The 57671-nt window shown below is 24.7% G+C and carries 62 protein-coding genes, 3 pseudogenes and 1 other annotated feature (2 of these 66 running past the window's edge); of the genes and pseudogenes, 31 read left to right on the plus strand and 34 right to left on the minus strand.

Annotation, left to right across the window (positions count from 1 at the left end; all coding sequences use genetic code 4):
* The 4 genes from SPIRDC1_RS07250 to SPIRDC1_RS07265 all read left to right on the plus strand — a co-directional run.
* A protein-coding gene (locus SPIRDC1_RS07250) for an ABC transporter ATP-binding protein (RefSeq protein WP_174481207.1) crosses the window boundary here: on the plus strand, positions 1-239 show its final stretch. Its footprint begins 493 nt before the window's first position; the window shows 239 of its 732 coding nt (coding positions 494-732); its start codon lies off the left edge, out of view; its stop codon occupies positions 237-239.
* Positions 239-1006, plus strand: a complete 768-nt coding sequence (locus tag SPIRDC1_RS07255) for an ABC transporter permease (protein ID WP_174481208.1) — start codon at positions 239-241, stop codon at positions 1004-1006. The genes SPIRDC1_RS07250 and SPIRDC1_RS07255 overlap by 1 nt, the downstream gene beginning before the upstream one ends.
* A gap of 285 nt (positions 1007-1291) precedes the next feature.
* Positions 1292-1702, plus strand: a complete 411-nt coding sequence (locus SPIRDC1_RS07260; protein WP_174481209.1) for a GNAT family N-acetyltransferase — start codon at positions 1292-1294, stop codon at positions 1700-1702.
* Positions 1703-2430: 728 nt separating this feature from the next.
* Positions 2431-5058, plus strand: a complete 2628-nt coding sequence (locus SPIRDC1_RS07265) for a valine--tRNA ligase (RefSeq protein WP_174481210.1) — start codon at positions 2431-2433, stop codon at positions 5056-5058.
* 67 nt (positions 5059-5125) lie between these two features.
* Here SPIRDC1_RS07265 and SPIRDC1_RS07270 read toward each other — a convergent pair whose 3' ends face one another.
* From SPIRDC1_RS07270 to SPIRDC1_RS07285, 4 genes are all read right to left on the minus strand, one after another.
* Entirely contained in the window at positions 5126-6364 is a 1239-nt protein-coding gene (locus tag SPIRDC1_RS07270) for an IS256 family transposase (RefSeq protein ID WP_174479940.1), read from the minus strand.
* A 126-nt stretch (positions 6365-6490) separates the two neighbouring features.
* Positions 6491-7321, minus strand: coding sequence for a hypothetical protein (locus SPIRDC1_RS07275; protein WP_174480784.1), 831 nt, complete (start codon positions 7319-7321; stop codon positions 6491-6493).
* 3 nt (positions 7322-7324) lie between these two features.
* Complete coding sequence (locus tag SPIRDC1_RS07280; protein WP_174480332.1) at positions 7325-7582, minus strand: hypothetical protein; 258 nt, start codon at positions 7580-7582, stop codon at positions 7325-7327.
* A 578-nt stretch (positions 7583-8160) separates the two neighbouring features.
* Entirely contained in the window at positions 8161-9156 is a 996-nt protein-coding gene (locus SPIRDC1_RS07285; RefSeq protein WP_174479968.1) for an IS3 family transposase, read from the minus strand.
* A 99-nt stretch (positions 9157-9255) separates the two neighbouring features.
* On the opposite strand from SPIRDC1_RS07285, the pseudogene SPIRDC1_RS10355 reads away from it, so the two are divergent.
* Positions 9256-9438 (plus strand): annotated as a pseudogene (locus tag SPIRDC1_RS10355) (IS256 family transposase); the annotation flags it as partial.
* Between the two features lie 65 nt (positions 9439-9503).
* Here the strand turns inward: SPIRDC1_RS10355 and coaBC are convergent.
* The 4 genes and pseudogenes from coaBC to rplU form a co-directional block, all read right to left on the minus strand.
* The gene (gene coaBC, locus SPIRDC1_RS07290; protein ID WP_174481211.1) at positions 9504-10676 is read right to left on the minus strand and encodes a bifunctional phosphopantothenoylcysteine decarboxylase/phosphopantothenate--cysteine ligase CoaBC; all 1173 of its coding nucleotides are present in this window, start codon (positions 10674-10676) and stop codon (positions 9504-9506) included.
* A 102-nt stretch (positions 10677-10778) separates the two neighbouring features.
* Positions 10779-11066 carry a 50S ribosomal protein L27 gene (gene rpmA, locus SPIRDC1_RS07295; RefSeq protein ID WP_174481212.1) on the minus strand — a complete coding sequence of 96 codons (288 nt, stop codon included), beginning with the start codon at positions 11064-11066 and terminating at the stop codon, positions 10779-10781.
* Between the two features lie 2 nt (positions 11067-11068).
* Positions 11069-11380 (minus strand): ribosomal-processing cysteine protease Prp, encoded by a 312-nt coding sequence (locus tag SPIRDC1_RS07300; protein ID WP_174481213.1) that lies wholly within the window; start codon positions 11378-11380, stop codon positions 11069-11071.
* A 334-nt stretch (positions 11381-11714) separates the two neighbouring features.
* Positions 11715-12005: pseudogene (gene rplU, locus SPIRDC1_RS10065) on the minus strand (50S ribosomal protein L21); the annotation flags it as partial.
* An 11-nt stretch (positions 12006-12016) separates the two neighbouring features.
* Positions 12017-12089, minus strand: a sequence feature (ribosomal protein L21 leader region).
* 294 nt (positions 12090-12383) lie between these two features.
* On the opposite strand from rplU, the gene SPIRDC1_RS07310 reads away from it, so the two are divergent.
* Entirely contained in the window at positions 12384-12917 is a 534-nt protein-coding gene (locus tag SPIRDC1_RS07310; RefSeq protein WP_174481215.1) for a hypothetical protein, read from the plus strand.
* A 48-nt stretch (positions 12918-12965) separates the two neighbouring features.
* Here SPIRDC1_RS07310 and SPIRDC1_RS07315 read toward each other — a convergent pair whose 3' ends face one another.
* From SPIRDC1_RS07315 to SPIRDC1_RS07325, 3 genes are all read right to left on the minus strand, one after another.
* The gene (locus tag SPIRDC1_RS07315; RefSeq protein ID WP_174481216.1) at positions 12966-13421 is read right to left on the minus strand and encodes a DxFTY motif-containing membrane protein; all 456 of its coding nucleotides are present in this window, start codon (positions 13419-13421) and stop codon (positions 12966-12968) included.
* A gap of 162 nt (positions 13422-13583) precedes the next feature.
* Positions 13584-14108 carry a hypothetical protein gene (locus SPIRDC1_RS07320; protein WP_174481217.1) on the minus strand — a complete coding sequence of 175 codons (525 nt, stop codon included), beginning with the start codon at positions 14106-14108 and terminating at the stop codon, positions 13584-13586.
* Positions 14109-14333: 225 nt separating this feature from the next.
* Positions 14334-15902: a hypothetical protein gene (locus tag SPIRDC1_RS07325; protein ID WP_174481218.1), complete on the minus strand. Its 1569-nt coding sequence runs from the start codon at positions 15900-15902 to the stop codon at positions 14334-14336.
* 327 nt (positions 15903-16229) lie between these two features.
* Between SPIRDC1_RS07325 and SPIRDC1_RS07330 the strand changes: the two genes are divergently transcribed.
* The 5 genes from SPIRDC1_RS07330 (at position 16230) to SPIRDC1_RS10075 (ending at position 23135) form a co-directional block, all read left to right on the plus strand.
* Positions 16230-18371 (plus strand): ATP-dependent Clp protease ATP-binding subunit, encoded by a 2142-nt coding sequence (locus SPIRDC1_RS07330; protein WP_174481219.1) that lies wholly within the window; start codon positions 16230-16232, stop codon positions 18369-18371.
* 83 nt (positions 18372-18454) lie between these two features.
* The gene (gene hrcA / locus SPIRDC1_RS07335) at positions 18455-19468 is read left to right on the plus strand and encodes a heat-inducible transcriptional repressor HrcA (RefSeq protein ID WP_174481220.1); all 1014 of its coding nucleotides are present in this window, start codon (positions 18455-18457) and stop codon (positions 19466-19468) included.
* 15 nt (positions 19469-19483) lie between these two features.
* Positions 19484-20128 carry a nucleotide exchange factor GrpE gene (locus SPIRDC1_RS07340; protein ID WP_174481221.1) on the plus strand — a complete coding sequence of 215 codons (645 nt, stop codon included), beginning with the start codon at positions 19484-19486 and terminating at the stop codon, positions 20126-20128.
* 14 nt (positions 20129-20142) lie between these two features.
* Positions 20143-21990 carry a molecular chaperone DnaK gene (gene dnaK, locus SPIRDC1_RS07345; protein ID WP_174481222.1) on the plus strand — a complete coding sequence of 616 codons (1848 nt, stop codon included), beginning with the start codon at positions 20143-20145 and terminating at the stop codon, positions 21988-21990.
* A gap of 20 nt (positions 21991-22010) precedes the next feature.
* Positions 22011-23135, plus strand: coding sequence for a DnaJ C-terminal domain-containing protein (locus tag SPIRDC1_RS10075; protein WP_174481223.1), 1125 nt, complete (start codon positions 22011-22013; stop codon positions 23133-23135).
* Positions 23136-23169: 34 nt separating this feature from the next.
* On the opposite strand, the gene SPIRDC1_RS07355 is transcribed toward SPIRDC1_RS10075, so the two are convergent.
* From SPIRDC1_RS07355 to SPIRDC1_RS07385, 7 genes are all read right to left on the minus strand, one after another.
* Positions 23170-24024, minus strand: a complete 855-nt coding sequence (locus SPIRDC1_RS07355) for a DUF1295 domain-containing protein (protein WP_174481224.1) — start codon at positions 24022-24024, stop codon at positions 23170-23172.
* Between the two features lie 286 nt (positions 24025-24310).
* Positions 24311-24604, minus strand: coding sequence for a hypothetical protein (locus tag SPIRDC1_RS07360; RefSeq protein WP_174481225.1), 294 nt, complete (start codon positions 24602-24604; stop codon positions 24311-24313).
* Between the two features lie 55 nt (positions 24605-24659).
* Positions 24660-25505: a hypothetical protein gene (locus SPIRDC1_RS07365; protein WP_174481226.1), complete on the minus strand. Its 846-nt coding sequence runs from the start codon at positions 25503-25505 to the stop codon at positions 24660-24662.
* Between the two features lie 11 nt (positions 25506-25516).
* Positions 25517-26572, minus strand: coding sequence for a hypothetical protein (locus SPIRDC1_RS07370; protein WP_174481227.1), 1056 nt, complete (start codon positions 26570-26572; stop codon positions 25517-25519).
* Positions 26573-26574: 2 nt separating this feature from the next.
* Positions 26575-26766, minus strand: a complete 192-nt coding sequence (locus SPIRDC1_RS07375) for a hypothetical protein (RefSeq protein WP_174481228.1) — start codon at positions 26764-26766, stop codon at positions 26575-26577.
* Positions 26767-26999: 233 nt separating this feature from the next.
* The gene (locus SPIRDC1_RS07380) at positions 27000-27347 is read right to left on the minus strand and encodes a hypothetical protein (RefSeq protein WP_174481229.1); all 348 of its coding nucleotides are present in this window, start codon (positions 27345-27347) and stop codon (positions 27000-27002) included.
* 12 nt (positions 27348-27359) lie between these two features.
* Complete coding sequence (locus SPIRDC1_RS07385; protein WP_174481230.1) at positions 27360-27620, minus strand: hypothetical protein; 261 nt, start codon at positions 27618-27620, stop codon at positions 27360-27362.
* 215 nt (positions 27621-27835) lie between these two features.
* Between SPIRDC1_RS07385 and SPIRDC1_RS07390 the strand changes: the two genes are divergently transcribed.
* Positions 27836-29074: an IS256 family transposase gene (locus SPIRDC1_RS07390; protein WP_174479940.1), complete on the plus strand. Its 1239-nt coding sequence runs from the start codon at positions 27836-27838 to the stop codon at positions 29072-29074.
* Here SPIRDC1_RS07390 and SPIRDC1_RS07395 read toward each other — a convergent pair.
* The 4 genes from SPIRDC1_RS07395 to SPIRDC1_RS07405 are packed head-to-tail and all read right to left on the minus strand — an operon-like array spanning position 29061 to position 29892.
* Complete coding sequence (locus tag SPIRDC1_RS07395; RefSeq protein WP_174481231.1) at positions 29061-29237, minus strand: hypothetical protein; 177 nt, start codon at positions 29235-29237, stop codon at positions 29061-29063. The genes SPIRDC1_RS07390 and SPIRDC1_RS07395 overlap by 14 nt on opposite strands.
* A 1-nt stretch (position 29238) precedes the next feature.
* Positions 29239-29427, minus strand: coding sequence for a hypothetical protein (locus tag SPIRDC1_RS07400; protein ID WP_174481232.1), 189 nt, complete (start codon positions 29425-29427; stop codon positions 29239-29241).
* Positions 29427-29552, minus strand: coding sequence for a hypothetical protein (locus tag SPIRDC1_RS10360; protein ID WP_255495984.1), 126 nt, complete (start codon positions 29550-29552; stop codon positions 29427-29429). Before SPIRDC1_RS10360 ends, SPIRDC1_RS07400 begins: the two co-directional genes overlap by 1 nt.
* Position 29553: 1 nt before the next feature.
* Complete coding sequence (locus SPIRDC1_RS07405; RefSeq protein WP_174481233.1) at positions 29554-29892, minus strand: hypothetical protein; 339 nt, start codon at positions 29890-29892, stop codon at positions 29554-29556.
* A 129-nt stretch (positions 29893-30021) separates the two neighbouring features.
* On the opposite strand from SPIRDC1_RS07405, the gene SPIRDC1_RS07410 reads away from it, so the two are divergent.
* Positions 30022-31017, plus strand: coding sequence for an IS3 family transposase (locus tag SPIRDC1_RS07410; RefSeq protein WP_174479968.1), 996 nt, complete (start codon positions 30022-30024; stop codon positions 31015-31017).
* 63 nt (positions 31018-31080) lie between these two features.
* On the opposite strand, the gene SPIRDC1_RS07415 is transcribed toward SPIRDC1_RS07410, so the two are convergent.
* Together SPIRDC1_RS07415 and SPIRDC1_RS07420 are read right to left on the minus strand one after the other, a co-directional pair.
* Positions 31081-34038, minus strand: a complete 2958-nt coding sequence (locus SPIRDC1_RS07415; protein WP_174481234.1) for an SMC hinge domain-related protein — start codon at positions 34036-34038, stop codon at positions 31081-31083.
* Positions 34039-35048: 1010 nt separating this feature from the next.
* Complete coding sequence (locus SPIRDC1_RS07420) at positions 35049-35426, minus strand: hypothetical protein (RefSeq protein WP_174481235.1); 378 nt, start codon at positions 35424-35426, stop codon at positions 35049-35051.
* A 311-nt stretch (positions 35427-35737) separates the two neighbouring features.
* On the opposite strand from SPIRDC1_RS07420, the gene SPIRDC1_RS07425 reads away from it, so the two are divergent.
* Both SPIRDC1_RS07425 and SPIRDC1_RS07430 read left to right on the plus strand, forming a co-directional pair.
* On the plus strand, positions 35738-36733 hold the full coding sequence (locus tag SPIRDC1_RS07425) for an IS3 family transposase (RefSeq protein ID WP_174481236.1): 996 nt from the start codon (positions 35738-35740) through the stop codon (positions 36731-36733).
* A 16-nt stretch (positions 36734-36749) separates the two neighbouring features.
* Positions 36750-37292 (plus strand): hypothetical protein, encoded by a 543-nt coding sequence (locus SPIRDC1_RS07430; protein WP_174481237.1) that lies wholly within the window; start codon positions 36750-36752, stop codon positions 37290-37292.
* Position 37293: 1 nt separating this feature from the next.
* Here SPIRDC1_RS07430 and SPIRDC1_RS07435 read toward each other — a convergent pair whose 3' ends face one another.
* The 3 genes from SPIRDC1_RS07435 to SPIRDC1_RS07445 form a co-directional block, all read right to left on the minus strand.
* The gene (locus SPIRDC1_RS07435; protein ID WP_174481238.1) at positions 37294-37728 is read right to left on the minus strand and encodes a hypothetical protein; all 435 of its coding nucleotides are present in this window, start codon (positions 37726-37728) and stop codon (positions 37294-37296) included.
* A 343-nt stretch (positions 37729-38071) separates the two neighbouring features.
* On the minus strand, positions 38072-39841 hold the full coding sequence (locus tag SPIRDC1_RS07440; protein WP_174481239.1) for a ribonuclease J: 1770 nt from the start codon (positions 39839-39841) through the stop codon (positions 38072-38074).
* A gap of 178 nt (positions 39842-40019) precedes the next feature.
* Positions 40020-42134, minus strand: coding sequence for a polyribonucleotide nucleotidyltransferase (locus SPIRDC1_RS07445; RefSeq protein WP_174481240.1), 2115 nt, complete (start codon positions 42132-42134; stop codon positions 40020-40022).
* A gap of 105 nt (positions 42135-42239) precedes the next feature.
* On the opposite strand from SPIRDC1_RS07445, the gene SPIRDC1_RS07450 reads away from it, so the two are divergent.
* Positions 42240-42575 (plus strand): rhodanese-like domain-containing protein, encoded by a 336-nt coding sequence (locus SPIRDC1_RS07450; protein WP_174481241.1) that lies wholly within the window; start codon positions 42240-42242, stop codon positions 42573-42575.
* Between the two features lies 1 nt (position 42576).
* On the opposite strand, the gene SPIRDC1_RS07455 is transcribed toward SPIRDC1_RS07450, so the two are convergent.
* Genes SPIRDC1_RS07455 through SPIRDC1_RS07465 form a run of 3 tightly spaced genes read right to left on the minus strand, consistent with a single transcriptional unit; the run spans position 42577 to position 44248 of the window.
* Positions 42577-42975 carry a PTS sugar transporter subunit IIB gene (locus tag SPIRDC1_RS07455; RefSeq protein ID WP_174481242.1) on the minus strand — a complete coding sequence of 133 codons (399 nt, stop codon included), beginning with the start codon at positions 42973-42975 and terminating at the stop codon, positions 42577-42579.
* A gap of 38 nt (positions 42976-43013) precedes the next feature.
* A complete protein-coding gene (locus SPIRDC1_RS07460) occupies positions 43014-43829 on the minus strand; it encodes an NAD(+)/NADH kinase (protein WP_174481243.1) in 816 nt (271 codons plus the stop codon).
* 23 nt (positions 43830-43852) lie between these two features.
* Positions 43853-44248, minus strand: coding sequence for a Spx/MgsR family RNA polymerase-binding regulatory protein (locus tag SPIRDC1_RS07465; protein ID WP_174481244.1), 396 nt, complete (start codon positions 44246-44248; stop codon positions 43853-43855).
* A gap of 400 nt (positions 44249-44648) precedes the next feature.
* Here SPIRDC1_RS07465 and SPIRDC1_RS07470 point away from each other — a divergent pair, with 400 nt between their 5' ends.
* Positions 44649-45068: a hypothetical protein gene (locus SPIRDC1_RS07470; RefSeq protein ID WP_174481245.1), complete on the plus strand. Its 420-nt coding sequence runs from the start codon at positions 44649-44651 to the stop codon at positions 45066-45068.
* A 50-nt stretch (positions 45069-45118) separates the two neighbouring features.
* On the opposite strand, the gene SPIRDC1_RS07475 is transcribed toward SPIRDC1_RS07470, so the two are convergent.
* A complete protein-coding gene (locus tag SPIRDC1_RS07475; RefSeq protein ID WP_174481246.1) occupies positions 45119-46735 on the minus strand; it encodes a hypothetical protein in 1617 nt (538 codons plus the stop codon).
* Positions 46736-46925: 190 nt separating this feature from the next.
* Between SPIRDC1_RS07475 and trpS the strand changes: the two genes are divergently transcribed.
* The 4 genes from trpS to SPIRDC1_RS07495 all read left to right on the plus strand — a co-directional run bounded on the left by trpS (position 46926) and on the right by SPIRDC1_RS07495 (position 49744).
* Entirely contained in the window at positions 46926-47951 is a 1026-nt protein-coding gene (gene trpS / locus SPIRDC1_RS07480; RefSeq protein ID WP_174481247.1) for a tryptophan--tRNA ligase, read from the plus strand.
* A gap of 12 nt (positions 47952-47963) precedes the next feature.
* Positions 47964-48839 carry a Cof-type HAD-IIB family hydrolase gene (locus SPIRDC1_RS07485; protein WP_174481248.1) on the plus strand — a complete coding sequence of 292 codons (876 nt, stop codon included), beginning with the start codon at positions 47964-47966 and terminating at the stop codon, positions 48837-48839.
* A 564-nt stretch (positions 48840-49403) separates the two neighbouring features.
* The gene (locus tag SPIRDC1_RS07490) at positions 49404-49598 is read left to right on the plus strand and encodes a hypothetical protein (protein WP_174481249.1); all 195 of its coding nucleotides are present in this window, start codon (positions 49404-49406) and stop codon (positions 49596-49598) included.
* On the plus strand, positions 49598-49744 hold the full coding sequence (locus tag SPIRDC1_RS07495; protein ID WP_174480752.1) for a hypothetical protein: 147 nt from the start codon (positions 49598-49600) through the stop codon (positions 49742-49744). Before SPIRDC1_RS07490 ends, SPIRDC1_RS07495 begins: the two co-directional genes overlap by 1 nt.
* 90 nt (positions 49745-49834) lie before the next feature.
* On the opposite strand, the gene SPIRDC1_RS07500 is transcribed toward SPIRDC1_RS07495, so the two are convergent.
* Positions 49835-51073: an IS256 family transposase gene (locus SPIRDC1_RS07500; RefSeq protein ID WP_174479940.1), complete on the minus strand. Its 1239-nt coding sequence runs from the start codon at positions 51071-51073 to the stop codon at positions 49835-49837.
* A 320-nt stretch (positions 51074-51393) separates the two neighbouring features.
* Here SPIRDC1_RS07500 and SPIRDC1_RS07505 point away from each other — a divergent pair, with 320 nt between their 5' ends.
* From SPIRDC1_RS07505 to SPIRDC1_RS10545, 10 genes and pseudogenes are all read left to right on the plus strand, one after another.
* Positions 51394-51768: a PD-(D/E)XK nuclease family protein gene (locus tag SPIRDC1_RS07505; RefSeq protein WP_174481250.1), complete on the plus strand. Its 375-nt coding sequence runs from the start codon at positions 51394-51396 to the stop codon at positions 51766-51768.
* Positions 51758-51988 (plus strand): hypothetical protein, encoded by a 231-nt coding sequence (locus SPIRDC1_RS07510; protein WP_174480022.1) that lies wholly within the window; start codon positions 51758-51760, stop codon positions 51986-51988. Before SPIRDC1_RS07505 ends, SPIRDC1_RS07510 begins: the two co-directional genes overlap by 11 nt.
* Before the next feature lie 96 nt (positions 51989-52084).
* Positions 52085-52306, plus strand: coding sequence for a hypothetical protein (locus tag SPIRDC1_RS07515; protein ID WP_174481251.1), 222 nt, complete (start codon positions 52085-52087; stop codon positions 52304-52306).
* Positions 52299-52490, plus strand: coding sequence for a hypothetical protein (locus tag SPIRDC1_RS07520; protein WP_174481252.1), 192 nt, complete (start codon positions 52299-52301; stop codon positions 52488-52490). The genes SPIRDC1_RS07515 and SPIRDC1_RS07520 overlap by 8 nt, the downstream gene beginning before the upstream one ends.
* A 9-nt stretch (positions 52491-52499) precedes the next feature.
* The gene (locus SPIRDC1_RS10365; RefSeq protein WP_255495985.1) at positions 52500-52634 is read left to right on the plus strand and encodes a hypothetical protein; all 135 of its coding nucleotides are present in this window, start codon (positions 52500-52502) and stop codon (positions 52632-52634) included.
* Positions 52627-53472: a recombinase RecT gene (locus SPIRDC1_RS07525; protein ID WP_174481253.1), complete on the plus strand. Its 846-nt coding sequence runs from the start codon at positions 52627-52629 to the stop codon at positions 53470-53472. The genes SPIRDC1_RS10365 and SPIRDC1_RS07525 overlap by 8 nt, the downstream gene beginning before the upstream one ends.
* Before the next feature lie 255 nt (positions 53473-53727).
* Positions 53728-53874, plus strand: coding sequence for a hypothetical protein (locus SPIRDC1_RS07530; protein WP_174481254.1), 147 nt, complete (start codon positions 53728-53730; stop codon positions 53872-53874).
* Between the two features lie 212 nt (positions 53875-54086).
* On the plus strand, positions 54087-54344 hold the full coding sequence (locus tag SPIRDC1_RS07535) for a hypothetical protein (protein ID WP_174481255.1): 258 nt from the start codon (positions 54087-54089) through the stop codon (positions 54342-54344).
* 3 nt (positions 54345-54347) lie between these two features.
* Entirely contained in the window at positions 54348-55178 is an 831-nt protein-coding gene (locus tag SPIRDC1_RS07540; RefSeq protein WP_174480784.1) for a hypothetical protein, read from the plus strand.
* A gap of 557 nt (positions 55179-55735) precedes the next feature.
* Positions 55736-56640 (plus strand): annotated as a pseudogene (locus SPIRDC1_RS10545) (IS256 family transposase); the annotation flags it as partial.
* An 89-nt stretch (positions 56641-56729) separates the two neighbouring features.
* Here SPIRDC1_RS10545 and udk read toward each other — a convergent pair.
* Together udk and ruvX are read right to left on the minus strand one after the other, a co-directional pair.
* Positions 56730-57353, minus strand: coding sequence for a uridine kinase (gene udk, locus SPIRDC1_RS07550; RefSeq protein WP_174481256.1), 624 nt, complete (start codon positions 57351-57353; stop codon positions 56730-56732).
* Between the two features lie 16 nt (positions 57354-57369).
* Positions 57370-57671 carry the 3' portion of a Holliday junction resolvase RuvX gene (gene ruvX, locus SPIRDC1_RS07555; RefSeq protein ID WP_174481257.1) on the minus strand. It continues 124 nt past the right edge of the window, so 302 of the gene's 426 nt are visible here — the last part of the coding sequence; its start codon lies off the right edge, out of view; its stop codon occupies positions 57370-57372.

Here is a 57671-nt window from a genome sequence, read left to right on the forward strand (position 1 = left end):
ATATTATTAATTTTTTACAAGAACAAATTAGTTTGAATAACATTACTTTAATTTTAGTTAGTCATAACTTAGATGAAATCCAAGCTTTATGTAGACGTATTATTTTTTTAAAGGATGGTCAAATTATTGATGATACTACTGTTGTTGAAGTTACTAAAAAATATGGTTCATTATTAAAATATTATTTAGAAAAAACAGAAACACCATTAGAAATAACTACGAGAAAGGAAAAAAAATAATGCTAGCAATGTTTCAATTATTATTTGGTTATTTTAAGAAATCTTTCCATAGTATTTTCTTTGGCTTTATTTTCCCTATTATTATGTTAACAATTTTAGTTGCTGTATTAACACCCGGTAACCCAAATGCTGCACAAACAGTATTACCGGGGTTAGTGATGTCAGCTTCACCAGTATTAGGAATTGTTACTTTATCAATGACATATTCTGATTTTAAACAATCAATAATTATTAAAAGAATTGGTGCAACACCATTAAAACCATGACAATTTATTAGTAGTATTTTAATATTTCATGTTATTTTAATTTTTATTGGTAGTTTTTGAACATTAGGAATTGGTGCAACTTTATATCATAATCAGATTAATTGAGAACTAATTAATTGAGTTTATATATTACTAGCAATTCTGCTTTCATCAATTATGTGTTCAGCAGTAGGAATAATGGTTGGTATTCTTGCTTCTGATTTTAAAATTGCTAATGCTTTTGCTTTATTATTATATTTGCCAACATCATTTTTATCGGGTCAATATATTCCATATGTAGCCATTAAAGGACAACCAGTTTTAGTTATTATTGCTAAAATTATTCCTTTTTCTTCTCCTGTTTCTATTATGAATAGAGGATGAAATAATTATGGTACTCCAAATGATTTAATCAATACAGCACTTTTTGATAATTACTGAATACCGATTTTAGTTAGTTTACTTTGAATTGGAGCATTAATATTTGGAGCAATTATGGCTTATAAATATCGACGTAAATAAATTAATCTATAATAATAAAAATAGTTACCATTTTGGTAACTATTTTTATTTCAATCAACAACTAGCAAACTTAAATCTACTGTAAGAGTTATGTAATATATTTTAATTTATATACAATTTGTTTATTTTTTTAAAACAAAGATATTTTATGATATTATTAAATTAATTTAATAACTGTTAATTACTAGTATAGATAGTTTTATCTATATTAGTTTTTTTGTTTTTATTAAATTAATTTAATTAAAAAAATATTATATATTGGGTTTATTAGAAAGAAGTTAAAATATGGCAAACGGCAGAGAAATTATTATTACGAATAATTTAAATAATCCAAGTATAAAAAGTTTATTATTAATTGATGAATTTAATAATAAAATCGGTGACGCAATACTTATTATTGATTTAGAAAAAAAAGAAGCTATTTTAGAAAGTATATTTATTGAAGAAAAATATCGTAAGCAACAATATGGTAGTTTACTTATTTACAAAATTTTTGAGATATGTCATAGCAATAATATCGAAAACCTTATTTTATTATCAGATCCAACTAATGTTACTGTCGGTGAATTTTATGAAAAATTAGGATTCACTTATGCATGAAATAAAAAAACTTTTTTTATGATTATGAAATTAATATACCTCATGCAATTTTTAATAAAAGAGATGAAATTGAAAAGTGAAAAAATATTAAAATAAAAGAAATTTTTATTGATTTTGATAAGTCAAAATCAAAAGCTATAAATGATGAACAAAAGATATTAGAGGATAGTGAAATATTATCTAGTATTTTAGATGAAGTTTTAATACATGAAGAATCAATTTTCAAGGAAGATTATCAAAAAGTTATTGATTGATTTAATCAACAAAGAGAACAAATAATCAAAAATCCAAAACAATGATGAAATACTTTAACCCCCAAACAAGTAGATGTTGTTAAAAATGAGGCAAAAAAATGATGAAATAACTTAACACCAGAACAAAGAAAAATAAAATTATTAGAAAAACAAGCATATCAAAAAAAGACAATAAAAAAAAGATGATACTCCTTTATTGTGTGATTTTGATCAAAATATAAAAAATAAATTAGACTGCATGCAGTCTATGAAAACATCAACTCCTGTTGTTAAAAAAGATAATTTTAATATATAGATTTTTTCTTTTCTCAAATGTCTTGTTTTTTAAAATTAACAATGTAAAATAAAATACATAATTAATTTAAAATATAAAAGAGTAAAATTAAATGGTAATTTAGAGACTTAGTGGTTGCTGTAAACTAAGCAAGTTTAATTTGAAGGTAACTTATATTATTAGTAATTTAAATAATAATTAAGTGCATTTACTTTGTAAATGAATTAGGATGGTACCGCGTTAAAAAACGTTCCTATTTGTGGAATGTTTTTTTATTTTAAAAAGGAGTATAAAAAATGAATAAAAATTTAAACAAAAAATATAATCATATTGAAATTGAAAAGGATCGTTATGAACAATGAGTAAAATCTGGATTATTTAAGGCAAATGTTAGTTCTATTAATCCTACATTTTCTATTATCTTACCACCACCTAATGTAACCGGACTTTTACATTTAGGTCATGCTTGAGATAGTACTATCCAAGATTTATTAATTCGTTATAAACGTTTACAAGGATTTAATACTTTATTTATACCTGGTATGGATCATGCCGGCATTGCCACACAAGTTAAAGTTGCACAACGTATTAAAGAAGAACAAAAACTTAATTTGCAAGAATTAGGTAAAGATAAATTTTTACAACAAGCATGAAAATGAAAAACAGAATATGCACAAAACATAAGAAAACAGTGAGCAAAACTTGGTTTAGCATTAGATTATTCGCATGAAGTATTTACTTTAGATGAAAATGTTAAGCAAGCAGTTAATGAAGTATTTGTAAAGTTATATAAAGAAGGTTTAGTTTATCGAGGAAAAAAGATAGTAAATTGAGATCCAGAATTAAAAACCGCTATTTCTAATATTGAAGTAAATTATCATGAAACAAAAGGAAAAATGTATTATTTAAAATATTTTATAGAAAATAGTAGTGAATTTATTACTATTGCTACTACCAGACCAGAAACAATGTTTGCTGATCAGTGTATAGTTGTAAATAGTAAAGATAAACGTTATTTACAATTTATTGGTAAAATGGTTGTTAATCCGGCTAATAAAATGTTAATTAAAGTCATTGCTGATGATTATGTTGATATGAATTTTGGAACAGGTGCTATGAAATGTACACCAGCTCATGATGCTAATGACTATGAAATTGCATTACGTCACAATTTAGCAATGCCTATTTGTATGAATGTTGATGGAACTATGAATGAATTAGCACAATCATATATTAATCAAGATCGAATGGTATGTCGTAAACAATTAGTTGAACAATTAAGAAAAGAAAATTTAGTTGTAAAGGTTGAAGACCATCTTCATCAAGTTGGTTATTCAGAAAGAAGTAACGCTATTATTGAACCATATTTATCACAACAATGATTCATAAAAATGAAACCATTAGTTGAAATGATTATTGATAAACAAAAAAATAAGAAAACAAAGATTGATTTTCATCCAATATTATTTGAACAACAACTTTTGCAGTGATTAAATAATATTCAAGATTGATGTATTTCTCGTCAATTGTGATGAGGTCATTCGCTTCCAGTTTGATATCATAAAAAAACTAAGAAAATTTATGTTGATACTAACCCACCATCACCAATTAACGATTATATTCAAGAATCAGACGTATTAGATACATGATTTTCTAGCGGTTTATGACCTTTTGTAACCTTGGGTTGACCACAAAAAAATGTTAATTTGCAAAAATATTATCCAATATCAGTATTAGTTACTGCTTATGATATTTTATTTTTTTGAGTTGCACGAATGATGTTTATGGGTTGAAAATTTACTAATCAAAAACCATTTACTAATGTTTTAATTCATGGTTTAATTCGTGATGAACAAGGTAGAAAAATGTCAAAATCATTAAATAATGGAATTGATCCAATGGAAGTTATTAAAAAGTATGGTGCGGATGCTTTACGTTACTTTTTAGTTAGCAATTGTGCTCCGGGTCAAGATTTAAGATTTAGTATTACTAAAGTTGAGTCAACTTGAAATTTCAATAATAAGTTATGAAACGCTGCACGTTATGTACTAATGAATATTGATGATAAGTTTCAATTGGATGAAAATATTGTCTATAATAATTCATTATCATTTATTGATCAATGAATTTTACAAGAACTTAATCAATTGATTATTTATGTAGAGCAATATATGGAAAAATATGAATTTGTTTTAGTAGTTAAAGCACTATCAAATTTTATATGAAATAAATATTGTTCTTGATATATTGAATTAAATAAAGTTAATTTACAAAATCAAGAGCAACAAAGTAACTCATTACAAACATTATATTATGTTTTACAACAAATTATTATTATGGTTCATCCCTTTATTCCCTTTATTACAGAAGCAATTTATGAAGAAATGGGGTATAAAAATAGCATTTTAACAAATAAGTTTCCTAAAGTTAAAGTTATGAAAAAAACAAAAGATGTAACACAATTTGTTGAAATATTAATTGAAATTATTGGTAATATTCGAGAAATTCGTAAAGAACTTAATTTATCTTTAAAATTACCGTTAACTATTCATATCAATACGACTAATTCTTTTTTTGAAGTAGAAAAAAATACTTTAAATCCTTATTTATTACAATTAACTAATAGTCAAATTGTTACTATTAGTGATAGTCCGTTGTCTGTTAATAATAAAATAATTAAAATTATTAATTCAGCAGTAATAGAAATTAATGTTTCAAATTTATTTAATAAAGAAGAACAATTAGCAAAATTAAAAGAGGACTTAGTTTATATTGAAAATGAAATAAAACGTAGTAAAGATATTTTAAGTAACCAACAATTTTTAGTAAAGGCACCACCAATAAAAGTTGAAATAGAAAAGCAGAAATTAGAAAAGTATCAAAATCAAAAAATTTTAATCAATGCCAAGATTAAAGAATTATAAAAAACTTTTATTTTAATTCAAGTTGAGAGACTTTTTAGTAATCTGTGTTTCTTTGTTTTACAAAGTACTAGTTCAGATTAATTCTGTCTTCAAATTTTATCATAAAATGAGCAATTGCTGTATTTCAATTTTGAATAGGCAATGTTCATTTTTTTGTGATATTTTCAATTGCTAAGTAAAAAATTTTAAAAACTGCCATATCATTAGGAAAAACTTTTTTATTTCTAATAACTTTTCGTAATTGGCTATTAACAGATTCAATAGCATTTGTAGTATAAATTACCCTTTTAATTTCTGCTGGATAACTAATAAAAACCATTAAATTTTCTCAATTTTTATATCAAGATTTAGCAATTTGTGGATATTGTTTATTTCATTTACTTTCAAATGATTCTAAAGCTTGCATTGCTTGTTCTTCACTACATGCTGTATAAATTGGCTTTAAATCGATAACTAGAGACTTTCGATGTTTGTATGAAACATATTTTAAGCTATTTCTAATTTGATGAACTATGCATAATTGATGTTCAGTTTTAGGATAAACTGATTGTATTGCCTCTGACATGCCTGTTAAATTATCACTACAAGCAATAAGAATATCATTTAAGCCTCGATTTTTCATTTCTGTAAAATTATTTAATCAGAATTTAGCACCTTCATTTTCACTAATTCATAAACCTAAAACATCTTTTTTACCTTCTAAATCAACTCCTAAAGCTATATAAACTGATTTGTTAATAATACGTTTATCCTGACGTACTTTAACTACGATACAATCAAAATAAATGATTGGATAAACACTATCTAATGGACGATTTTGCCATGCTTTGACATCATCAATGACATCATCAGTAATTTGACTAATTACGCTTTCGCTAATATCTGCGCCATCATATAACTCTTGCAACTGCATTCTAATATCTGATAAAGTCATACCTTTTGCATATAGTGAAAGAACTTGTTGATCAAAACCATCAAATCTTCTCTGTCTTTTTGTGATTATTACTGGTTCAAAATTACTATTACGATCTCTTGGTACATCAATTTCAATTTTACCTTGTTGAGTTATTAATTTTTTTGATGTTGTACCATTACGAACATTGTCATTATTACTGCGTTGATTTCTTTCGTGTCCTAAATAATTTTGCATCTCAGAATTCAACATTTTTTCTACCAATCGTTTAGTTAATTCTTTATATAAGCCTCCCTCTTTAAAAACTGTTGTTAAATCCTCAGTATTTTCTAATAATAAATCTACTGCTTTTGATATTGGATCATTGTTATTAAGATTATCTTTTTTAGCCATCTGTAACTCACTCTTTCTAGATATATAAATTATATTTACTAGAATTAATTAAACATAGTTATTTTTGTAAGTCACACAGATTACTAAACATTCCAAAAAATGCCTTTAATAGGCATTTTTACTTATTTATAAACTCATGTGATTATAATCTCAATTTAATGAAGCATTATCATAATTTAATGGTACTTCGGTCATATTATCACTACCATAATATTGACTTGATGTTTCACTATTAATTGTGAATCTATTATCATTAATTAATCTTGTAGTTTCATTATTAAATGGTGTTTCTTGCATTTCTTCAATATGATTAGTTGTTTCCATAGGTAATAAATTATGAATAATTTCACTTGCACCAGCAATTATGGTAGGTACTGCATAAGCATTCATAAAATCATTATTTATACCCATTGCTACACCACTACTAATCAAACAACCACCAGTAGCCATATTACATATCTTTCTTATTGCTTCAAATTTATTAGGTATTAACTCAGTAATTCCAGCAACCAAATTGGCAATACCATATGAATTTAAAGATATATATGTATCTCAATCCATTAAATGATTATCAATAGTATCATGATTACTAAATAATAAATCTGGTGGAAATGGGTCAACAGTAGTAGTTGTTATTGGATTTTCTGTTGGATTAGGATTAATATCTGCATTAGTAAATTTACTATAATTAACTAAACCAATTGTTCCTAATCCTAATAATATTTTTTTACTACTATTAATTAATTTAGTTTTTGAACTTGGCATTTGATTTAAATTTCAAATATCAATTCCTAATTTTTTACTAAATAATAAAGCATTAATACTTCCTAAAATAGGATTTCCTATTAATTGACCATAATAAGCACTGGTACCAATCATGGCAGATAATGGTGCTATTCCAGTTCTTATTAATTTTAATAAAGTATAATTTGATTGTGAGTTTTCTGTATTTGGCATTTTCTATTCTCCTTTTATAAATTTAAATTTCATATTTCCAATAGTATCTCTATTATTACCGACAATAATTAAATATCCAGTTTGATTATTTTCTAATATTCATGAATAATAAATATCTTGTGGATATAATTTTGGATATAAATTTAATGCTAATAAATAACATAAAGCATCTTCTTTATTTTTTAATAAACTTACTGTTTTACATATTATTTCTTTAGGACTTTTTTCATTATAAAATCATTCAGTTTTAATGTTTCTCATTATTTCACATCCTTTTATGAACTCATCAGCACCGTTTACTACGGTGGACTATAGAATTATAATGTTATCCAAATTTTAATAATTCTATAGTTTCGTTCTGTATAAAATAAAATTTAGGACTTACATTGACATATTTAAATAAAAATAGGAGTTAAACAGGTTATATGTCAAATGCCTATCATTTTATTTAATCTTTTATTATTGCTATTGCTCCTAAAATAAGAGCAACTAAACAAAATAATAATATGATTGCTACTGGTGTAGTTGCTATCACTATTAATAATATTCCTCATCAAGGCATTATTTACTCTCCTCTTTTCATGTCATTTCAAACTGAATTTTAAATTTTCCAAATAAAATAAATGCTAGTAAATTATAAGGAATAGAGATTAAAGATAATAATAAAAATATTGGTAAAATTAATATTCTTAATAAGATATAAAATAATTTCATTAATCAAATTCACCTTTTTATATAAATTCAAGTACTTTATAATAAGCAGTAAGTTTACCGGCTTCTTTGCTACTTGCTACTTGGTGGTTAGCCCTAAATACTGGACCACTTTTGGATAGACAGTTTTAAATTTTTATTTGTGAAATTGGTGGTTTTAGAAATTTAGAATGTATTCTTTCGTAATTATAAAACATAATATATTGGTTTACATCATTTATAGCTTCATTGAGAGAAAAATATTGATTTGAACCTTTAGGTAGTCATTCTTGAGATAAATGAGAAAATCAGTTTTCAGATATTACATTGCCACCAATATCATAAGGTTGTTTTTTGCTTAAAATTATTTGCTTATCAGCAGCTCAATTTGTGATGTCTTGACAATAAAATTCGTTGGCGTTATCTGAGTGTAAAATAACGTTTTTTACTTGGTTTCAAGAGAATTGTTGATTTATTTTTTCAAGTGCAGGAAGGATTAAATCTTGATAGGATTTGTTTGAACATGTATTATAGCTTACAATATTATTTGAATAAAAATCAATAATTACAAAAAGATATAATCAACCTTCTTTAGTATTTATTTGTTTAGTGTCCATTGATCAAATTTGATTTGAAGAGGTTGTACTTTTATAATCTTTGTTTACTTTATCCATTGTAGGTATTCACTTATTTGGATTTTTTTTGTTTTTAGGATAGTTATTTTTAGTTTGTTTTAATCCTTGAAGATTGTGATCTTTCATAATTTTTCGCATTTGTTTTGTTGATAATTCTAGATTTAAAATAATATGTTTGTATTGTTTTAATCATTCTTTAAATGCTGAAAAAATTCGTAAATAGCCATAAATTTGTCCTTTTCTTGTAAAATGAAATTCAAGTAAAAGTTGGCATAATTCTTGATATTTATGTGTACAATTACTAATTTGATTTTTTTCTTTTTTAATAGGGTTTTGTTTGTTTTTTACAAAATAATATGTTGATCGGTTTAGTTGAAGATGTTGGCAAAGATATCTAATTGAATATTGGTTTTTGCTATCATCAATAATTTGAATTTTTTGTTTGATATTTAACTTGTTAATTACTAATGCTATTTGTTTAATTTTATCCATTATTAAAAATCCTTTCATGTCAAAATTAGTGTTAATTGTATAACACAATTGTTTTTCGAATACATTCAAGTTTTTTTTAAATTAATGGTCTAGTAAAAAGGGCTAAGTAGCAACCACCATAGCCAATTACGAAAAGTTATTAGAAATAAAAAAGTTTTTCCTAATGATATGGCAGTTTTTAAAATTTTTTACTTAGCAATTGAAAATATCACAAAAAAATGAACATTGCCTATTCAAAATTGAAATACAGCAATTGCTCATTTTATGATAAAATTTGAAGACAGAATTAATCTGAACTAGTACTTTGTAAAACAAAGAAACACAGATTACTAAAAAGCCTCGCAATAAATTCTATTTTTATTATATTAATAATTTAAAATATTCTTACTTATAATATCAACTATCTGTTTAGCAACTTCCACTTTTCAACCAATTAAATTATAATTATTATTTTTAAAATAAAAATTAATTTCTGTGTCATTTTTACCCATAACACTAATATTATTAATACAAATACCATCACAATTTTTAATTTTCATTTTTTCGATACCAAGATTTTTATCATTAAATTCTTGAGCAGCAAAACCAATTAAAACTTGTTTTGTTTTCTGCTTACCTAAAAATGCCAATACATCAATATTAGCAATCAGTGATAAAGATAAATTTTCAATTTTATTTTTAATTATTTTATTAGGAATATATTTACTTACTTTATAATCATTTAAAGCAGCAGCACATATTACAATATCAGCATTATCAAAGTTTTCTTTCATTTCTAAGAACATTTTTTCATTAGTATTTGCTTCAATAATAGTTAGGTTTTTTTGCGATTTAATTTCAAAATCACAATCACCTGCAACTAATACTACTTTAGCGTCAGTTTTAAGAAAAGCATCTACTAATGCTTTACCCATTTTTCCTGAAGAATTATTAGTAATATAACGAATTGGATCAATATAAGTTCTAGTACGACCAATATTAATTAAAATTTTTTTATTAGATAAATCAATACTTTTTTTAAAAAAATCTTTAATTATTGTTAATGCATTATCTGGACTTTTAACCCGTCCATCACCAATCATCTTACAGGCTAACATTCCTGAATCTGGAGGAATAATAGTAATATTTTCAAAATTAGATAATTCTAATAAATTTTTTTGAAAACTTTGATTGTGATACATATTATGATTCATTGCTGGAAATAATATCTTTTCTGCTTTGGAAGCTAAAAATACTGATAATGCTAAACTATCAGCAATTGCTAAATTTGCTTTACTAATAAAACTCATAGTAGCAGGATAAACAACAATTAAATTTGTTTTAATTGCTAAATTAGTGTGAGTAATTAAATCTCCTTTAACATATGATTCTTGTTCAAACATTTCAGAATAATAAGAAAATGTTTTATCTTCTAGAAAATGTAAAGAACTTTTAGTACAAATAATATCAACTAAAAATTCTTTTTTTAATTGTTTTAATAAAATTAAGGCTTTGTTTGTTGCAATACTACCAGTAATTATTAAAGTAATATGTTTCATTATTTTCTCCTATCATATCATTAAACATAAAATAAACAAACAAAACTTATCTTCAAAATATGATAGCATTGAAAATAGGTTTTTATTATTAAAAATTTATTTTTACTTTTTATCAAGTATAACTGAAACTCGTGTTTTATTTTTTTTAAAAATGGTATACTTAACAATTCCTGATTTTAAAGCAAATAAGGTATCATCACCACCACGCCCTACATTTTCACCAGGGTGAATTTTAGTTCCACGTTGACGATAAATAATTGTTCCCTCTTTTAAACTTTGTCCATCACCAATTTTAGCACCTAAACGTTTAGAATGTGAATCACGACCATTACGAGTTGAACCCACTCCTTTTTTTGAAGCAAATAATTGTAAATTTAATTTATAAAACATAATTACACCTCCTTTATGTTAATATATTTTGGATATTGTTCTTTAATAGTTTTTAATTGTCAAAGCATTGTTTTTAAAATGATTTGACTATTATTAGTGAAACTAGCAACTTTAAGTTTAACTAATCCAGCAGTATTATTAATTACTTGAACTTGATAATGATCAAGTTCATGAAGTGCATTTAATGTACCAATAACAATGGCTGAAATCCCTGCACAAACAATATCATTTCCAATTTTTGAAAAATTAGCATGACCAGTAATTATAACTTCTACAATGTTACTATTTTGGTAATTATAAGTAACTTTAACCATAATTTAATATTACCTTAAATTATTTTTTATTATTTTCATCATCTTCTTTAACAACTTTAACAGTCATATTTTTATGATCAAAAATAGTTTTTAAATTACCTTCACTAACAACAGTTTTAGTGCTATCTGGTTCTGTAATATTATCCTTAACAACTGATTTAGTTTTAACAACTTTTTCTTTTGTAAGTTCTTTTTTTACTTTACTAAGTACTGATTTTGGCTCTTTAATAATAGGAGTTACTACTTCAGAAATTACTTCTTTTTTTACTTCATCCTTAATTACTGGTTTTGATTGTTCTGCCTTCTTATCAACAAGACTTTTACCAGCAAGTAAAATATCAGTAATTAATACCTTTGTATATGGCTGACGGTGTCCATACATTGTTTTTGAATTTTTCTTAGGTTTATATTTAAACACTCGAATCTTTTTTGATTTATCTTGTTTAATAATCTCACCATGAACTTCAGCACCTTTTAGGAAAGGTTTACCGAATTGTTGATCAATCATCAATATTTTGTCAAAAATAATTTTATCTTTAGCTTTGCCAACAAGTTTTTCAACAAAAATTTCTTGACCATAGGAAACATTAATTTGTTTTCCTCCTGTTTGAATAACTACAAACATTTTTCTTATTACCTCCAGTTTAGACTCGCCTTATAGGTGGAATAAATCACTTGTTAACCTAAAGTAGAGCGGTTGAAACTGCATAAACAGTCTTAAATATTATAAAGTATTTTTTATTAAAAGCAATACAAAATTTAGAATTATACACATAATTTAAATATAAAAATTACTAAAAAAAGAAAATAAAAAATATATCTTTAATATTTAATAATTAATATAACTATAATGATATCTACACTAAATTATGTAATTAATATTTTTTTATAATTATTATTAAAATTATGATATTATTTTTCTAAACTTAATATAAGTTTTTAACTCATTACTTATTCAAAAGTAAATGAGTTTTTTTATTTTTAGAAAGGAAGATTAAAAGAGATGGCTAAAGATAAAAATATCATTAATGAAACAATTGATTATTTACCGTTGTTTGGTGCTGGATTAGGAGCAATTGACGGTCTTTCATGAACAAATCCAGTGCCTGTTACCAACATTGCGATTGGTGCTGTAGCCGGAGGAATAGCAGGTTATCAAATTAAAAAAGCTGTAAAAAATAAAGATAAAAATAAAACTAAAGTTGGAACATCATTAATTTGTGGTGCTGGTGTATTAAATGCAGTATTAAATCCAGAAGTATCATTAATGAATATATTAGAAGCAACTGCTGGTGGTATTGTAATTGCTAAAGGTGGTAAATATATTGTTGATAAAGGCAGTAGTTATGTAAAATCTAGACCAGAATATCAAATATTAAAACAAGGATATAAAATCAATAAAAAAGTAAATAAGATTCAAGATTTTTCTTCAATAAAAAAAGAAGCAAATAAATTAGATCAACAAAAACAACACACAAAAAAAACAAAAAAAATTAAAGTTACTATAAATAAAATAAAAAGTTACCTCAGTTGGTAACTTTTATAATTAAATTAATTTATTATTAAAGCTATTTTCTTTCAATTATTATATCTTAATATATGATTTTTTTGTTTTTTTTCTTAATACTAATAATAAAATAATACTCGTTAAAAAAATACCAATAACAGCACCAGCGATTGAAATAATAAAACGTATTAAAATTTGTTGAGGAGTTAAAAAGTATCCTGACAAATAAAATAATGATAAAACAAAAGCAAATGGAATACTATATGTAAATTGATCTAATTGATGTAATTTTAACTTATATGTAATAAAGGTTATAATAAAAGTAAATAGGATTAAACTTAAACTAGAAAGTACCATTATTCAAAAAGGTAATTTAAAAGTAAAAGTAAAATCAGTACTAGTAGTAAAAAAAAGAATAATTCCTGGAATTAATACTTGTATTATTAAATAGCCAACACTTATCAAAAACTTAGTTCTTGGAAATGTATTTTCACTATTATTTTCAAAATTAACTTCTTGGTTTTTATTTTCCATACTTATCCTCTTCTATAATATAATTCTTTACAATTTTAACATGCTTTTATCAATAATTAAATAAGATTTATATTTATTAAATAACACTTATTTTAATACAAAAATTTAAAATAAAAATAAAAATAGTTTTCCACAATTTAATGAAATTAAAAATTACCTATCCTATAAATTAATTGATTTTTTTGATTTAGTTTTTGTTTTATTTTGTAAATCTGTATTAGAATTTATTGCCTGTTTTTGCGCTTCTTCTAAATCTTGTTTTTGTACTTTTTTCTTTTCATCAAATTTTTTTGCTGCTACTTTTCCTTTTATAATAGCTACATGACTACCTTTAACAACTGCATAAGTAACACCACCAGCAACAGCAGTTCCTGCAACAATAATGCCGGCAGGTGGAGATACAAAAAAAGTTGTAACCAAAACACCAGCAGCACCAATAATAGTACCTCTAACAGCACCTTCAGGAATCCCTTCATAAGCCCCCTTAACAAGTCCTTTAGTAGACGCACAAATAATTTTTAATGTTTTTGCTGTTGTTGAATGCTTTGTTTTAAATTTTTTTCAGTATTTGTATTTTTTCTTAGTCATTTCTGGATGATAATTACTATCAACTAATATAAAATTAGTTTCATCTTTTTGTCTTTCATCTAAATCTGCAATTGCCTTTTCTACTTCTAATCAAGTCATTATTAACTTCTCCTTTTTTAAAAAAAAATAAAAAAAACTCATTTACTTTTGAATAAGTAATGAGTTTAAAATTTATATTAAGTTTTAAAAAAATAATATCATATTTTCTATATTTAGTATAGAAAATTTAATTATTTTTATCAATATTACATAAATTTTTATACTATCTATATGATTAAAATTTAGTAAACTATATCTATAATGACTAGACTTACCCCAAACTGCTTACTTTTTAATTTTCTTTCTTCTTAATATTGCTATAACTACTGGAATAGCAATAATAACTAATAAAAAAGTACTACCAATAATTATAATATTTCAATTATTAATTAAAGTTGTTGTTTTTAGTTTTATTTCTGGTAAGGCAAAAGGGTTATTTTTATTTTTTTCATCATGTTTAACATTAGCATATAAATGAGTAATTAAATCGTGCTCATAAAACAATAATCAATAACGTAATTGACCTGGATTTAGTACATCAATTGCACAATCTATATTAGTGGTTTCTTGTAAATACTGATTAAAATGAATACCAGATTGACTATTAGCAAAATTAGTAAAACCAGAAAATTTAGTTGATAAAGGATTAATATTATAAATATTTAAATATTGTCTTGAAGAACTATCAACTTTATCATTTACTATTCTTTGTAATAAATAAATAGTATGATCTTCAGATTGATATGTTTTTAATGGTTGATTTGAAATAGGTGTTACCTTTTCTTCTTGTGGAACAAGATTATCATCAACACGCTGATATATTCATTTATCTTCACTAACATTAGCAGTAATAACAGCTTCTGATTTAATTTGACTAAAAGCAATCATTTGTAAATTACTATTTTTTTCATCATTAATAAAATATTGATGAATTAATGAAGATTTATCTTCTTTTTCATTAATAACTTGAATTTCTGGCATAGAACTATTAATAGTAAGTGTTTCTTGTCTTAAAACAGTACTACCATCACTATCATTTCATTTAACATTATATATAGTGGGCTTATTTTTACTATAATCTTGGTTTAAAATAGCATAGTCAAAAGTTTTATTACTATTAGTTTTAACATTTTTTTTCATTTCTCTGTTTTTATTATTAATAGAAATTTCTAATCCTGATTTTTTAAAAGGAGGATGCACATAAAAAACAAATATTTCATTACTAAAACTATCCTTAGTATTTGCAAATGGTCCAATTGGAAATATTTTAGCACGCGTTTCAAAATTAGATTTTTGAAAATTAGTACTTGGTTGTAAATTATATGGAACTTCCATTAAAGTATTAATGTCACTTGCTTCATATATTGTTGCAAAAAGTCCTGCATCAATACTTTCTTTAATTGTTTGATGATATTGTAAAATTAAATTATTACTTTTTTCATTAAAAGTATGACCAAAAGCACCCGCAGTAAGAAAACCTTGTGCATTTTTAAAATAACTACTATTATCATTAATAATACTTTTTAATTGACTATAACCTTGATCATTAATAATATCATTGGTTTTAATATTACTATGTGTTCAATCATTATTAATAATTTGATCATAACTATCAAAATTAACATTTAATGGTGTACTTTTAACATTATTATATAAATATTGTGAATCATTATTTCAAGATTTAATACTATTAACTAAGTTACGATTTGATGACTTAACAGTAATATGAAAGTCGCTAACTTTACTATTACTAGTTTGATGATTTTTATTATTAAAACTAATACTTAATACTGAGGTTACTAATAAACTGCTAGCACTAAGTAATAAAATTAATTTTTGTTTAAATTGTTTCATAATATTTCCTTATAAATTTAATATTTAAAAGTTATTAAATTACTATTATTTATTTTTATCTAGCAATTATGTAATTAGTATATCAATTCTTTTAAAAATATGATATATATTATTTACACGAGAAATATATATTTAAGATCTAAAATACCTACAAGATCTATCACAAATATTAATATTATATTAAGTTTCTTTAATTGAAAATACTTATCCCTAAGTCAATTAAATATAAAATTAGCAGTTACTACTTGAAACTGCTAATTTTATTTGTTAGTATATTAATATGATTAGCAATCAAGTAATTATAGTGCTAAAAAGAGGAGTGACATTATGCAATTAAATGAAATCCCTAACTATAGTAATGATCCTAAAATTCTTGATAAATTTGCTCGTAATCTAATTGTACAAGCTAAAACAGGAAAAATGGATCCTATTATTGGACGTGATGAAGATATTCGTAAAGTAGAAGAAATACTCTCACGAAAAACTAAAAACAACCCCGTCTTAATCGGTTTACCTGGTATTGGTAAAACTGCTATTATTGAAGGTTTAGCCCAACGTATTGTTCGTGGTGATGTTCCTAGTAACTTAAAAGATAAAATTATTTATGAACTAGATATGGGAGCACTAATTGCTGGCGCTAAATTCCAAGGTGAGTTTGAAGAACGATTAAAAGCGGTTATTAACCAAATTAAAAATTCTAATGGAAAAATTATTTTATTTATTGATGAACTACATTTAATTGTTGGTGCTGGTAGAACACAAGGTTCAATGGATGCTTCTAATTTACTAAAACCAATGTTAGCACGTGGTGAACTACGTTGTATTGGTGCCACAACACTTGACGAATATCGTCAATACATTGAAAAAGATGCAGCCCTTGAACGAAGATTTCGTAAGATGATTATTAAAGAACCAACAACAGAAGATACAACTGCTATCTTACGTGGTTTAAAAGAACGTTTTGAAGCTTATCATGGTGTAAAAATTCATGATAGTGCATTACGAGAAGCTGTTTATCTATCTAATAAATATATTAATGATCGTTACTTACCTGATAAAGCAATTGACTTAATTGATGAAGCTTGTGCTAGTATTAAAACTGAAATTGCTTCGGTTCCTAGTGATTTAGATGATATAAGAAGAAAAGTCTTACAATTAAAAATTGAACAAGCAGCCTTAAGCAAAGAAAAAGATGAAAACTCGCAAACAAGACTAATTGAAGTCGATAAACAATTAAAAACTAAAAAAAATACTTTACAACAATTAGAAGATAAATGAATCAAAGAAAAGTCAGCATTAGACCATATTACTAGTTTAAAAAATAAATTAGAAAATGCTAAATCAGAATTAGAATTGTATCAATTATCAGGTAATTTTACAAAAGCTGGTGAACTACAATATAGTATTATTCCCAACTTAGAAAAAGAACTTAAAGATAGTGAAAATATAAAAAAAGATAATCCTTTACTACGCGAAGATGTTACTAGTGAAGATATTGCAAAAGTTGTTGCAAAATGAACTGGCATTCCTGTTACTCGTTTATTAGCAACCGAAAAAGAAAAATTATTAAAATTACCCTTAACTTTAAATACGAGAATTAAAGGTCAAAGTAATGCCCTACAGTTGGTAAGTGATGCTTTAATTAGAGCTCGTGCTGGCATTAAAGATCCCAATCACCCAATTGGTTCATTTATTTTCTTGGGTCCAACCGGTGTTGGAAAAACTGAAGTTGCCAGAACCTTAGCTGATATTTTATTTGATAGCGAAAAAAATATGGTTCGTATTGATATGTCAGAATTTATGGAAAAACACGCAGTTAGCAAATTACTAGGTTCACCTCCTGGCTATGTTGGTTATGAAAACGGTGGACAATTAACCGAAAAAGTAAGAAGAAATCCTTATAGTATCATTCTTTTTGATGAAATCGAAAAAGCCCATCCTGAAGTATTAAATATTTTATTACAAATTCTTGATGAAGGTAGAATTACAGACAGTCATGGTCTCTTAATTGACTTTAAAAACACAATAATTATTATGACTTCAAATCTTGGTTCACAAGAACTATTAAGTGGTAAAGATAACAGCAAAGAACAAGCATTAAATATCTTAAAAAAATCATTTCGACCAGAATTTATTAATCGAATTGATGAAATTATTATCTTCAATCCATTAAGTAAAAAAGTAATAACAGAAATTATTATTAAAGAATTAGATACTTTATTATTGCGATTAAGACAAGAAAAAAATTTACAATTATCTTATGAATCAGAAATAGTTAATAAAATACTAAAAGATGCTTATGATGAAGAATATGGCGCACGACCAATTAAACGCTATATTCAACACTATATTGAAACTATTATCGCACAAGCTATTATTAAAGAAGAACTAATACCCCACAAACGAATGGTAATTACTATCAATAAAGACAATATGTTTATTCTCAGTAAAAAAATAAAATTCAATTAAGTCTTGATATTATTACACTCTCAGTTATAATTATATAAGTATTGGCATTCAAGGTTAATGAATGCTAAAAAAGGTGGTGAACAATGTTAAGTAACAGACAATCACAAATTTTAAAAATTATTGTTGAAAAATATATTAAAACAGGATTACCAATTGGTAGCAAAACTATTTTAGAAAATAATAACAATATTAATTTTTCTAGTGCTACTATTCGTAATGAATGTGTTGAATTAGAAACATTAGGATTATTAGAAAAAGCACATAGCTCTAGTGGTCGTATTCCTTCAACAAAAGGTTATCGCTATTATGTTGATAATTTAATGAATATGGGTGAACATCAAGAACTAGAAATCTTGAAGAAAAAAATAGCAGAAGTATTTAATAACCGTAACTTAGTAATTACCGAAGTATTAAATAAAACTAGTAGTATTTTAAGTGAAATGACTAATTTGATTAGTATTGTTACTGGTCCTAATATTAATGAAGATACTTTAAAAAAAATTGAATTAATACCGATTAGTAATGATAATGCTTTAACAATTTGTATTACTAGTAATGGTCATGTTCAAAACAAAATGTTTAATATTCAAGAAACATCATTAACCGATTTATCAATTGCCATTGATATTTTTAACACCAGATTAATTGGTACTAAAATTAGTGAAATTAGTGAGAAAGTAAATTTATTAAAACCAATCCTTGAACAACAAGTACAAAAATCAGAATATATTATTCAAGGATTTGTTAACACTTTAATTAATTTCTCACGACTACTATCAACAACACACGGTGTTCAATATATGTTAGAAAATCCTGAATTTAATGATATTAATAAGGTTAAAACAATTATTAAATTCATTGAATCACAATCACCATGAATGTATTTTGATGAATTAAATAATAATCAACTACAAATTAAAATTGGTGAAGAACTGGGTAATGAAAATAACGATATGGCAATGATTACTACTACTTTTAAAGTTCATGATGGTGAACAAGGACAAATTGCAATTGTTGGACCTAAACGTTTAGAATATGAAAAACTAACTGAAATTCTAAATTGGATTAATCAAACATTGATTAAAAACTTTAAATAGAAATGAGATGATAAAATGACAAAAGCTAAAAAAGATAACATTGATAACGTATCAGTAACAGAAACTAAAGATACAACTATTTCAACTCCTGTTACTGAAACACCAGTAAGTGTCGAAGAAAAAAAAATATCATTAAATAAAGAAATCGAATTAGAAACAAAAATTAAAGAATTAACAACAGAACTTAATAAAATTAATTCACAACAAAAGCAATTAATGCTAGCTACTAGATTAAATACCATTAAAGAGTTAGAAATTCAAAATAAAGAACACATTAAATATGCTAACCAAAAAATTATTAAAGATTTAGTTCATACTTTATTAAATTTCCAACGAGCACTAAACTTTAAAACTGATAATGCAGCTGTTCAAAATTTCCTAGTTGGTTTTAAATTTATCTATGAAGAATTAATTAAAGCACTTGGTAAAGAAGGTTTAAAAGAAATTACTGCTAAAGTTGGAGATCAATTTAATTCTCACCAACATGAGGCAGTAGAAATTATTAATGATAATACAAACAATGCTTATCAAAATGTAAAAAATAATACTATTGTTGAAGTTATAGCTAATGGTTATGAATTGCATAATCGTGTCATTAGCACTACTAAAGTTAAAGTTTTTCAAACTAAAGAAGAAAAAACAGAAACAAAGAAAAATTAAGGAGTGAAAATATTATGTCTACAAATAAAACAACAAATAAAGAAATCATTTTAGGAATCGATCTAGGAACAACTAATTCATGTGTTGCCGTAATGGAAGGTGATAAGCCAAAAGTTATTGAAAATGCCGAAGGTGGAAGAACAACACCATCAGTTGTTGCTTACAAAGATGGTCAAATTATGGTTGGTGAAGTTGCTAAACGCCAAGCTATTACTGATCCAGATAATACTGTTAGTTCAATTAAAAGAATTATGGGAACTAAAGAAACAGTTAAAGCCGCTACTAAAACACGTAAACCAGAAGAAGTATCTGCAGAAATTTTACGCACTATTAAAACTTTTGCTGAATCAAAATTAGGTAAAAAAATATCAAAAGCAGTTATTACTGTTCCTGCTTACTTTAACAATGAACAACGTGAAGCTACTAAAAATGCAGGAATTATTGCAGGATTAAAAGTAGAAAGAATTATTAACGAACCAACTGCTGCTGCCATCGCTTATGGTTTAGACAAACAAGATAAAGATCACAAAATTTTAGTATTTGACTTAGGTGGTGGAACATTTGACGTTTCAGTTCTAGAATTAGCAGGTGGAACATTTGAAGTATTATCAACTAGTGGTGATAACAAACTTGGTGGTGACGACTTTGATGCCTTAATTGTTCAACATTTAGTTAGTGAATTCAAAAAAAGTAATGGTGTTGACTTATCAAAAGATAAAATGGCAATGCAACGTTTAAAAGATGCTGCTGAAAAAGCAAAAAAAGACTTATCAGGAGTAGTACAAGCTGATATTTCATTACCATTTATTTCAATGAATGCCTCAGGTCCATTACATTTAAATGAAAAATTAACACGTGCCAAATTTAATGAACTAACAAAATCACTAGTTGAAAGAACTATTGCTCCTGTTCGTGATGCCTTAAAAGAAGCTAAATTAAGCAAAAATGAAATTGATGAAGTTATTTTAGTTGGTGGTTCAACAAGAATCCCAGCTGTGCAAGAAGTTATTAAAAACGAAATTGGTAAAGAACCACATCGTGGTGTTAACCCTGATGAAGTAGTAGCTTTGGGTGCTGCTATTCAAGGAGGAGTATTATCGGGTGATGTTACTGACGTTTTACTATTAGATGTAACTCCTTTATCATTAGGTATTGAAACTTTAGGAGGAGTAATGACGCCATTAATCTCTCGTAATACTACTGTTCCTACTAAAAAGTCACAAGTTTTTTCAACCGCTGAAGACAATCAACCGGCTGTTGATATTAGTGTTTTACAAGGAGAACGTCCACTAGCTAAAGATAATCATTCACTGGGTCGTTTCCAATTAAGTGGTATCGAACCAGCACCAAGAGGTGTTCCACAAATTGAAGTTACTTTTGATATCGATGTTAATGGTATTGTATCTGTTAGTGCTAAAGATCTAAAAACTAATAAAGAACAAAAAATTACTATTAGCAATAGTGGTACTTTAAGTAAAGACGAAATTGAAAAAATGGTACAAGATGCTGAAAAGAATCGTGAAAACGATGAAAAACATAAAGAAGAAATTGAATTATCTAATCAAGCACAAGCCTATATTTATGATATTGATAAAATGACTGCTGAAGTTACTAAATCAGCAAAAGAAGGCGAAGCAGAAAATCCACAAATTGCTGAAATGAAAAAACTACGTGATGACTTACAAAAATCACTAGATGAAAAAAAATATGATGATTTAAAAGAAAAACTAGAACAATTAAAACAAGCATTTGCTGCTGCACAACAATTTATGAACCAACAAAAACAAGAACCAACAGATCATATTAAAAAAGATGATAATAAAAGTGATGATGTTATTGATGTTGACGCAACAACTAAATAAAATAATTAGAGGTGGACAAAATGGCAAGTAAAAAACGTGATTATTATGAAATTCTAGGAGTTTCACGTAATGCTACTCCAGATGAAATTAAGAAAGCGTTTCGCACGCTTGCAAAAAAATATCATCCCGATTCACCAAGTGGTGGTGATGAAACTCGATTTAAAGAAATAAGTGAAGCTTATCAAGTTTTATCTGATACTAATAAAAGAGCAAAATATGATCAATTTGGTCATGATATGCCCGGAGTTGGTAGTTCTTCTGGTTTCGGTGGCTTTGGTGGTTTCGGTGACTTTAGTTCGGCATTTGGTGACTTATTTGGTGACTTATTTGGTGGTAATAGAAGACAACAACAACAACGCTATAATGGTAAAACACCAGGTGATAATATACTAACAAAAGTTGAAATTAGTTATCGTGATGTATTCTTTGGCAAAAAAATGACCATTAGTATTAACATTGATGTTGCTTGTAAGGATTGTAAAGAAACTGGTGCTAGAACTCCTAATGATATTAGTACATGTGATAAATGTAAAGGTAAAGGAGTTCTTGAATATGTTCAACAATCACCATTAGGTATGTTTAGACATCAAGGTGTTTGCAACCAATGTCAAGGACTTGGTAAAATTATTCGTCAAAAATGTTTAAAATGCAAAGGACATCGCTATTATATTGAAAATCAAAAATTAGAATTTGATATTCCTCGCAGTATTTTTGATGGTCAACAAATTAGAATTAAAGGTAAAGGTAAAATTGGTCATAATGGTGGCACTCAAGGCGATTTATTTGTTGGTATTAATATTAAGCGACACGCTTTCTTAGATCGTCAAGGTAGTGATATGTATATTAAATTACCAGTATCTTACTTAGATATTATTTTGGGAAATATTATTATGATTCCTAACTTTGAAGGAATAATTAAACATAAATTACCATTAGGACTACAATACGGTGACAAAATTACTTTAAAAAATCAAGGATTCTATTACCCTAATAGTAGTAAACGTGGTGATTTACATGTTATTCTTGATATACAAATGCCTAATAAAGTTACTAAAACAGAGCAAGAAAAATTATGAAATATTAATAACGAAACTAAATTTGATCCAAATGAAGATTTTGTTAATAGTGCAATAAAAAGAATTTAATAAATTAATATATAAAAAATAAGAACATATGTTCTTATTTTTTATATATTAATTTTTTCACTTTATTAATTGGACCTTTTTTACCTATATAACACATTACACAACTAGTTTCATTTAAATATTTATAATAATCTTCATTACAGTGGAACCTTTGTCATTGTTTTACTTCTCATATTGGTATGTCGGTAATATTAATTACTACAACATTAAAATACAACGGACTTAATAATCATAATAAATGAAATAAATAATTTATATCACTATTAATATTTTTAAATAATAAATCACAAATAAACAATGCTGTCATCATATATCAAAACCCAATTTCTGCTAAATAATTAGGGTGACGACAATCTTTTCATAAACCATAATTAATAAAAAATAAATCGTGTTTTTTCTTTAAGGAAAATCCAAACTTTTGTCAATCTGCAATTGTCTCAATAACTAAAAATAAAATAGCAAGCATAATAAAAATAAGTAAGTAATTATTAAATGTACTATTAAAATAAACAATATCAAGACTTAATGCAAAAACCGTAGGAATACTAATCATAAAAACTGAAATTCCTTGTAAAATTGAAAAAATACTAAATTTTCAAAAATTAATAATAATTTTATCAAAACGATATTCAACCTTATGTTTAATAATTTTTAATAATAAAAAACTACCTAATCTTAGAGCTCAAATATTATAAAAAACAAACAACGAAATTTGGACAGGACTAAAATTTTGCTTTCACGCAACGATGATCACACTTAAACAAATAAAACTTAAACAATAAATAATATCAGTTAAAATAGCAGTTTTAAAAATAAAAGCTATCATAAAGAAAATAAAATTAATAGTTAATGATATTAAAAATATTCAAAGTATAGTATAAAAATCCATAATAAATACCCCTCTAAATTATATTAAATCAAGTATATAGGGACTACGTCCCTCGCCACTACGTGGCTCACCCGCAATTAATTAATAAAACATTAATAAAATATAGCCACAGCAGGTTCGCTGTGGCTATAACTTTATTTTTTATAATCTATTAATAATCAAATTAACAATTTTTCAAAAATTAAATAATTCATTTTTTTCACCTTTAACTGCTAACTTTAATCATCTATTACTATCTAAACTTGTAGTTTTAAATAAAAGATTTCAATTATTATCTTTTATTTTCTTAATTACTAGCTACATTTGAAACAGTTAATATTACTTCATTTCATTGTTCACCTTCTAAATAACTTAAAAATTCTTTTTTTAAATTATCAAATTTACTTTGTAAATTCAAATATTCACTAGATATTGATAAATATTTTTCCAAATCTGTATTTTGATTACTAATTATTTTTGTAAGAGAAATAGTACCAGTATTTTTAATTTTTTCTGCAATTAATAAAGTATCATTTTTTTCTAAATTATTATTTTTACTTAATTCAAAACTTGCCTCATTTTTATTAATATTATTTTCCATATATTTTTATCCTTTTTTTTATTTTTATTTTAACATTATTTTTTTTTATTTATCATTATTTTTTTTCTTTCTTCTTTAAAATATTATCTAATTTATCTAAACCAGCAGACTTAATATCAGTATAAGTCATATCAATACTACTTGCTTCTTTAAGGTATTTTTTAGGTGACAATTCACTTTTAAGTTCATGCACATAATGTAAAGCACGTGAATTATACCTTTTTAAGCAGTGTCTAGGAAAAAATAAAGTCATAGCCATTGCTTCACCACTATAACTTGGAGGCATAATGCCTTTTTTAATCATTTTCTTTGTTCTACGTCGTGAAAACACTACTTTATTATAATCATCAATATTAGTATATAAATTAAGATTAAATATAACAACAAAGCCCAAAAAACGCATTCTTTTAATTTGCACAACATACTCTACTTTTTCTCTTGCTTGTACTGGTATTCTATTAGGGTGTTGTTCAATCAAATACATCGTACCATTAAACATATGACCTATTAACTTACAAAATTGGCCTAAACTTTCTTGTTGATTTTTAAACTGTACTCCTAAATCATTAGAATTTATCTTTAATGCTAATTCATCTAAAATTATTAAATCTTCTTCTTCAAAAGCATAATTACTTGCTAATTGATTAAAAGTAAAAACATCATTATAATTAACCAAATAAGAATAACCATTTTTTAATTTAATAGGAAAAGGACTAACTACTCGTTTTTTATGAGTTTGTGCTAAACAACAAGCAAGAGCAGATTTACCAGTACGTGGTGGTGCTGAAATAATATAACTACCAACTCGTTTTAAAATTTTAACATTACGAATAGTTATACAAATTGGATAAATAATTATAATCAAACCTATAACTAATAACACATAACCATATCAGGGCATAAATAAAACTCCTAACCTATAATTAAACTAATTGCTCTAACAAATAATCATAAAGGTATAATATTTTCTATTCCACTAACAATATCAACATTTAAAGCAGTACTAATCGTATCTGAAAAAATATGTCGTAATAAACTATCTGTTGTAAAAAGAAACTGTCTTAATGGTTCTACTGGTAAAACTTTACCAACAACACCATAAAGCACTCATCTAAAAGCATTACGTAAATGTCCAAAGACATCATATCAACTAACACGTTCATAATCAGGGTTAAAAGGACTATTTGGTGGTACTGGAACAATATCTTTGGAAGAAAAAATATTCATCTGACCAAATTTAACATGCAAACCGTCACGATTAGTTAATGAAGATAAATCAAAATCAATTGTTAAATGCTTTAAATTGGGAACACGAACCGGCATAGTAACAAAATTATATTTTCCTAAATTATAAACACTATCTTTATCATTTAATACACCTTTAAAATTATAACGAATATTACCTTCATAATCTAAAAATGAAAATGTATAAATAGAAGAAAAATAACTAAAATATTCAGCAGAAATATAAAACATAAAACCTTGTATATAAAAACTCAAAGGTTTTGTAATTTCAAAAGTCAACTTAAAACTTAAATTATTAGAAACATTATAATTTCAAAAAACTAACTCATTAGACTTATCAGTTTGTATATAATTATTATTAAATAAAATAAGAGATAACTGGTCTAAGTTTTGTTGTGTAAAATCATAATTTGTAGACAAGTCACTAACTCGCCTATCAAAATTACCTACCACATCAGAATGAAATTGAATTGAATAAGGAGTATCAGTAGTTTTATGCACAACAGCAGAAACTAATTTTAAATCTGGTTGACCAACATCAAAATAAGCAGAATTTCAAGGAATAGTTGCTCAATCATTAAAATCATTATATTTAACGGGTTTAACCATATCGCTAGTTATAGTATAATTACTTTCACTAGGTGCATTAGAAACAATTAAACTAGTGGGTGCTTGAACAGTACTATTTACAACAAAAAATAATTTAACAAACTTAAATCACATAATTATTTACCAAATAAACATTTTAAAATTCACCATGAACCATAAAATATAATAAATCCAATAAAAAATTGAGTTCCATAAACTACTAAATTTCATAAAATAGTAGTAAAATCATCAACTGGACTACCTATAAACATAGTTCAGTAATCAACTATACATTGATGTATTTTATTGTAAATATCTCAAACACTCATAAATACCACCTACCCAAACAATGACCTAAAAATAAATTTAATACCACGATAAATAAAATTAAAAATACACCTAATACTAACCAAAAAGTCAAATTAAACAAAATATAAACTTCATTAGTAATATTTGGTTGATTTAAAAATATTTGAATATCTGTACTAGAAAATATAAAAATTAAATGTAATATACTATTCACAAAGCCACTCATAACTAATTATCAACTCCTCCTCAGCAATTAAAATGTTCCAGTAAACTTATTGCCACCAGCACCACCTCTAAACTTACCTTCTTTTTTATTTTTTGATTTTAGTCTATCAATACGTTTTCTATGAACCTTAGCAATTTGCTTACCAACAAATTTCGAACTACCTTTAATATTTTTATAACTTTTCTTTACAGTACCCGATGTAGAAACTGGCTGAATATCAATATTTAAAAAAACTGACATAGCAAACTTCATTAAAAGAATAAAGACAACAAAAGTTCCTAAATTAAAACCTAAATCTGCCATTGGCAAATTTCAAAATTTCATAAAGATTTGTCCAAATAATTCTAAAATTTTTGAAATAAAAGCAACACCCATAATAAACTAATCCTATATTATTTTTAATAATTTTAAAATTAATGAAAAAGTAAAAAGTACTAAAATAATTGCTAACAATGGTGCTGGCATAGAAACTATTTGTTGTGAACTATCACCAAAAATAAAACTTTTAATAACCAAAGATAAATTATGTAAACCGGAAAAATCAGTAATATAACTTTGCAAAATATTTTGCACAATATTATTTAAAGAAAGTAAAAGTTTACCTAATAAAGGAAAAACAAAAATTATTGCAAAAAATAATTTAATCATAACTATTACCTCCTAAAATAACTTTATTTTTTCCTATCTAAATCCACGAATAATATGTCCTATGAATTCTTTAATAAATACTAAAACCATCATAAATATTGGAATTAAAACCGGTCAATTGGGAATGTTTAGTAATCTGTGTGACTTACAAAAATAACTATGTTTAATTAATTCTAGTAAATATAATTTATATATCTAGAAAGAGTGAGTTACAGATGGCTAAAAAAGATAATCTTAATAACAATGATCCAATATCAAAAGCAGTAGATTTATTATTAGAAAATACTGAGGATTTAACAACAGTTTTTAAAGAAGGAGGCTTATATAAAGAATTAACTAAACGATTGGTAGAAAAAATGTTGAATTCTGAGATGCAAAATTATTTAGGACACGAAAGAAATCAACGCAGTAATAATGACAATGTTCGTAATGGTACAACATCAAAAAAATTAATAACTCAACAAGGTAAAATTGAAATTGATGTACCAAGAGATCGTAATAGTAATTTTGAACCAGTAATAATCACAAAAAGACAGAGAAGATTTGATGGTTTTGATCAACAAGTTCTTTCACTATATGCAAAAGGTATGACTTTATCAGATATTAGAATGCAGTTGCAAGAGTTATATGATGGCGCAGATATTAGCGAAAGCGTAATTAGTCAAATTACTGATGATGTCATTGATGATGTCAAAGCATGGCAAAATCGTCCATTAGATAGTGTTTATCCAATCATTTATTTTGATTGTATCGTAGTTAAAGTACGTCAGGATAAACGTATTATTAACAAATCAGTTTATATAGCTTTAGGAGTTGATTTAGAAGGTAAAAAAGATGTTTTAGGTTTATGAATTAGTGAAAATGAAGGTGCTAAATTCTGATTAAATAATTTTACAGAAATGAAAAATCGAGGCTTAAATGATATTCTTATTGCTTGTAGTGATAATTTAACAGGCATGTCAGAGGCAATACAATCAGTTTATCCTAAAACTGAACATCAATTATGCATAGTTCATCAAATTAGAAATAGCTTAAAATATGTTTCATACAAACATCGAAAGTCTCTAGTTATCGATTTAAAGCCAATTTATACAGCATGTAGTGAAGAACAAGCAATGCAAGCTTTAGAATCATTTGAAAGTAAATGAAATAAACAATATCCACAAATTGCTAAATCTTGATATAAAAATTGAGAAAATTTAATGGTTTTTATTAGTTATCCAGCAGAAATTAAAAGGGTAATTTATACTACAAATGCTATTGAATCTGTTAATAGCCAATTACGAAAAGTTATTAGAAATAAAAAAGTTTTTCCTAATGATATGGCAGTTTTTAAAATTTTTTACTTAGCAATTGAAAATATCACAAAAAAATGAACATTGCCTATTCAAAATTGAAATACAGCAATTGCTCATTTTATGATAAAATTTGAAGACAGAATTAATCTGAACTAGTACTTTGTAAAACAAAGAAACACAGATTACTAAAAAGCCTCGGTCAATTTGTCATAATTGAGTCACCAGCAAATACTCAATCAAATACATAACTAAAAGATTCTAATAATTTTTGGCCAATACCTCCAATCATATTTAATAGTGCGGTTAAACCTGCGGGCATTCTAATCACCTCCCTCCTCTAATTCTTTTCTTGCTCTTTCTTTACGCTTTTGTTCTTTACAATACCAACAATCTGGGTCAATTACGTTGTGTTTTTTATGTTTAAATTTTCAAATTATTTTTTTAATAGTACCTTTAAAAGCCCAAGCAGTACCAAGCACAGCAATTATCACAACTATTCATTTAACCATTATTTTCTACCTCCTAAAAAACTATCAAAACTCATATTTTCATATAATCTTTGTTCAAAATTTCTTTTTGCCTTTTTCTTATGCAACTTTTGTCTTGACATATTTTTTCATTTATCTTTTTTCATTTTAAACACCACCTAATGTATAAGCATAAGAATAATCCCAATTTAAACTTGCTCTATCTAAATTAATCTCCGACATACTATCATCATTTAAATCAACATCAACCATACTGTCATCTGTACTTTGATAATCATTAACACTAGAATTAATTAATCTTGTTCTTTCATCTGTAAATATTTCTTGTAATTCTGTATTATTATGTGTATTTCCTAACGGTAATAATAAAGTATTAATAATCTCACTTGCACCAGCAATTATAGTAGGTACTGCATAAGAATTATTAAAATCATTATTTATACCCATAGCAACACCACTACTAATCAAACAGCCACCAGTAGCCATATTACAAATCTTTCTTATTTTTTGAAATCTATTAGGGCTACTTAGCCCTTTTTACTAGACCATTAATTTAAAAAAAACTTGAATGTATTCGAAAAACAATTGTGTTATACAATTAACACTAATTTTGACATGAAAGGATTTTTAATAATGGATAAAATTAAACAAATAGCATTAGTAATTAACAAGTTAAATATCAAACAAAAAATTCAAATTATTGATGATAGCAAAAACCAATATTCAATTAGATATCTTTGCCAACATCTTCAACTAAACCGATCAACATATTATTTTGTAAAAAACAAACAAAACCCTATTAAAAAAGAAAAAAATCAAATTAGTAATTGTACACATAAATATCAAGAATTATGCCAACTTTTACTTGAATTTCATTTTACAAGAAAAGGACAAATTTATGGCTATTTACGAATTTTTTCAGCATTTAAAGAATGATTAAAACAATACAAACATATTATTTTAAATCTAGAATTATCAACAAAACAAATGCGAAAAATTATGAAAGATCACAATCTTCAAGGATTAAAACAAACTAAAAATAACTATCCTAAAAACAAAAAAAATCCAAATAAGTGAATACCTACAATGGATAAAGTAAACAAAGATTATAAAAGTACAACCTCTTCAAATCAAATTTGATCAATGGACACTAAACAAATAAATACTAAAGAAGGTTGATTATATCTTTTTGTAATTATTGATTTTTATTCAAATAATATTGTAAGCTATAATACATGTTCAAACAAATCCTATCAAGATTTAATCCTTCCTGCACTTGAAAAAATAAATCAACAATTCTCTTGAAACCAAGTAAAAAACGTTATTTTACACTCAGATAACGCCAACGAATTTTATTGTCAAGACATCACAAATTGAGCTGCTGATAAGCAAATAATTTTAAGCAAAAAACAACCTTATGATATTGGTGGCAATGTAATATCTGAAAACTGATTTTCTCATTTATCTCAAGAATGACTACCTAAAGGTTCAAATCAATATTTTTCTCTCAATGAAGCTATAAATGATGTAAACCAATATATTATGTTTTATAATTACGAAAGAATACATTCTAAATTTCTAAAACCACCAATTTCACAAATAAAAATTTAAAACTGTCTATCCAAAAGTGGTCCAGTATTTAGGGCTAACCACCTTTTTAATATAACATAAAATTTAAACGACATAATTAACATTTTTCGCTGATTTATCACTTTCAATAATTTTTTTAGCATCTGCTAATTTAATGGCTACCATTTTCGTAATTCCTTGATTTTGCATAGTTGTACCATATAATACATCACAATTTTCCATTGTGCCTGGACGATGAGTAACAATAATAAATTGTGTATATTGTGAAAAAGTACGAACATATCTAGCAAAACGCTCTAAATTTGCTGGATCCAATGGTGCTTCAACCTCATCTAATATTGTCAATGGCAACGGCTTGACTTTTAAAATAGCAAATAATACTGCTAATGCAACTAATGATTTTTCACCACCTGATAATAAGTTTAAATTACTAATTCTTTTACCAGGAGGATTAGCAAGCACTTCCACACCTGTATTTAAAATATCATCAGGTGATGTATATCGTAAACTACAAGTTCCTCCACCAAATAAATTTTGAAATGTTTCGGGCAATACCATATTAATAGCTTTGATTGTTTCATCAAATTGCGTTACCATAACATTATCCATTTCATCAATGGCTGTTAACAACGATTGTGATGCTAATTGTAATTCATCATGTTTAGTTTTTAAACGTAAATAACGTTCATTTTCATTTTCAAATTCTTCAATAGCATTAATATTTACAAATCCTAAATCTTCAATTTCACTACGTAATTGTTGTACCAAATTACGTGCTTGTTGTTCATCTGCTAATGGTTCACTATAATGTTCTCTAGCATATTCATAAGTTAAATTATAAGTTTCAACTAAACGTCTTAAATGTTGTTCTACTTTTGACTCCATTTTTACTTGTTCAAGCTTTTGATTATTTAATTTATCACTAGTCATAAAATGTTCTTGATTTAAACTATATAATTCATTTTCTAAACTTTGCATTTGTTCTAATAATTGATGTTTCTGTTTACGAATTAATTGTAGTTGACTTTTTATTGTTGCTTGATCATATTTAGAATTTTCATATTGAATAAAAATATCATTTAATTGGTTTGTAGTATCAATATCTAATTTTTTACCAGTTAATGTTTGATATTGAGTAGTTAATAATTGTGATTGATTAGTGATATCACTAATTTCACTAATCAATTTATTTATTGTTAAAGTAATTGTCAACTTTTGACCTTGATAATTATTTAATTCGCTTTCAATACTTGTTCTTTGGACATTTATATTAACTAATTGTTGTTCTAATGATTTAATTTCTTCTTTTAATTCAGAAACTATTAACTTTTCTTTAAAAACATTAATACTATTTTGATGTTGATAACCTCCAACAATAGCACCACCAGCTTTAATTAATTGACCATCTAAAGTTACACATTGGTATTTAGCAACAATTAATTGTGAAATAACTCTTGCACTTTCTAAGTCTTCACAAATAATAGTACGACCTAAAAGAAAATTAATAATCGGCTGAATTCTATTATCAACTGCTGTAACTAAATGATGAGCAAAACTTAAATAACCTGATTTACTATTAACAATAATTTCATCTTCTTTAGTCGCTGTTCGAACTTGAATTGAATTTAAAGGTAAAAAAGTGGCAATTCCCGCTTTATTTTGTTTTAAAAATTCAACAGCCTTGGTTGCATCTTTGTTAGTCGCCGTAACAATGTTTTTTAAAGTATTGCCCAATACTTTAACAATCGCTTCACTATAAAGATCGGGCACCGAAATTAAATCACTCACTACTCCAATGATACCATATAGTTTATCTTTATTATTTAAAATTGTTTGAACACCCAAATATTTTTGATTTTGTCGTTGTTGATAATTAATTACCGATTCTAATTGTGCTTTTTTTTCACCTAAACCACGATGAATATTATTTTGTCCTAAAATTAAATCTTGATGTTGAACATTTAGTTCTTCAAATAAATTATTAATTTTATCAAAATTTTCTTGTTCTTTTTTTTGTAAAAAAGTTTTTTGTTCAATAATAGTAAGCAAAGTTTCAATTTCATTTTTTAATTTTTCAACTTCTGTTTGATCTTTTATTTCACTTTGTTTTGTTTTCATTAACGATTTTTGTTGTTCTAAAACTTGCAATAAACTATTAACATTAGATAAATTCATTTCTAAACTATTAATGTTTTTATCTAAATCATAACTTTTATTTTTTAAAAATTTTAATTGTTGTTCATTCTTACTAATATTTAAATTAAGTTGTTGTTGTAAAATTTCATTATCATTTATACTGACTGTTGTAAGTTTTAATTGATTATGATATGTCTCCAAATCTTTAACAATAATAGTAATTTCATATTTTTTTAAATTATCACGTAATTCAACATAAGTTTTAGCTTTCTGTGCTTGTTTTGCTAATGGTTTAATTTTTCTACTTATTTCACTAATAATATCATTAACTCGAACTAAATTTTCATTAGTACGCTCTAATTTACGTAATGACTCTTCTTTCCTCTTTTTGTATTTTGAAACACCAGCAGCCTCTTCAAATAAAGTTCTTCTTTCTTCTGGCTTAGAATCAGCAAATCGTGAAACATTACCTTGACTAATAATTGCAAGTGAACCTTTAGCTAAACCTGTACCCATAATAATTTCTTGTACATCTTTTAAACGAACACGAGCTTTATTAATGTAATATTCATTTTCTGAACTATTACGAAAAGTTTTTCTAGTAATTTGTACTTCATTAAAATCAACTTTAAATATTTTATTAGTATTATCAAAAACTAAAGTAACTTGAGCACTATTTAATGGCTGTTTTCCTTTAGCACCATTAAAAATTATATCTTCACTATTTTCACCACGTAATGATTTAACTGATTGTTCACCTAAAACTCAACGAATAGCATCATTAATATTAGACTTCCCAGAACCATTAGGGCCAACAATACCTACAATATTAGTATCAAATTCTATTGTTAAAGGTTCTGCAAATGACTTAAAACCATATGCTTCGATTCTTTTTAAGAATGCCATCTTACCTCACCTATTTTAAAATATTAAAATATATATTTATATTTTACCATGAATCAGCTTAATATTTATTGTTAAGATTTAGCAGAAATATTACTTTATTTGCATTATTATTTGTTCTTTAATTGTTTTATAATAAAATTTATTAATTCACAAATAAAATAATGTAGTACTAATAATAGTACTAATAATTAACATTATAACTAAGATACTATTAATTCATAATGGAATTCCAATAATTGAATAATTAAAGTTGAGGATGTTATAAGGATAAATAAAATTTTTAACATCATTTGCTTGTAAAATACTGGCTCTAATATAAATATAAGTTAGATAAATAATTGGATAAATAATTACTAATATAAATTGTTTTTTAATATTGATATTAAATTTATTTTTTTTAAATGTTAAAATTAAAAAAATAATCATCAATATTGGTGATACTAAATGATCTAAAAAGGAACAAAATAAAGATAAATTATTCAATTTTCAAAATCAATTAAGTTCTAAATCTAACTTTGAAACACTATCAATAAATATCCCCACTCAAAAAATAAGGGCAGTAATAGTTATGTATATTGTTAAATTAATTTGACTATAAATATTAGTGAATCTATTTGTCTGCTCTTTTTGATGATAAATTAAATAAAATAAAAATCAAATATTAACAATAAATATTGTTTGAGAAGACCAAAATGATAACATTACATCAAAGTTTTGCAATACTATAGAATTATAAAAATTATCTTTATTAGTACTATTAACATATCAAAATTCAGTAAATACAGAAAAGATGATAGTCAATATTGATAAAATAAAAATTAATATACAATTTAATAATTTATATAAAAATCTTCAATCTTTAAATTTTTGCTTATATAATAAAAACACAAATTATTCCTCTTCGAAAAATAAAATCATATTTAATCAAGTATATAGGGACTTCGTCCCTCGCCACTACGTGGCTCACCCAAATTATAGTCCCAGTGAACCTACTGGGACTATAATCATTTTTATTTATCTTTACTTTTAGGTTTATCTTTTTTCTTTAAAATATTATCCAATTTATCCAAACCAGCAGACTTAATATCAGTATAAGTCATATCAATACTACTTGCTTCTTTAAGGTATTTCTTAGGTGACAATTCAGTTTTAAGTTCATGCACATAATGTAAAGCACGTGAATTATACCTTTTTAACCAATGTCTAGGAAAAAATAAAGTCATAGCCATTGCTTCACCACTATAACTTGGAGACATAATACCTCTTTTAATCATTTTCTTTGTTCTACGACGTGAAAACACTACTTTATTATAATCATCAATATTAGTATATAAATTAAGATTAAATATAACAATAAAACCCAAAAAACGCATACGTTTAACTTGCACAACATATTCTACTTTTTCTCTTGCTTGTACTGGTATTCTATTAGGGTGTTGTTCGCTACTTGCTACTTAGCCCTTTTTACTAGACCATTAATTTANTATATAAATTAAGATTAAATATAACAATAAAACCCAAAAAACGCATACGTTTAACTTGCACAACATATTCTACTTTTTCTCTTGCTTGTACTGGTATTCTATTAGGGTGTTGTTCGCTACTTGCTACTTAGCCCTTTTTACTAGACCATTAATTTAAAAAAAACTTGAATGTATTCGAAAAACAATCGTGTTATACAATTAACACTAATTTTGACATGAAAGGATTTTTAATAATGGATAAAATTAAACAAATAGCATTAGTAATTAACAAGTTAAATATCAAACAAAAAATTCAAATTATTGATGATAGCAAAAACCAATATTCAATTAGATATCTTTGCCAACATCTTCAACTAAACCGATCAACATATTATTTTGTAAAAAACAAACAAAACCCTATTAAAAAAGAAAAAAATCAAATTAGTAATTGTACACATAAATATCAAGAATTATGCCAACTTTTACTTGAATTTCATTTTACAAGAAAAGGACAAATTTATGGCTATTTACGAATTTTTTCAGCATTTAAAGAATGATTAAAACAATACAAACATATTATTTTAAATCTAGAATTATCAACAAAACAAATGCGAAAAATTATGAAAGATCACAATCTTCAAGGATTAAAACAAACTAAAAATAACTATCCTAAAAACAAAAAAAATCCAAATAAGTGAATACCTACAATGGATAAAGTAAACAAAGATTATAAAAGTACAACCTCTTCAAATCAAATTTGATCAATGGACACTAAACAAATAAATACTAAAGAAGGTTGATTATATCTTTTTGTAATTATTGATTTTTATTCAAATAATATTGTAAGCTATAATACATGTTCAAACAAATCCTATCAAGATTTAATCCTTCCTGCACTTGAAAAAATAAATCAACAATTCTCTTGAAACCAAGTAAAAAACGTTATTTTACACTCAGATAACGCCAACGAATTTTATTGTCAAGACATCACAAATTGAGCTGCTGATAAGCAAATAATTTTAAGCAAAAAACAACCTTATGATATTGGTGGCAATGTAATATCTGAAAACTGATTTTCTCATTTATCTCAAGAATGACTACCTAAAGGTTCAAATCAATATTTTTCTCTCAATGAAGGTATAAATGATGTAAACCAATATATTATGTTTTATAATTACGAAAGAATACATTCTAAATTTCTAAAACCACCAATTTCACAAATAAAAATTTAAAACTGTCTATCCAAAAGTGGTCCAGTATTTAGGCCTAACCACCACCACCACAAGAACTCCAATTGGAGTTAAAAAAACTGCTAAATTTGTTAAAGAACATTGTCAAAAATTTTATGAAAATATTGAACAAGCCAAAATCATTATTTGTGGTGATAGTGCAGGATCAATTAAAGAAGTTGCTGATTATTTAGGTGCACAGTTTGTTTTAGATAAATTTCATTTAATTAGAACATTATATCTTGGAATAATGGCTGGAAATAAAGAAAAATATTTAGAAGAATATAATCATTGTAAATATTTAATTAATAATGGTCAATATGAACAATTAATTAACTATTTATATAATCAATTAGATAATCATAAAAAATTAAAAAAACAATACTTTAAAAATAATAAAGAAGGTATTGAAAATCAAGGTGCAAAATGAAATATTGGTTGTTTTACAGAAACTAATATTTGACATGTTTTAAAAGAAATGCTTGGTAATAGAACATATAATATTTCAATTTATATTAAAATGGTTATTTTTAAATGTAATAAGATAAATTTAGAAACATAATTTAATGAACGTAATAATTACTTATTATTTCACAATTTGCAATAGCATCTCAAAAATTATTATTTTTGATTTTTACTTTTAAACAAATAATGAAAAAAGTTAACGAAATAGTAATAATTGTTAAAATTGGAACTAAAATATAACAAAAAATAATTCCAATTTTTAACTGAATTCAATTATTATAATTGTTATTATTTTCAGTAAAATAACATATAAAACTTGGAGAATGAATTAAAATATAATTCATACTTAAAATATTTAACAATTTAAATCCATGTATTTGTCTTAAAATTAATTTTGAATTTTTATCAATTTGTACATAATCATAGTAATTTGAAATACCTATTAAAATTAAACCAATAGTAATAATTATAATAGTTAAAATAAATAATGATACAGTTAATAACTGTAATTTTTTAAGTGCTTTAATTGTCATCTTTAAATTCCCCTTAATTTTATTTCATAAGTTTAACACTTACTAAACTTAATTATAAGTATTTTAGTTGCATTTAAGTTAAAAAAATGTATTATTTAAATACAATTTCATAAAAATCCAAATTATTTCTTGTCTAAATTTATAATAAGACTATATAGATTTAATTTATTCCGGATTTTTGACAATCTCCCTTGATAAAGTATTCATTATATTTAATACCAACTTTCTTATAAAAATTACAATAGTAAAAAAGTTTAATAAAAGTTTAAATTTTAATATATTTAAAAATACATACACATTAATAAAATTATATAAGTTAAGGTTAATGATATTATCATTAACCTTAAATTTCATTAACAACTGTTAAAATCATAGGTAACTTACCAGTTTCTTTTTTAATATAATCTTGTAAGTCATTTTTCATTTTAGTCTTAACTTCACTAAGACTAAAAGCATTATTAGTTTTATATTTTTCAATAACATTAATAATAATGTTTTGCAATTTTTTCAACATTTCTTCATTATTAGTTAAATAAACAACACCACGCATTTGTGCATCAATTAAAGAAACAATTTCTTTAGTTTTACGATTTATTGTCACTCCTGTAATTAAAATACCATCACGTTGTAATTGTTTTCTTTCACTAATAACAATTGAACCAATATCGCCAACACCAATGCCATCTACATATACATCACCAGTTTTTACTAAGTTATCTGTTGTTTTATTAGTAGCATTTTTATCATTAAAACGAGAAGGACGTGCAACATACTGTTTAACAAAATTATCAATTAATTTACCATTTTCAAAAGTAATAACTTCACCATTATCATGAATTAAAGCATTGTTATGTAATACACCAGCATCAATCGCTGCTGCTTGTGCTGCTACAAAATCTTTATATAAACCTTTAACTGGTAAAAAATATTTTGGTTCAATAATATTAACCATTAACTTAATATCTTCATAAGAAGCATTTAAACTTCAAGCTTGTTTTTCTGATATATTAATAACTTTAACATCAGTACGTGCTAAGTCATCTAATAAGGCTGCATGAGCCAATTCATTTCCTGGAATTGGTGGAGTTGCTAAAATTATTGTATCTTGGGATTCAAGTTTTAAATAATCATCATTACCAATAGCAATTTTATTCATTCTAGTAAATAAACGCTCACCACTACCAGTAACAATAACTACTGTATCTTTAGTACCAATTGTTTGTGCTAAATTAATAATTTGTGATTTATCAATATTGAAAGCGTTTAAATCATTAACTTTTAATAAAATATCATATAAAGTTGCACCATAAACTGCAATTTTACGTTTAGAGTCAGTTTCTTTAATAGCATTAAGAATTTCACTAACACGATATAAATCTTGATCATAACATGCAAGAATAACCCTTCCTGGTGCTTCTTTTAATACTGGCTCAATAATAGTTTGAATTTTATGCTTAGGAGCTGTAAAAGCTTTTCTATTGGCGCATGTTGCTTCACTAATTAATAATAAAACATCATTTTTAGAAACACTAGCTAAATGTTGAATATCAGTAGTAAAATCACTACGATGTTCACCATCAAAAATATAATCACCCGTATAAACAATTGTTTCATTTAATTTAATATTTTCACCATTATTTACAGTTAGAACAAAACCTAAACTACCTGGAATTGAAGTAGTTGTTTTAAATGTTTTAACAACAACATTACCAAATGATACTTTTTGTTCAGGCTCAATAGTTTTAATTATAATTTCATTTTGATTAATAAAACGAAAACGTTCTAATTTCTGCTTAATCATAAAATCAGTTAGTTTACTAGTAAAGATTGGAACTTTATACTCGGGTTTTATTTTATTAAAATCTTTTAAAATATAAGGTAGTGCTCCAAAAGCATCATCAGATGGTTTTGAAATAAATATACCTTGAATACGATGTTTATTTTCTTTTAAATATGTATAATCTGGAATAATAATATCAATTCCTAAAATTTCTCTTTCTGGGAGTCTAATGCCGGCATCAAATACAAATATCTTATCATTTACTTCAACAACATATAAGTTTTTACCACGTTCATCTAATCCACCCAGAGCAAATACTTTTATCTTTGCCATGTTTTCACCAGTTTTCTACTTTCTTTATTTTTATTTTATAAAATTTAATATCTTAGAAGAACATAAAAATTAAAACTTTAACTTAAATTCCCAAGATGCTGCTATATTATGTTATTAGTATTTTAACACTAATTTAATAATAAAACTGTAATTAATTTTCATTAAAAATAGTTTCAAATTATTTATCAATAATTTCTAAGCTAAGCTTACTATTATCTTCAACTTTAATTAGTCGAACTTTAATTATATCATTGATTTTAACGACATTATTTAAATTATCAATACGTTTATTAAATTTTTTTGAAAATTCTGAAATATGAATTAAACCATCAATCTTATCTTGTAAATTAACAAAAACACCAAAATTAACAATTTTTACAACTTTACTATCAAATTCAGAACCGATTTTAATTTGAACAGGATTAACAATACTTTCAATAATTTGTCAAGCTTTATCAATGGCTGATTGTTCATTATGATAAATCATCAATCGTCCATCATCTTCAATATCAATTTTAACATTATCACAGTCGGTAATAATTTTATTAATAACTTTCCCACCAACACCAATAATATCACGAATTTTATCAATTGGAATTAACTTTTGAATAATTTTTGGAGCATTAGGTGCCAATGTAGTTCTAGGTTTTTTAATTACTTCATTCATGTTTGCTAATACTTGTAATCTCGCAATTCTGGCTTTTTCCAAAGCTTGTGTAATAATATTAAAATCAATACCAGTAATTTTAATATCCATTTGTAAAGCACAAATACCATTAGCTGTTCCTGCCACTTTAAAATCCATATCACCTAAGTGATCTTCTAATCCTTGAATGTCAGTTAAAATTGTAAAATCTTTTTCTTCTTTAATTAAACCCATGGCAATACCAGCAATTGCAGCTCTAATCGGTACACCACCAGCCATTAATGCCATTGATGAAGCACAAATTGCTGCTTGTGAAGTTGAACCATTTGATGCTAATACTTCTGATACTAATCTAATTGTATAAGGAAAATCTTTTTCAAGAGGAATAATTTGTAATAATGCTTTTTCACCAAGGGCGCCATGACCAATCTCACGTCGTGAAGGAACACCCATTCTTCCGGTTTCACCAACAGAAAATGGAGGAAAATTATAATGATGAATAAAACGTTTATACTCTTCTTTACCTAATCCATCAATAATTTGATGTTCCGCAAGTGCACCCAAAGTTAAAACTGATAAAACTTGTGTTTCACCACGAGTAAACATTGCACTACCATGAACAATAGGTAAAACATCAATCATACTTGTTAATTTTCTAATATCATCTGCTTTTCGTCCATCAACTCGTACATTATTTTTTAAAATCATAGTACGCATTGCTTTTTGTAATAATTGATCAATACTTTTGCGTAAATTATGAATAGTTGTTTCTTCACCAACATTTAAAACTTCTTGATTAAATTTATTTTTAAAACTTTGAAATGTTTCTTCAACTAAATTTTTAATCAAGTTGCTTCGACTTTTTTTATCAACAGTAGTACTAATTTTACTAATTTGTGATTGACAATTTGTTTCTACAAATTGTTCAATATTAACAGGAATTAATGCTAACTGTGGCACAAATTTATTTGGTTTTAATTTTTCAATGATACTTTCTTGAAAAATTATTAATTTAATAATATGTTCATGTGCAAATTTTAATGCTTTAATCATATCTTTTTCTAAAATATCATGACATCCAGCTTCAACCATATTGATGGCATCTTTTGTTCCACCAACAATCAATTCCATTTTTGAATTTAATAATTGCTCTTGTGTTGGATTAAGGACAAGTTCATCATTTATTTTACCAACAACAACAGTAGCACTAGGACCCTGAAATGGCAAACTACTTAATCCTAAAGCAAGTGAAGTACCAAAAGCTGCATTTACTCTAACATCACAAGCATCATCTAACGCAAAAACATTATTTACAACTTGCACTTCATTAACAAAACCTTTTGGAAATAATGGACGGATTGAACGATCAATTAATCTAGCACATAGTGTTGCATATTCACTAGGTCGACCTTCACGCTTTAAAAAACCACCTGGAATCTTACCAACTGAATATAACTTTTCTTGAAAAACTATTTGTAATGGAAAAAAATCTTGACTATTAATAACTTCATTATATGATACAGTTGTTAATACAACTGTATTTCCATAAGTAATTTTTACTGATTTTTCTGCTAAATTAGCCATTGTACCTAATTCAACAATTAATTCATATTTTCCTTCTTTAAAAAGGAATTTTTCTTTTAACATTATTTACTCCTTAGCTTCCATTTTTTGTCGCAACTATGAGCATTATAGCATAATAAAATGTTAAAATAAGTTATAGAACAATTTTATTTTAGGAGGTCATAACTTATGTTTAAACATAAAATTCAAAATGAAATTTCAATTTCAAATAAAGAATTTGATAAAATTAAAAATAAAGCTTTAATTATTGATGTTCGTGATGTTGCTGAATATCAAATTTTAAAAAAAATAACAAATGATAATGGTGAACTTAATATTGTTAATATTCCTTACTATGATTTGATTAAAAATCCTAGTAAATATATTGAAAACAAAAATCAAGTGATTATAACTATTTGTAATGCAGGAAATCGTTCAACTGCTGCTGCACTAACACTCAGAGAATTGGGCTATACTAACACTTATGTTTTAATTAATGGTATTTATGGATATTACAAAAAATAACTTATTTCTCATTATTTAATTTAATAAGAACATTAATAGCAATACTTAAATTATTACAATAAGTTCCTAAGACTAAACTAACACTATCGTCTTGGTCTAAAATACCACGATTTTTAATTTTTTTAAGATTATTAAAATTAATTTTTGAATGATCAATAATCTCTACCTTAATTTTATTTGCTGTTGCTGTTGTCTCTTTAATATTATCAATTCCCCCTAAATCAACAATAAAATTTTGTAATTTAAATGGGAATTTTTGTGGTTTATTAATAGGTTTTGAATTACTTTCTTGTTGATTGTGTAATTTTTTAGCTGTACTAACATTTCATATTCAAATCCCAATACTGGCCACAGCAAATAACAATGCAATAACTAATAATACTATTTGTCAAATTGGCATGATTACCTTCCTTAATTAATATATTTTTAAATATTTTCTTAATCTTCTTGAATAAAAGCTTTTTTTATTTTAGCAAGTAAAGAATAATGATTAAGTCGATATTCTAAAACTTGTAACGTTAATTCTGATAATTTAATTGTTACCTTATCATTTAGTTTATCATTAAAATCAAAAGTATCAACAATTAATTTTCCAAAATCGCTCAATTTACTATCTTTTTGAATATTTTTCAAAGTAATTTCATGATTTTCATCCAAAATTAGTGATGAATTTAAACTGCGATAACTATTATTAGCTACTGGAGCAATTTCATGAAATTGCATTAAGTTATGATTTGAAATTAAAACAGCACCACCAAGTGATTTCATTAAACCCGTCGAACCAGTTCTTGTTGCAATAACTAAACCAGAACCACGAAAGTTTTCAAATAATTGATTATTAATTAACACTTGACATGAAAGAGTTGTTGTTAAGTTAACAAACTTAACTTCATTAATAGCATATAAAATCTTATTATTAATATTTACTTCTAATAATGAAAATTTATTTACTATTAAATTATTATCATTTTTATCAATTCACATTAATACTTTGTCAACTTCTGTGTTTAAAAAATTTTCATAAAAACCAAGATTACCACATTTAAAACTAACAAACTTAACAGTATTGAGCATATTATTATAATCATGAACAGCTTTTAAAAATGTTCCATCACCGCCAATAATAAAAACAATATCTGGAAAAGAAGTATCTTCAAGTGCTTTAAGGGCCAATAACTTGGCCCTTAATTTCTTAGCTAATGATTGAGAATTCTCATATTTATTAGCAATAATTGTAAATTTATAATTTTTCATCATGTATTCCAATCATATTTCAATTAAAATATTTCACAAGAATCTTCAAATTCGTTTTCAATAGAACCACGTAAAAATAATTCAATCTCATCTTCATTATAACCAATTTGAATACGTTGTTTATTTTCTTGAACAATAATTGGACGTTTTAAAACAGTTGGTGAAGTTTTAATTAAATCAAAAACTTGTAACATTGTTAACTTTTCAATATTAATAGCATGTGTTTTAATAAACTTTGCTCTTGTTGAAATAATATCACCAACACCATTTGGTACAAATCTTAATAATAATTTAATTTCAGTATCGGTCAATGGATTATGGATAATATTACGTTTAATATATGGAATTTTATGTTTATCAAAAAATTGAATAACTTTTTTTGAAGACAAACAACTTGGCGAAACATATATTTTAATCATGACAATACCCCTCTTTGCTTTTAGACTACATTTAATTTAAATACTCTTTTTTAAAATTAATATTTTTTTATCTTTAAAAGATAAAAGTTAATAAACTCTACATTACTATATAATATATATTTCCACACTATCTTTGACCAAACTTAGAAAGTAAGTACATGAAAGACCTTTTCCGCTATATCCTTCACCCACATATTATATCATATTATTTTTTGAAAAATAGATACTTTTATTCCTTAAATTTTATAAAAAAAAATTAACATATATTTTACTATCAAATTTTATTAATAATTTGAATTATAATATAATGAAGTTATAAAATTAAATTTTCTTTATTTTAAAGTAAATAATTAAAAATAAATAATTTTTATGCGTAAAAAAAACAAGGAGTTAACTAAACATGCCTATTCAAAATAATAACAGTAAATATTTTAAAGAATTCATAATTGGAACTATAATTAGTTCCACCGGAATATTATTAACTGGTCTTAGTTTATCAACTATTTTATTTTTTTATGATAATACAAGAAATGGAAAATCAATAAAAGATAAATTAAATACTATTTTAAATCCAAATAATTTAGTAGTATGCATAATGGGTTCTGTACCTTTAATTCATAGTTTAAACATAACACAAGTTGGTAATAAAAAAATAACAAATGCCACTAAAGGATTAGTAGAAAATATGCTAGTATCATTTTCAAAATCTAAAAAAAGAACTCCTTTATTAGCAAATAATGATGTAACGAACATCAATAACTTTGAATTACAAAACCCAGTCAATAATATAAATAATAAAGTAACAATTAATACTTTATAAATATTTATCTTTTAAAGACAAATAAAATTTAATTTAAATAGCTTAATAAATTAAACTGATCTTATCATAATTGATTCTGTTGTTATATCAATACCAGAATCGTTAGAATTACTCTTTTCTAAGAGTGGCTTTACTTTAGTAAATGGTTCTACTTCTGAAAGTTGTTTTTTTGTTTCAATTTCTACTTCTATATTAAAATTATCTAAACTAGAATCTGAAATAGATGATTTATTTTCATTAATTTTTATTTTTAATCCACTTTCTCTTACTATTAGTGTTTCTATATCTTTATCAAGTTTATCTAAACTAATGGCATTTAATGAATTTAATTTATCACTTTTTTCTTTTTGAAGTATTTCTAAATCATTTAATGGTTGCATATTTTCAATTGAAATATTTTTTAATTTTTCTCTTTGTTGTTTAATTTTTAGTATTGTATTTTCTAATAAAAATTGTTTTTGACTATTAGTCACTTTGAAATCTTCTATTTCTTTTCTTAGTACTATTTTGCTTAATTGTGTTTCTAATACTAGTCAATTTTCCTTTAATATATTTGTCTCTTTTTTATTTTTTAATATCTCATTAAACAAATCTTTTTCTTGTTTTATTTTTTTTTCATTTGCCATTCATAAATCAGTAATTTCTTTATTTATATTACTTCGATTAACAAATTCTTTATCTAATTTTTTTTGAACACTTTTGTAATTACAAAAAATGCCAAAAGTTAATAGTGAAATAACACGACGTCAAATACTATCTCTTCAATCTTGTAAAACTATAATATTTTGAAAAATATTTTCTAAATCTTTTAGTTTTAAACTAATATTTTCTTCATTACTTTTAATTTCTTTTTCTAAACAAGAAATTAAATTAGTTTTTGCATCTATATTGTCATTTAATGTTTTAATATTTAAATTTATTTCATCTATTTTTGTGATTAATTGTTCTTTAGAACTTTCATTATCATTCAAAATAGATTGTATTTGACCTTTATTTGCATCAATGTCTGTTGTTAATTGTTCCTTGTTTTTTTCTAATCTTTCAATTTCTAATTCAATTTCTGATTTTTGTTTTATTAATGCAATTAAATTTTCTAAACTTTGTAATTCCACTTTCAATTCTTCTTTTTTTAAAATTTCTTTTTTTAAATTTAATATTTTAGTTTTTTCTTCTTGTAATTTTGTCATATTTTCTTTTAATGCTTTTAAACTACCATTAAAAAAAGATGATTCTTGAATTATTTCTTTTAAATTAAATAATTCATTTCTAATTCTTTCTAAGGTTCTTCTGTTATCTACTTTGTCTAGATTTCTGTTTTTTATATCTTTATCAGTTTCTTTACTTTCAACTTCTAAAGTATATATATTTTCATTAACTGCTTTTAATTTATCAGTCATCTGATTAACGTATTGTTCAATAAATGTTTTTTTATCTTCACTATCTTTGATATTTCTTAATTGACTTTCAGCTTTCTTCAATATATCTTCTAGTTGTTTTCTTTCAAATTCAAAACTTGCTTGTTTTTCGGCAATATTTTGTTTCTTGATTTCTAATTCCTCAAGTTTTAACCCAAGAGTTTGAAGATATTCTTTCACATTGTTTCGATCTTTTATTTTCTTTAAATATTTTTGTAAATCATCCTTATATTTTTCTTCTCCAAATAACATAAAAAAAACTCCTTTATAAAGTAAAAACCCATTACTCTTAAAAAATAAAAGCTATGGGTCAAAAACTATTTTTAATTTATGTTTTTATTATATCAAAATCAAACAAATTTTAATATAATTAATTGAATTATTTAACTTTATCATTGATAATTAATTATATTAAAAAATTAATTTGGAGGAAGCAAAATATATGGCTCGTATTATATCTGGAATAACTAGCACTGGAAAATTAACTCTTGGTAACTATTTGGGAGCAATTAATAATTTTTTAAAATTGCAAGAAGAACATGAACTCTTAATATTTGTTGCAAATTTACATGGATTAACACTACCAATAAAAGCACAAGAATTAAGAGATAATATTAAAGATATTGCCGCTTGATATTTTGCTGCTGGTATTATACCGAATAAATCTCATATTTTTATTCAATCTGATGTTTTAGCCCATAGTCAATTAGGATATATATTATTATGTAATAGTTATGTCGGTGAATTAGAACGAATGACACAATTTAAAGATAAAATTCAAAAAATGACAAATCAACAAAATAAAACGATTAGTATTCCAACAGGTATTCTTACATATCCAGCATTAATGGCTGCTGATATTTTACTATATGACGCTGATTTTGTGCCAGTTGGTGTTGATCAAACTCAACATTTAGAATTGACAAAAACTTTAGCAACAAGAATGAATAACAATTATAAAACTGATTTATTCAAAATTCCTAAAATAATTATTGATAAACAAGCACAGAAAATTATGAGTTTACAAGAACCTGAAAAAAAAATGTCAAAATCTGATACTAATCTAAAAAATACTATTTTTTTAAGCGATAGCAAACAAGAAGTTACCAATAAAATTAAAAAAGCAGTTACTGATTCAGAAAATATTATTAAATTTGATCCAGAACATAAGCCTGGAGTTAGTAATTTATTAACTATTTATGCTAGCATTACTAAAAAAGATATCAAAACTTGTGAACAATACTTCAGTAATCACAATTATGGTTTTTTAAAAGAAGAAGTAATTAAAGTAATAAATGATTTATTAGAACCAATGCAAAAAAAACACCAAGAATTTATTAATGAAAAATCATCACAATTAGCAAAATATTTAGAAAAAGGTGCAAATTTTGCTAATAATATTGCTACTAAAAAATTAAACTTTGTTCAAGACACAATGGGTATTAATTTTATCGAGAAAGAAAGATAGGAGAAAGAGACAATGTCTTTATACAATAAAAAACAAAAACATTTAATCCTAGTTGATTTAGATGGTACTCTATTAAAAAGTGGTGGACGAGAAATTCATATTAATACTAAAAAAGCACTAATTGATGCTCAAAAACAAGGTCATATTGTTTGTATTGTCACTGGTCGACCTTATCGTGGATCAATTAAATTTTATCGTGAATTAGGTCTTAATACATTACTATGCAATTTTAATGGTGGCCATATTCATGATCCAAAAATCAAAAAATTCAAACGATTAGTTTTTCCAATTTCTGAAACAATTGTTAAACATATTTTAAATGAAGACTATATTTTTCAACAAATTGAAAACGCGGTTATTGAATATTACAACAAAGCAGTATGTTGAAAAAAAGATGATTTCTTTGAAACTTATTTTCATTTAGATACTATTGAAAATGATACTTTTACAATTAGTAAATTAATTCGTGATTGAAAAGGGAGCGCTAATGCCATTTTAATTGAATTTAAAGAAAATACTAATCTTGATCAAGTATATCGTGACTTGGAAAAATATTCAAACTCAATTAAGGTAAATACTTGAAATCGCTATGATAATAATAAACTAATCTTTGAAATTTCAAGTAAATTTATTGATAAAGGAATGACAGCTCGCATTTTGGCTCAATATTATAATGTTGATATTAGAGATGTTATTGCTTATGGTGATGAAATTAATGATAAAGAAATGTTGATGGAAGTTGGCTATGGTGTAGCAATGAAAAATGGTAATATTGTTATTAAAAGTATTGCCAATGATATTACTACTAAAACTAATGATGAGGGTGGCGTTGGTGATCATTTATCAAAATTATTAAATCTTTATGAAGAAAGTGAAATTTATATTTAATGGAAATGAAAATATATTAACTATTATTTGTATATTTGTAATATGATATAGTTTTTAAACATTAATATAGGTTTTTATTTAAAAAAGTTTTTTATAAATTTAATATACTAAAATAAAAAACCTATTGTTTTATTTTTCAAAACAATAGGACATTAATTATATTAAACTTCTACTAAATATAAATATTTTAATACTATTAGGACGCATTAATTTAATAGATAGATTTAGAAATAAAAAAGAACGATATAACTATCGTTCTTTTTTTGTTAAAAGATTAAAACTTAATAAAACTGTCGTAGAAGTCTAATAGTGAGTACTTTATGTAAATACTTCTATATCAGAATAAAAGAGCATTTAATGTTAAGCAAGTTAAAATGTTACACTGTATCGCTTAATGTAATTATAGATTAATTTGAATAGCCTTATTATGGCTCAGTAAATACCCCATTAATCTAATTAACAATTACATTTGTATTATTTAAGAAAATAGGGGGTTTATATATAAATACATACCTCATTAACAATATCATAACACAATAAATAAAATAAAGGAGAAAAATAAATATGACATACGTTTATTTAATAAAATATAAAGTTAATTATACATTTGAAACGAAATATAAAGCCTTTTGCACTTTTGTAGAGGCTACTAATTTTCATAAAAATTATAAACATCATTTATTAGAAGATGCATATATTATACATTATGAAATATTAGTATTAGAAATTGATATGCATTGTACAGAAGAAAAACATTAATGAAAGGATTAATAATTATGGAATATAGAGAATATAGAATGGTTGGTTCTTGTGATAGATGTAGAAAACAATCTTCAATTGGTAATAGATTATGTAATAAATGTTTTTGAATATTAATAGGTAGAAAAAAAATATGAGTAAATTAATTTTTAAAAAAGAAACTCATCAATATTTTTTAGAAGATAAAGAATTAATGAGGCTTTTTAGTAATCTGTGTTTCTTTGTTTTACAAAGTACTAGTTCAGATTAATTCTGTCTTCAAATTTTATCATAAAATGAGCAATTGCTGTATTTCAATTTTGAATAGGCAATGTTCATTTTTTTGTGATATTTTCAATTGCTAAGTAAAAAATTTTAAAAACTGCCATATCATTAGGAAAAACTTTTTTATTTCTAATAACTTTTCGTAATTGGCTATTAACAGATTCAATAGCATTTGTAGTATAAATTACCCTTTTAATTTCTGCTGGATAACTAATAAAAACCATTAAATTTTCTCAATTTTTATATCAAGATTTAGCAATTTGTGGATATTGTTTATTTCATTTACTTTCAAATGATTCTAAAGCTTGCATTGCTTGTTCTTCACTACATGCTGTATAAATTGGCTTTAAATCGATAACTAGAGACTTTCGATGTTTGTATGAAACATATTTTAAGCTATTTCTAATTTGATGAACTATGCATAATTGATGTTCAGTTTTAGGATAAACTGATTGTATTGCCTCTGACATGCCTGTTAAATTATCACTACAAGCAATAAGAATATCATTTAAGCCTCGATTTTTCATTTCTGTAAAATTATTTAATCAGAATTTAGCACCTTCATTTTCACTAATTCATAAACCTAAAACATCTTTTTTACCTTCTAAATCAACTCCTAAAGCTATATAAACTGATTTGTTAATAATACGTTTATCCTGACGTACTTTAACTACGATACAATCAAAATAAATGATTGGATAAACACTATCTAATGGACGATTTTGCCATGCTTTGACATCATCAATGACATCATCAGTAATTTGACTAATTACGCTTTCGCTAATATCTGCGCCATCATATAACTCTTGCAACTGCATTCTAATATCTGATAAAGTCATACCTTTTGCATATAGTGAAAGAACTTGTTGATCAAAACCATCAAATCTTCTCTGTCTTTTTGTGATTATTACTGGTTCAAAATTACTATTACGATCTCTTGGTACATCAATTTCAATTTTACCTTGTTGAGTTATTAATTTTTTTGATGTTGTACCATTACGAACATTGTCATTATTACTGCGTTGATTTCTTTCGTGTCCTAAATAATTTTGCATCTCAGAATTCAACATTTTTTCTACCAATCGTTTAGTTAATTCTTTATATAAGCCTCCCTCTTTAAAAACTGTTGTTAAATCCTCAGTATTTTCTAATAATAAATCTACTGCTTTTGATATTGGATCATTGTTATTAAGATTATCTTTTTTAGCCATCTGTAACTCACTCTTTCTAGATATATAAATTATATTTACTAGAATTAATTAAACATAGTTATTTTTGTAAGTCACACAGATTACTAAACATTCCCGAATTAATATCTGTTTCTAGAATTATTGATAATTATTTAAGTTTTGATTATAGTCATATAGCACCAGAAGTATTAAAAAATGCTTCAGTTCGTGGTAAATGAGTTCATAAACTTAATGAATTATATTTACAAAATATTAATGAAGAAAATATTATTAATAATTTATTAAAAAAATTAAAACCATTAACTAATAATATAAATTATTCTTATTGTAAAAAATCACTTATGTTTTTAAAAGAAAAATTTAAAGATAAAAATAATTATGAATTTATTATAGAAAAACCTATTAATGATAGTGTAATTGCTGGAACACCAGATTTAGTTTATTTAAATAAAAAAGAAAATAAATATTATTTAGTAGATTATAAAACTTATGCTTGTATTGATGATGATAAATTAAAAAGAATTAAATTACAATTAACTGCTTATTATTGTATGTTACTTGCTAAGGGTATATGACCATCTAATAAAACTTATGTTTATTTAACTAATAAAAATATTCAAAAAGAAATAGAAATTGAAATAACTAATGAATTATTACTTGAATGATTTAAGGTAAAAACAAAATATTTTAAAGGAGAAGATAAAAATGGAATATAAATTAGAATATTGTAAAAATAAAAAATGTAATTTTAATCAATTATTAGTTAAAAATATTAATGCTAGAATTGAACTTTTAGAATATCAAATTGAAGAAATTAATTTAAGTCAATTAAATTTATGAGAATTAGATGTTTTAAGGGGTCAAATTAAAGAATTAAATATTTTGAAAAATAATATTAAAGAATGATTAAGAAGAAATAAAAATGAACAAATGTAATTTTTTATACTATTGCCATGAACATCAAAAATACGAATGTTGTCAAAACAATTTATGTTGAGATTGTAAAAAATTAAATTAATAAGGAGAAATAAAATGAATAGAAAAGTAAAAAAAATTATTTGTGCTACATCAGTAATCACAGATGAACAATGAAATTATGAAGAAATAAAAGATAACTTATTAAGTATATTATTAAGTTTTAAAAATGAAATTCAATATAAAAATTGAAATAAAATTGTAAAAAAAGAATTTGAAGAAAATGATATAGATTTTATTTTTAAATTTAGATTAGAAAAAAATGATAAAAATGATTAATGAAAAATCAATTAAAGAAATAAACATTTATTCTTGTAATTCACTTGAATTTGATAAATTACCTAAAAAATTAGATAGTAATCAAAATAATTGAATTGTTATTAATAGTCATTTAATAGTTAATCCTAGTAAAAATATTGAAGTACATTTAGATAATAGATTTAAAACAATTAAAAAATGATAGGAGTAAGTTATGGATAAAAATAAAAAAAGTTCTGGTATGGATAAATCAATTTTAATTTTATTAAAACACTTAGGAAAAATTAATAAAAAATTAGATGAAATTTTAGAATTATTAAATAAAAAAGGAGAAGAAAATAATGAGTAATAATACTAAAAATGAATTAAAAATTCCTAATTTTATTAAAAGTAATAAAGAAGAATTATTAAAATTTAGAAATTATTATGAAATGATTAGAAATTCTAGTAAAGATTTAAGAAATATGAATCAACAAAGTTTATTTAATGCTTTATTTAATTTATATAAATTAAATCTTTCAATTAATCCTATTAAAAAAGAATTAGCATTAATTCCTTATGGTGATGAATTACAAGTTCAAATTCAAGAAGATGGTTGATTAACATTATTACAAAGAACTGGATTAGTAATGGATTTTCAAAGAGAAAAAATAACATCAGCACATAAATTTAATAAAGAAAATAATAAATGAGAAATTAATCCAGCATTAATTTTTGAAAGAAAAACTATTACTACTATTGGTTATTATTGTTATATTTCACTTTTAGATAAAAATGGTAAAATAAATAATTTTTATAAAGGAATGACTGTTGAAGAAATTAATCAAAATAAAGATAAATATGGCAAAACTTATAATAAACATAATAAAGAATGAAAATTAAATCATATATGAACTTCTGCTTTTGACCAAATGGCTTTAAAAACTGTTGTAAAAGCATTAATTCGTGAAATTAATAAAACACCAATTATAGTATTAAATAATCAAGATGATATTAATTTAGCACTTCAATTAGACCAAGGTGTAGTAATTGATGAAGAAACAATTGCTTATAAAGATAATACTGGAGATGAAGTTAAAATTATTAATTCAAATAATAATATTGATAATACTGATTTAAATTCTGCTTTATCTAAATTAAAAGAATTAGAAAAAGAAGAAGAAATTATAGAAAATTTTGAAGTGTAGTATGAATAAAGAAAATTAATTATTTGATTAAAAAAGCAAATTAGTATTTGCTTATGTGATTCTTAAAAGAAGCAGGTAAACTTACTGCTTATTATAAAGTACTTGAATTTATAGAAAATGGTGAATTTGATAATGACTAAACAAGATATTTTAGAAATAATAGATAAATTAAAAGAATTAAAAAATTTAGATGGAATAACTATCAATATAAAAATTGAAGATATTAATATTGAAAATAATTAAGGAAATAAAATAATGAAATGTCATAAATGTTTTAGAAGAGCTTCAACTAAACTAACTAATCGCATTATAAAAAATCATAAAAATGAAGATAAGGATTTAGAATTTGAAATTTATTTTTGTTCAAAACATTGAATCAAAGAAATCAAAATAAATAATTAATATTTAGGCATTTGACATATACTGTTCTTAATTTAATATAACTCCTATTTTTTACCCGCTTATTTAACCGCTTATTTAATATGTCAATGTAAGTCCTAAATTTTATTTTATACAGAACGAAACTATAGAATTATTAAAATTTGGATAACATTATAATTCTATAGTCCACCGTTTATTACGGTGCTGATGAGTTCATAAAAGGATGTGAAATAATGAGAAATATTAAAACTGAATGATTTTATAATGAAAAAAGTCCAAAAGAAATAAAATGTCCAACAGTTGGATTATTAAAAAATAAAGAAGATGCTTTATGTTATTTATTAGCATTAAATTTATATCCAAAATTATATCCACAAGATATTTATTATTCATGAATATTAGAAAATAATCAAACTGGATATTTAATTATTGTCGGTAATAATAGAGATACTATTGGAAATATGAAATTTAAATTTATAAAAGGAGAATAGAAAATGCCAAATACAGAAAACTCACAATCAAATTATACTTTATTAAAATTAATAAGAACTGGAATAGCACCATTATCTGCCATGATTGGTACCAGTGCTTATTATGGTCAATTAATAGGAAATCCTATTTTAGGAAGTATTAATGCTTTATTATTTAGTAAAAAATTAGGAATTGATATTTGAAATTTAAATCAAATGCCAAGTTCAAAAACTAAATTAATTAATAGTAGTAAAAAAATATTATTAGGATTAGGAACAATTGGTTTAGTTAATTATAGTAAATTTACTAATGCAGATATTAATCCTAATCCAACAGAAAATCCAATAACAACTACTACTGTTGACCCATTTCCACCAGATTTATTATTTAGTAATCATGATACTATTGATAATCATTTAATGGATTGAGATACATATATATCTTTAAATTCATATGGTATTGCCAATTTGGTTGCTGGAATTACTGAGTTAATACCTAATAAATTTGAAGCAATAAGAAAGATATGTAATATGGCTACTGGTGGTTGTTTGATTAGTAGTGGTGTAGCAATGGGTATAAATAATGATTTTATGAATGCTTATGCAGTACCTACCATAATTGCTGGTGCAAGTGAAATTATTCATAATTTATTACCTATGGAAACAACTAATCATATTGAAGAAATGCAAGAAACACCATTTAATAATGAAACTACAAGATTAATTAATGATAATAGATTCACAATTAATAGTGAAACATCAAGTCAATATTATGGTAGTGATAATATGACCGAAGTACCATTAAATTATGATAATGCTTCATTAAATTGAGATTATAATCACATGAGTTTATAAATAAGTAAAAATGCCTATTAAAGGCATTTTTTAATATTAATAAATACTTTTTACTTCTGTTTGTTTATTAAGGTGGTTAGCCCTAAATACTGGACCACTTTTGGATAGACAGTTTTAAATTTTTATTTGTGAAATTGGTGGTTTTAGAAATTTAGAATGTATTCTTTCGTAATTATAAAACATACTATATTGGTTTACATCATTTATAGCTTCATTGAGAGAAAAATATTGATTTGAACTTTTAGGTAGTCATTCTTGAGATAAATGAGAAAATCAGTTTTCAGATATTACATTGCCACCAATATCATAAGGTTGTTTTTTGCTTAAAATTATTTGCTTATCAGCAGCTCAATTTGTGATGTCTTGACAATAAAATTCGTTGGCGTTATCTGAGTGTAAAATAACGTTTTTTACTTGGTTTCAAGAGAATTGTTGATTTATTTTTTCAAGTGCAGGAAGGATTAAATCTTGATAGGATTTGTTTGAACATGTATTATAGCTTACAATATTATTTGAATAAAAATCAATAATTACAAAAAGATATAATCAACCTTCTNGTTTTGATCAACAAGTTCTTTCACTATATGCAAAAGGTATGACTTTATCAGATATTAGAATGCAGTTGCAAGAGTTATATGATGGCGCAGATATTAGCGAAAGCGTAATTAGTCAAATTACTGATGATGTCATTGATGATGTCAAAGCATGGCAAAATCGTCCATTAGATAGTGTTTATCCAATCATTTATTTTGATTGTATCGTAGTTAAAGTACGTCAGGATAAACGTATTATTAACAAATCAGTTTATATAGCTTTAGGAGTTGATTTAGAAGGTAAAAAAGATGTTTTAGGTTTATGAATTAGTGAAAATGAAGGTGCTAAATTCTGATTAAATAATTTTACAGAAATGAAAAATCGAGGCTTAAATGATATTCTTATTGCTTGTAGTGATAATTTAACAGGCATGTCAGAGGCAATACAATCAGTTTATCCTAAAACTGAACATCAATTATGCATAGTTCATCAAATTAGAAATAGCTTAAAATATGTTTCATACAAACATCGAAAGTCTCTAGTTATCGATTTAAAGCCAATTTATACAGCATGTAGTGAAGAACAAGCAATGCAAGCTTTAGAATCATTTGAAAGTAAATGAAATAAACAATATCCACAAATTGCTAAATCTTGATATAAAAATTGAGAAAATTTAATGGTTTTTATTAGTTATCCAGCAGAAATTAAAAGGGTAATTTATACTACAAATGCTATTGAATCTGTTAATAGCCAATTACGAAAAGTTATTAGAAATAAAAAAGTTTTTCCTAATGATATGGCAGTTTTTAAAATTTTTTACTTAGCAATTGAAAATATCACAAAAAAATGAACATTGCCTATTCAAAATTGAAATACAGCAATTGCTCATTTTATGATAAAATTTGAAGACAGAATTAATCTGAACTAGTACTTTGTAAAACAAAGAAACACAGATTACTAAAAAGCCTCCTTAAAGATGCATTTTATTGTTATTTTAAAAATTAAAGCTTAAAGCAATTATTTAATAATTGCTTTAATTTTAGTAGCAATAATATCAATAGCTACAGTATTATGAAAATCAAAAGGAATAATAATGTCAGCATAACGTTTAGTTGGTTCAACAAAAGCATCATGCATAGGTTTAACAGTTAATGCATATTGTTGTAAAACACTGTCAAGAGTACGATTTCTAAAACTAACATCTCGTTTAATTCTTCTTAGTAGTCTAGTATCACTATCAGTATCAACAAAAATTTTAATAGTAGATAATTCACGAATAATAGGATTTTCTAAAGCAAAAATACCATCCAGAATGATAACATCACCCGGACCAATAATCTCAGTATTTTTACTGCGACTATTGATTTTAAAATCATAAATAGGCTCTTCAATGGCATTACCAAGTAATAATTGTTCTAAATCATGAATTAATAATTTCATATCAATAGCATTAGGATGATCAAAATTAGTTTTTTTTCTTTCTTCAACTTTTAAGTTACTAAGGTCATGATAATAATTATCCATTTGTACAAAAATGACATTTTTTTTATTACAAGCTTCAGCAATTTTTTCTGCTACTGTTGTTTTTCCTGAAGCACTGCCGCCAGCGATAGCGATTAAATTAATTTTTTTATATTTCACATTTATCTCCTAAAATTTAAGATTGAGTTATTTTATCAAAGTATGATTGTAAAATAATAGCAGCAGCCAATTGATCTTTAACTTGTTTTCTTTTATTTGAAGAAACATTAGATTTAATTAATATTTGCTGCGAAGAATAGGTAGTTCTTCTTTCATCTTGTAAAACAATATTTAGTTTATCATTATTTTGTGTTAATTTAAATTTATCAATAAAATTTAAAACAATTTTTGCGCTGGGGCCGACTGTGCTATCCATGTTTAAAGGGTAACCAAAAACAAGAATATCAGCATCATATTCTTTAATAGCATTTTGGAGTT

The sequence above is a fragment of the Spiroplasma endosymbiont of Danaus chrysippus genome, assembly GCF_902809815.1.
In the GTDB taxonomy this organism is placed as follows: Bacteria; Bacillota_I; Bacilli_A; order Mycoplasmatales; family VBWQ01; genus Spiroplasma_E.